The 57,671-nt window shown below is 48.9% G+C and carries 49 protein-coding genes (1 of these 49 running past the window's edge); 26 read left to right on the top strand and 23 right to left on the bottom strand.

Annotation, left to right across the window (positions count from 1 at the left end; genetic code table 11):
* Positions 1–597 precede the first annotated feature (597 nt).
* Positions 598–3,699: a DUF6383 domain-containing protein gene (locus G7Y39_RS01740; protein ID WP_165154483.1), complete on the top strand. Its 3,102-nt coding sequence runs from the start codon at positions 598–600 to the stop codon at positions 3,697–3,699.
* 285 nt (positions 3,700–3,984) lie between these two features.
* A complete protein-coding gene (locus G7Y39_RS01745; protein WP_165154485.1) occupies positions 3,985–7,224 on the top strand; it encodes a S41 family peptidase in 3,240 nt (1,079 codons plus the stop codon).
* Positions 7,225–7,475: 251 nt separating this feature from the next.
* Here G7Y39_RS01745 and G7Y39_RS01750 read toward each other — a convergent pair whose 3' ends face one another.
* The 3 genes from G7Y39_RS01750 to G7Y39_RS01760 are packed head-to-tail and all read right to left on the bottom strand — an operon-like array spanning position 7,476 to position 11,598.
* Positions 7,476–8,651, bottom strand: a complete 1,176-nt coding sequence (locus tag G7Y39_RS01750; RefSeq protein ID WP_165154487.1) for a dicarboxylate/amino acid:cation symporter — start codon at positions 8,649–8,651, stop codon at positions 7,476–7,478.
* Positions 8,620–10,071 (bottom strand): Na+/H+ antiporter NhaC family protein, encoded by a 1,452-nt coding sequence (locus G7Y39_RS01755; RefSeq protein ID WP_165154489.1) that lies wholly within the window; start codon positions 10,069–10,071, stop codon positions 8,620–8,622. Before G7Y39_RS01755 ends, G7Y39_RS01750 begins: the two co-directional genes overlap by 32 nt.
* Before the next feature lie 60 nt (positions 10,072–10,131).
* Positions 10,132–11,598 (bottom strand): Na+/H+ antiporter NhaC family protein, encoded by a 1,467-nt coding sequence (locus G7Y39_RS01760; protein ID WP_165154491.1) that lies wholly within the window; start codon positions 11,596–11,598, stop codon positions 10,132–10,134.
* Positions 11,599–11,730: 132 nt separating this feature from the next.
* On the opposite strand from G7Y39_RS01760, the gene G7Y39_RS01765 reads away from it, so the two are divergent.
* Positions 11,731–12,690 (top strand): PCMD domain-containing protein, encoded by a 960-nt coding sequence (locus tag G7Y39_RS01765; RefSeq protein ID WP_165154493.1) that lies wholly within the window; start codon positions 11,731–11,733, stop codon positions 12,688–12,690.
* Between the two features lie 28 nt (positions 12,691–12,718).
* Here G7Y39_RS01765 and G7Y39_RS01770 read toward each other — a convergent pair whose 3' ends face one another.
* The gene (locus G7Y39_RS01770; RefSeq protein WP_165154495.1) at positions 12,719–13,402 is read right to left on the bottom strand and encodes an NAD-dependent deacylase; all 684 of its coding nucleotides are present in this window, start codon (positions 13,400–13,402) and stop codon (positions 12,719–12,721) included.
* Between the two features lie 161 nt (positions 13,403–13,563).
* On the opposite strand from G7Y39_RS01770, the gene G7Y39_RS01775 reads away from it, so the two are divergent.
* The 15 genes from G7Y39_RS01775 (at position 13,564) to folE (ending at position 28,125) form a co-directional block, all read left to right on the top strand.
* Positions 13,564–14,151 carry an FKBP-type peptidyl-prolyl cis-trans isomerase gene (locus G7Y39_RS01775; protein WP_165154497.1) on the top strand — a complete coding sequence of 196 codons (588 nt, stop codon included), beginning with the start codon at positions 13,564–13,566 and terminating at the stop codon, positions 14,149–14,151.
* Between the two features lie 20 nt (positions 14,152–14,171).
* Complete coding sequence (locus G7Y39_RS01780; protein ID WP_165154499.1) at positions 14,172–14,882, top strand: FKBP-type peptidyl-prolyl cis-trans isomerase; 711 nt, start codon at positions 14,172–14,174, stop codon at positions 14,880–14,882.
* A gap of 185 nt (positions 14,883–15,067) precedes the next feature.
* Complete coding sequence (locus G7Y39_RS01785) at positions 15,068–15,535, top strand: Lrp/AsnC family transcriptional regulator (RefSeq protein ID WP_165154515.1); 468 nt, start codon at positions 15,068–15,070, stop codon at positions 15,533–15,535.
* A 63-nt stretch (positions 15,536–15,598) separates the two neighbouring features.
* The gene (locus tag G7Y39_RS01790; protein ID WP_165154517.1) at positions 15,599–16,981 is read left to right on the top strand and encodes a S8 family serine peptidase; all 1,383 of its coding nucleotides are present in this window, start codon (positions 15,599–15,601) and stop codon (positions 16,979–16,981) included.
* The gene (gene xseA / locus G7Y39_RS01795) at positions 16,962–18,305 is read left to right on the top strand and encodes an exodeoxyribonuclease VII large subunit (RefSeq protein ID WP_165154519.1); all 1,344 of its coding nucleotides are present in this window, start codon (positions 16,962–16,964) and stop codon (positions 18,303–18,305) included. The genes G7Y39_RS01790 and xseA overlap by 20 nt, the downstream gene beginning before the upstream one ends.
* A 1-nt stretch (position 18,306) precedes the next feature.
* Entirely contained in the window at positions 18,307–18,504 is a 198-nt protein-coding gene (gene xseB / locus G7Y39_RS01800; protein ID WP_005860969.1) for an exodeoxyribonuclease VII small subunit, read from the top strand.
* Positions 18,504–19,211 carry a 2-C-methyl-D-erythritol 4-phosphate cytidylyltransferase gene (locus tag G7Y39_RS01805; RefSeq protein WP_165154520.1) on the top strand — a complete coding sequence of 236 codons (708 nt, stop codon included), beginning with the start codon at positions 18,504–18,506 and terminating at the stop codon, positions 19,209–19,211. The genes xseB and G7Y39_RS01805 overlap by 1 nt, the downstream gene beginning before the upstream one ends.
* A gap of 624 nt (positions 19,212–19,835) precedes the next feature.
* Positions 19,836–20,567, top strand: a complete 732-nt coding sequence (locus G7Y39_RS01810; RefSeq protein ID WP_165154522.1) for an SDR family NAD(P)-dependent oxidoreductase — start codon at positions 19,836–19,838, stop codon at positions 20,565–20,567.
* 164 nt (positions 20,568–20,731) lie between these two features.
* On the top strand, positions 20,732–22,828 hold the full coding sequence (gene recG / locus G7Y39_RS01815) for an ATP-dependent DNA helicase RecG (RefSeq protein WP_165154523.1): 2,097 nt from the start codon (positions 20,732–20,734) through the stop codon (positions 22,826–22,828).
* Between the two features lie 210 nt (positions 22,829–23,038).
* Complete coding sequence (locus G7Y39_RS01820) at positions 23,039–24,280, top strand: M23 family metallopeptidase (RefSeq protein ID WP_165154525.1); 1,242 nt, start codon at positions 23,039–23,041, stop codon at positions 24,278–24,280.
* A gap of 46 nt (positions 24,281–24,326) precedes the next feature.
* Positions 24,327–24,872 carry a DUF1599 domain-containing protein gene (locus G7Y39_RS01825; RefSeq protein WP_165154527.1) on the top strand — a complete coding sequence of 182 codons (546 nt, stop codon included), beginning with the start codon at positions 24,327–24,329 and terminating at the stop codon, positions 24,870–24,872.
* Positions 24,873–24,877: 5 nt separating this feature from the next.
* Positions 24,878–26,161, top strand: coding sequence for a BT_3928 family protein (locus G7Y39_RS01830; protein WP_165154528.1), 1,284 nt, complete (start codon positions 24,878–24,880; stop codon positions 26,159–26,161).
* Between the two features lie 36 nt (positions 26,162–26,197).
* Positions 26,198–26,953, top strand: a complete 756-nt coding sequence (gene tpiA / locus G7Y39_RS01835; RefSeq protein WP_165154530.1) for a triose-phosphate isomerase — start codon at positions 26,198–26,200, stop codon at positions 26,951–26,953.
* 69 nt (positions 26,954–27,022) lie between these two features.
* Positions 27,023–27,529, top strand: a complete 507-nt coding sequence (locus G7Y39_RS01840) for an SPOR domain-containing protein (protein ID WP_165154532.1) — start codon at positions 27,023–27,025, stop codon at positions 27,527–27,529.
* Between the two features lie 5 nt (positions 27,530–27,534).
* Positions 27,535–28,125 (top strand): GTP cyclohydrolase I FolE, encoded by a 591-nt coding sequence (gene folE / locus G7Y39_RS01845; RefSeq protein WP_165154534.1) that lies wholly within the window; start codon positions 27,535–27,537, stop codon positions 28,123–28,125.
* A 149-nt stretch (positions 28,126–28,274) separates the two neighbouring features.
* On the opposite strand, the gene G7Y39_RS01850 is transcribed toward folE, so the two are convergent.
* The 5 genes from G7Y39_RS01850 to G7Y39_RS01870 all read right to left on the bottom strand — a co-directional run bounded on the left by G7Y39_RS01850 (position 28,275) and on the right by G7Y39_RS01870 (position 32,958).
* Positions 28,275–28,595 carry a hypothetical protein gene (locus tag G7Y39_RS01850; RefSeq protein WP_165154536.1) on the bottom strand — a complete coding sequence of 107 codons (321 nt, stop codon included), beginning with the start codon at positions 28,593–28,595 and terminating at the stop codon, positions 28,275–28,277.
* An 87-nt stretch (positions 28,596–28,682) separates the two neighbouring features.
* Entirely contained in the window at positions 28,683–29,597 is a 915-nt protein-coding gene (locus G7Y39_RS01855) for a ribonuclease Z (protein ID WP_165154538.1), read from the bottom strand.
* Between the two features lie 371 nt (positions 29,598–29,968).
* Positions 29,969–31,120 carry a cytochrome d ubiquinol oxidase subunit II gene (locus G7Y39_RS01860; RefSeq protein WP_165154540.1) on the bottom strand — a complete coding sequence of 384 codons (1,152 nt, stop codon included), beginning with the start codon at positions 31,118–31,120 and terminating at the stop codon, positions 29,969–29,971.
* Positions 31,121–31,160: 40 nt separating this feature from the next.
* The gene (locus G7Y39_RS01865) at positions 31,161–32,717 is read right to left on the bottom strand and encodes a cytochrome ubiquinol oxidase subunit I (protein ID WP_165154542.1); all 1,557 of its coding nucleotides are present in this window, start codon (positions 32,715–32,717) and stop codon (positions 31,161–31,163) included.
* A gap of 13 nt (positions 32,718–32,730) precedes the next feature.
* On the bottom strand, positions 32,731–32,958 hold the full coding sequence (locus tag G7Y39_RS01870) for a DUF4492 domain-containing protein (protein ID WP_165154544.1): 228 nt from the start codon (positions 32,956–32,958) through the stop codon (positions 32,731–32,733).
* 292 nt (positions 32,959–33,250) lie between these two features.
* On the opposite strand from G7Y39_RS01870, the gene G7Y39_RS01875 reads away from it, so the two are divergent.
* The 7 genes from G7Y39_RS01875 to G7Y39_RS01905 all read left to right on the top strand — a co-directional run bounded on the left by G7Y39_RS01875 (position 33,251) and on the right by G7Y39_RS01905 (position 39,454).
* Positions 33,251–34,741, top strand: coding sequence for a Gfo/Idh/MocA family protein (locus tag G7Y39_RS01875; RefSeq protein WP_165154546.1), 1,491 nt, complete (start codon positions 33,251–33,253; stop codon positions 34,739–34,741).
* 23 nt (positions 34,742–34,764) lie between these two features.
* Positions 34,765–35,619, top strand: coding sequence for a DUF1080 domain-containing protein (locus G7Y39_RS01880; RefSeq protein WP_165154548.1), 855 nt, complete (start codon positions 34,765–34,767; stop codon positions 35,617–35,619).
* A gap of 117 nt (positions 35,620–35,736) precedes the next feature.
* Positions 35,737–36,243 (top strand): DoxX family membrane protein, encoded by a 507-nt coding sequence (locus G7Y39_RS01885; protein ID WP_165154550.1) that lies wholly within the window; start codon positions 35,737–35,739, stop codon positions 36,241–36,243.
* A 5-nt stretch (positions 36,244–36,248) separates the two neighbouring features.
* The gene (locus G7Y39_RS01890) at positions 36,249–37,907 is read left to right on the top strand and encodes a Gfo/Idh/MocA family protein (RefSeq protein WP_165154552.1); all 1,659 of its coding nucleotides are present in this window, start codon (positions 36,249–36,251) and stop codon (positions 37,905–37,907) included.
* Between the two features lie 178 nt (positions 37,908–38,085).
* The gene (locus G7Y39_RS01895; RefSeq protein WP_165154554.1) at positions 38,086–38,496 is read left to right on the top strand and encodes a DUF6249 domain-containing protein; all 411 of its coding nucleotides are present in this window, start codon (positions 38,086–38,088) and stop codon (positions 38,494–38,496) included.
* An 11-nt stretch (positions 38,497–38,507) separates the two neighbouring features.
* Positions 38,508–39,074, top strand: coding sequence for an RNA polymerase sigma factor (locus G7Y39_RS01900; protein WP_165154556.1), 567 nt, complete (start codon positions 38,508–38,510; stop codon positions 39,072–39,074).
* Between the two features lie 2 nt (positions 39,075–39,076).
* On the top strand, positions 39,077–39,454 hold the full coding sequence (locus G7Y39_RS01905) for a hypothetical protein (RefSeq protein ID WP_241159942.1): 378 nt from the start codon (positions 39,077–39,079) through the stop codon (positions 39,452–39,454).
* Positions 39,455–39,500: 46 nt separating this feature from the next.
* Here the strand turns inward: G7Y39_RS01905 and G7Y39_RS01910 are convergent, their stop codons facing one another.
* The 6 genes from G7Y39_RS01910 to surE form a co-directional block, all read right to left on the bottom strand.
* Positions 39,501–40,586, bottom strand: a complete 1,086-nt coding sequence (locus G7Y39_RS01910; RefSeq protein WP_165154560.1) for a hypothetical protein — start codon at positions 40,584–40,586, stop codon at positions 39,501–39,503.
* A 31-nt stretch (positions 40,587–40,617) separates the two neighbouring features.
* Positions 40,618–41,145, bottom strand: a complete 528-nt coding sequence (locus G7Y39_RS01915) for a hypothetical protein (protein ID WP_165154562.1) — start codon at positions 41,143–41,145, stop codon at positions 40,618–40,620.
* 2 nt (positions 41,146–41,147) lie between these two features.
* Positions 41,148–41,678, bottom strand: coding sequence for an RNA polymerase sigma factor (locus tag G7Y39_RS01920; RefSeq protein ID WP_165154564.1), 531 nt, complete (start codon positions 41,676–41,678; stop codon positions 41,148–41,150).
* Between the two features lie 132 nt (positions 41,679–41,810).
* On the bottom strand, positions 41,811–42,572 hold the full coding sequence (locus G7Y39_RS01925; protein ID WP_165154566.1) for a NigD-like protein: 762 nt from the start codon (positions 42,570–42,572) through the stop codon (positions 41,811–41,813).
* A 93-nt stretch (positions 42,573–42,665) separates the two neighbouring features.
* Entirely contained in the window at positions 42,666–43,799 is a 1,134-nt protein-coding gene (lpxB, locus tag G7Y39_RS01930) for a lipid-A-disaccharide synthase (RefSeq protein WP_165154568.1), read from the bottom strand.
* Positions 43,796–44,578, bottom strand: coding sequence for a 5'/3'-nucleotidase SurE (gene surE, locus G7Y39_RS01935; protein WP_165154570.1), 783 nt, complete (start codon positions 44,576–44,578; stop codon positions 43,796–43,798). Before surE ends, lpxB begins: the two co-directional genes overlap by 4 nt.
* Before the next feature lie 997 nt (positions 44,579–45,575).
* On the opposite strand from surE, the gene G7Y39_RS01940 reads away from it, so the two are divergent.
* Positions 45,576–49,313 (top strand): DUF6383 domain-containing protein, encoded by a 3,738-nt coding sequence (locus G7Y39_RS01940; protein ID WP_165154572.1) that lies wholly within the window; start codon positions 45,576–45,578, stop codon positions 49,311–49,313.
* Positions 49,314–49,562: 249 nt separating this feature from the next.
* Here G7Y39_RS01940 and G7Y39_RS01945 read toward each other — a convergent pair whose 3' ends face one another.
* The 8 genes from G7Y39_RS01945 to G7Y39_RS01980 all read right to left on the bottom strand — a co-directional run.
* A complete protein-coding gene (locus G7Y39_RS01945) occupies positions 49,563–50,177 on the bottom strand; it encodes a response regulator transcription factor (RefSeq protein WP_165154574.1) in 615 nt (204 codons plus the stop codon).
* Between the two features lie 5 nt (positions 50,178–50,182).
* Positions 50,183–50,878 (bottom strand): hemerythrin domain-containing protein, encoded by a 696-nt coding sequence (locus tag G7Y39_RS01950; protein ID WP_206225137.1) that lies wholly within the window; start codon positions 50,876–50,878, stop codon positions 50,183–50,185.
* An 82-nt stretch (positions 50,879–50,960) separates the two neighbouring features.
* On the bottom strand, positions 50,961–52,115 hold the full coding sequence (locus G7Y39_RS01955; RefSeq protein ID WP_206225134.1) for a Rid family hydrolase: 1,155 nt from the start codon (positions 52,113–52,115) through the stop codon (positions 50,961–50,963).
* Between the two features lie 11 nt (positions 52,116–52,126).
* On the bottom strand, positions 52,127–52,834 hold the full coding sequence (locus G7Y39_RS01960; protein ID WP_165154578.1) for a hypothetical protein: 708 nt from the start codon (positions 52,832–52,834) through the stop codon (positions 52,127–52,129).
* Positions 52,835–52,843: 9 nt separating this feature from the next.
* On the bottom strand, positions 52,844–54,079 hold the full coding sequence (locus G7Y39_RS01965) for a porin (RefSeq protein ID WP_165154580.1): 1,236 nt from the start codon (positions 54,077–54,079) through the stop codon (positions 52,844–52,846).
* A gap of 22 nt (positions 54,080–54,101) precedes the next feature.
* Positions 54,102–55,508 (bottom strand): di-heme oxidoredictase family protein, encoded by a 1,407-nt coding sequence (locus G7Y39_RS01970; protein WP_165154582.1) that lies wholly within the window; start codon positions 55,506–55,508, stop codon positions 54,102–54,104.
* Between the two features lie 17 nt (positions 55,509–55,525).
* Positions 55,526–56,737: an imelysin family protein gene (locus tag G7Y39_RS01975; RefSeq protein ID WP_165154584.1), complete on the bottom strand. Its 1,212-nt coding sequence runs from the start codon at positions 56,735–56,737 to the stop codon at positions 55,526–55,528.
* 31 nt (positions 56,738–56,768) lie between these two features.
* Positions 56,769–57,671, bottom strand: the 3' portion of a protein-coding gene (locus G7Y39_RS01980) for a hypothetical protein (protein ID WP_165154586.1). The gene runs 411 nt beyond the window's last position; only the last 903 of its 1,314 coding nucleotides appear in the window; its start codon lies beyond the right edge, outside the window; its stop codon occupies positions 56,769–56,771.

Here is a 57,671-nt window from a genome sequence, read left to right on the forward strand (position 1 = left end):
CCAAAATCGTGCGCGGGTGCACCGATTACAGCAGCATGCTCCCCATGAACATGGGTTTGAGTACTAATAAATACTAAATGTTTAATGAAAACAAAATCAGGGGATAGAAGCTAACAGCCATTGAATCCGTGATTTGCAATTTCGTCCGGCTGTGCTTGGACGCTTACAATGGGCATCGTAATGACAGGCGGATAGAGAGACGCCTATGCCCCCTCTTGGGAAGGGCTTATTCGCTTTATCGTTTCTTATGAATGATTGTAATCCGGATACCCTATTAATGTACGCACGTACATTAATATCATTAGGCAAAAACGGCGAGCTTAAACGATCGTTTTTTCTAGTCATTTGCAAAGGTACGCGTTTCTTCGATACTTGCAACCCTTCCGAGTTATTTTTTTATTACTTATCCGCTTTCTTATCAATAGAATAGGTTATTCTTTACGAAACAACCACTTCCTTCAACGAACCTCCCGTTTCGGCACTAAAAAACGCAAGATTTAAACGATCGTTTAAGCTCGCCGTTTTCGAGCAAGACAAGGGTTTAAACAACGGGATGGACTTTAATTAACATTATTATTAATATTAAATTTTTGATTTATGAACAAAAGGATTTTTACCTTGTTAACAGCTGGTTTACTGCTAGGTGGGCCTGCTCTTAATGTTGCTTATGCCGCTGATCCCGATCTTACGAAGAAGGAAGCGGTTTCCTATGAAAATAATAAGACGGCTCTCGCTAATGGAATGAGTTTTTATCTAGGTGCGTCTGAGAGTGCGTTGTTGAAGGTTTCAGAGGTTCTTACTACGAAGGACAACAAGAAGGTTGTTTCTTTTGCTGCTGCTGACGGGGATGTGACTACAGGAACCGTGTTTACTATCCGTAATTATTCATCTAACTCTTTTGAGTTGTGGACTAATGTTAATGGTGTGGCTTATCAGGTAGTTACCGATAAAGAGGGTAAGGAGTTGACTTCCGCTACCGACAAGAATCTTTCTGATTTGAATGTTAAGTTCGCTGTATCCGAGGGCAAGTTGAAATTCAAGGGTTTGTATACAGTAACTGTACCTACGAAAGAAGTAGAGACTAATTTGCAAGCGTTCTCTTACAAGGAGGGGGTTGATGCCAAGTATTTGAATGACTATAATTCAAATGGTACAACATTGTCATTCGATTATACAACGGATGAACTGGTTGGAAATTTATTTGATAAGGTTATTCCCGTATCATTCACGAAGGAAGTTACGCCAGCTCAAGCGAGTGATGACAATAAGTTGGCTGTCGGTACTTATTTCGTGAAAGGTGATTCGAAGAAAGTTAAGGCATTTGTTGATGCGGCAAAGGCCTATTGTCCAGAAGATTCAGATAGTGGCGTTAGTGCGGCAAATGCAGCTGCTCCGGATGGTGACGCGGTCTTGACAGCGGCTCAAGAAATTACATTCTTGGCATTAGATCCTTCTGATCGTTATGATATCAACGGAAGGCAAGATGGTGAGGGATATGCTTTGTATTGGATGAAGGGATCGGTTGCTACGGCCAACGCTGACTCTTGCTCTAACGCAACCTTTACGATTACGGCGAAAGACGTATTGAACGAGGATGGTAAATTGATGTTAACGGTTCAGTATAAGAAAAAAGATCAAACAGAAGAAGCAACGGATGTTTATGTAGCTGCTGTTAAACCGTCTGTTTCTGATACGAAGACCTATGTGACTACGGTGTTAACTGATGGATCTAAATATTCCGCTATCCATCCGCAATTGGGTGAAAACTCTTACCTTGACGCTTCAGTATTGTTGAAGAAGAACGTTGAGAATGTGGTTAATATCTACTTCACTAGCTCAAACAAGAGCGAGAATGATGAGGCTGATTCACAAACTGAGTACCACAAGTATTTGACAATCGATCCTGCTGATGGTTCAAGCTTAAGTGCCGCCGCTTATAATAGCGTAGATTTCACTATGCCGGTATCTCAATGGATCGTTTCCGGCTTCAACGGCAAATATGAATTTACATTGACAAACCGTGAGACGGGTAAGAATTTGGTATTACGTTTACAACCTAATGGCGCTGAAGGTGGCTATAAGATAGTTAGCGCCGAGTATGACGGCTCTGATGCGAGAATCGACGCAGGTAAGGGTGTAACAAGCGAGTTAGTTTTAGGGAAGGACGAAGCTTCCGTTAAGTTCAACACGATCGCTACGACTCGTACGGATGGATATAAGGTATTCTCGGATACGCAGATCGCCGAAGGCTTTAAGATGACATTCAATGGTAAGGATGCGTTATTCGGAGAGAAAACGCTTTACGCTGTTGTTGACAAGGATAAAAAAACAATGAAGGCTTCAACCGAGGCGGAGAATTTAATCGTTCTTTATCCGGAAAGAGTAAAGGGTACGAAAGATCATTCTACTAAATCGCTGCGAGGTGTTGAGGATTACGTGATAAGCACGCGGGCGTTCGCTTATTTGAATGATAAGGGAGAGGTCGCCCTGAAGGCGAATGGCGATACGTTGGTTGTTCCGACTTATGTTTTACGCTATACGGAAGCCAAAGGGGATGATGCTAAATATCTTAACGGATCCGCATCTATAGAGAAGCCTGCTGCTGAAGCTACAGAGTTCGCTGTTGTTAAGAATTCCGCGGGCACTTATTCTTTGGTCGCAGTGTCTGAAACGGCAAGCGGTAATCTTGACTATGCTAGTTCAATTGGTACTGACGCGAAAATGGCTAAGGTGGAAACTACTACTATGGCTATTGCTTTTAGCGAAGATAGTCGTTACGTATCTGCTGATGATATTAATAAAACTTACGCTAACGTTGAGATCTTGGACGCGAATCCGTTCAACCCGTCATTGGCCGCTAAACCTCGTCACGCTTCTTTCGACAACAGGTTGGGCTCTATCAACTATCAGTTGAATAAGAATGGCTTCGATGAGGGCATCCTGTCCGCTGAGAGCATGATCTTCTGGTTGGATACCGCGGATAGCAAGGCTAAGACTCCGTCATTCTATATCTCTAAAGGTATTGAGGTAGCTGAAGGTGAGGAAAAACCGGCTGAGCGAATGTTCATGTTTAATCCGACAGATTCTTTGAATTATTTCGTGGAAGGTTCCGCTCAGCAATATACGGACAAGAAATATTATTTGGAAGGTTCTGGCGAGTCTGATGTGAAGGTTATCTTCCGCCCGGCTATCCTTGAGGGTGTCGATACGATCGCTACTACCGTGAATGGTGAGGCGGTTAAGGTGGTTAAGGAGCTTAACGACGACAAGAGCGTGAAATCAACTGCTCGATTGGATGCGTTCAAATTTAATATCACGCTTGCCGGTACGGCTGATGATGAATATGTTGTTTCTTCTCAGAGAAAGATTGATAACCAGACCGCTTATGTATACGCTTTGAATGGTAAGTTAGGTTTGACAACTGCTCGAGAGAAGGCCATGGTATTCACATTGGGTACTGAGGTTCCGACGGGCAACGAGTCTATCGATGCGGAAGAAGCCGCGATCGCTATCGTAGCCGGCAACGGTGTCGTGACGATCCAGGGCGCGGCCGGTAAGGCTGTGGTGATCACGAACATCTTGGGCAAGGTAGTCGCCGAGACGGTTCTGACTTCCGACAACGCCGCGATCGCCGTACCGGCCGGTATCGTAGCCGTGGCCGTTGAAGGTGAGAAAGCGGTGAAGGCTATCGTGAAATAAGATGAATAAGGAGATAAGATAATCATACAATTCCCGCGCGGATCAAGGTCCAAGTACTCCGCGACGGATGAACAGGCGGGAGTTGGATTAATATTAATACTAAAGCAAAATGAAGAGATCTGTAAGTACCTCCGGGAGGAGGAAGTACGGATAAAGGGACAAGAGGATGCGTCGATATCATGTACGCATCCTCTTTCTGTTCTTTGTGGGTCTCGGTGGAGGCGCCCGGCTTGGATTCCGGATCTTTTTGCGTACATTTGAGGCCATTAAAAGATAAGATTGCTTATGAGGAAAAGAATGGTTTTAGCAGCTTTGGCGGCTGTCGCTATCCCGGCGCTGCCACTGGCGGCGGATGATGAGGCGCGGTTGATGCGCTTCCCCGCTACGAATGGTTCGGAGATTGTCTTCTCGTACGCCGGAGATTTATACAAGGTCCCGGCCGCGGGGGGTGAGGCGCGGCGATTGACCGCGTACGTGGGGTATGAGATGTTTCCCCGCTTCTCCCCGGATGGCCGGACGATCGCCTTTACCGGACAGTACGACGGCAACACGGAGGTCTACACGATGCCCGCCTCCGGCGGTGAGCCGTCGCGGATCACCTACACGGCCACGAACGGACGGGATGATCTGGGGGATCGCATGGGCCCGAACAATATCGTGATGACCTGGACGCCGGATGGCCGGGGCATCGTCTACCGCAACCGCATCGGCGAGGGCTTCTCCGGCAAGTTGTATACGGTACCTGAGGCGGGCGGGCTGCCCGAGGTGATCCCCCTGCCCGAGGGGGGCTTTTGCAGCTACTCGCCGGACGGGAAGCGATTGGCCTACAACCGGGTCATGCGCGAGTTCCGTACCTGGAAATATTACAAGGGCGGTATGGCCGATGATATCTGGGTGTATGATCCGGAGAGGGGAAGCGTGGAGAATATCACGAACCATGAGGCGCAGGATATCTTCCCGATGTGGATCGGCCAGGAGATCTATTTCCTCTCGGACCGCGAGGGTACGATGAACCTCTTCGTCTACCATACGACGACGAGGCAGACGAGCAAGGTGACGCGCTTCACCGAGTACGACGTGAAATTCCCCAGCTGCTTCGGCTCTACGATCGTCTTCGAGAACGGGGGCTACCTGTACAGGCTGGATGCCGCGTCGAAACAGCCGGAGCGGGTGCGCGTGACCCTCGCCTCCGACAATGTCTACGCGCGCGGCGAGATCAAGGATGGCTCCGGATACGTCACGAGCGCCAGCCTCTCCCCGGGGGGCGAGCGCGTGGCGGTGACGGCCCGCGGCGAGGTGTTCAACGTCCCGGTGGAGAGAGGGGTCACGAAAAACATCACCCGTAGCCCGGGCGCGCACGAGCGCGACGCGCGCTGGTCGCCCGACGGGAGGCACATCGCCTATATCTCCGACGCGACCGGCGAGACCGAGCTTTATCTCCAGGATTCCGAAGGGGGCGAGCCGATCCGCCTGACCGCGGATAACGATACCTATATCCGGACGTTCCGCTGGAGCCCGGACTCCAAGAAGATCGTCTATACGGACCGCAAGAACCGGATCAATCTCCTGGACGTATCGAGCAAGCGGCTGACCACCGTCTCGCGAAGCCGGTTGGGCGAGGCCCGCGACGTGAGCTTCTCGCCGGATAACAACTGGCTGACCTATTCCCGCGTGTCCGACAATAATTTCTCGATCGTCTACCTCTACGATATCGCGGGCAAGCGGGAGTATCCCGTGACCGATAAGTGGTACGAGTCGTATGCCCCGGTGTTCAGCACGGATGGCAAGTATCTGGTATTCACCTCCGCCCGCGATTTCAATCCTACCTATGGCCAGACGGAGTGGAACCATGTGTATACGAATATGGGGGGCATCTACCTGGCGCTCTTGTCCGAGGATACCGCCTCCCCGTTTAGGCAGACCGACGCGGCGGTCGCGCGGGGAGGTGCTGCCCCGGCGAAGGCGGAGGCCGACCGGGCCGGCGAGACGGAGGGTGAGGCTTCCGCCCCGGTCATGCGGGTCGACCTCGCGGGCCTCGCGGATCGGATCGTCAAGCTCCCCCTGCCGGGAGCGAATTACCGCGATCTCTATTCCGACGGGACGGGCGTCTATTATTTCACGAAGGGGAGCATGAGGCGGTTCGACTTGGGGAAGCAGGAGGAGGAGAGCCTCGGCGATGCCGCCATGCGGGTGGACCCGGCCGGAAGGAGGGCGGTTTTCTTCCGCGACGGCCGGCTCTTCGTGGCCGATATCCCGAAGGGCAAGGCGGACCTGGGCAAGCCGGTCGACCTGTCGAATATGAAGATCGCGGTGGACTATACGAAGGAGTGGGCGCAAATCTTCGACGAGGCTTGGCGCGCCTTCCGGGATGGCTTCTACCTGGAGAACATGCACGGCAAGGACTGGAAGGCGATCCGGGCGAAATACGCCGTTCTCCTCCCTTACGCGAAGACGCGGCTGGACTTGAACTACATCATCGGCGAGATGATCGGCGAGCTGGGCGTGGGACATGCCTACGTGAATCCCGGCGAGGCGGAACGGCCGCGACGGGTATCGATGGGGTTGCTGGGCGCGGAGGTCTCGCGGGATAAGAGCGGTTTCTTCCGCCTGGAGAAGATCCTGCCGGGGGCTTCCTGGAGCGAGGCGTTACGCGCTCCGTTGACGGAGCCGGGCGTCGAGGCGAAGGTCGGGGAGTATATCGTCGCGATCGACGGGGTCCCCGCGAACAGCGTGAACGATATGTACAAGTTGCTGGTCGGGAAGGCGAACGTACCGACCGAGTTGTCGCTCAATAGCGAGCCGCAGCTGGCGGGCGCCCGCAAGGTCGTGATCCGCCCGTTGGCGGAGGAGTATTCCCTGTATCATTACAATTGGATCCAAGAGAACATCAGGAAGGTGGACCGGGCGACGAACGGCAGGGTCGGCTATATCTATATCCCGGACATGGGGCCGGAGGGCTTGAACGCGTTCTCCCGCTATTTCTATCCGCAATTGGACAAAGAGGGGCTGATTATCGATGATCGCGCGAACGGCGGCGGGAATGTCTCCCCGATGATCCTGGAGCGCCTCTCCCGCGAGCCGTATCGCCTGACGATGCGCCGGGGCTCCTCCTTGATCGGGACCGTGCCGGATGCCGTGCAGGTCGGCCCGAAGGTCTGCCTGATCAATAAGTATTCCGCCTCCGACGGCGATCTGTTCCCGTGGGGCTTCCGCGCGCTGGGCCTGGGCAAACTGATCGGGACCCGCACGTGGGGCGGTATCATCGGCATCAGCGGCTCGCTCCCCTATATGGACGGTACGGATATCCGCGTGCCTTTCTTCACGAGCTATGACCCGAAGACGGGCGACTGGATCATCGAGAACCGCGGCGTGGAGCCGGATATCGAGATCGATAACGACCCCGTCAAGGAGTGGAACGGCGAGGATCAACAACTGGACCGCGCCATCGAGGAGGTCATGAAACAACTGAAAACGCGTAAACCGCTGGCCCCGATCCCCGCGCCGAGGGATTGGTCGGCGCGTTAACCGGACCGGCGGGCGCCGCCGGGGCAAGAAAAGCGCTTGGACGATCCCGGCGGGCGCCGCCGGGGCAAGAAAAGTGCTTGGACGATCCCGGCGGACTCCGCTGAAGCAAGAAAAGTGCTTGGACGATCCCGGCGGGCTCCGCTGAAGCAAGAAAAGTGCTTGGATGATCCCGGCGGGCTCCGCTGAAGCAAGAAAAGTGCTTGGACGATCCCAGCGGACGCCGCCGGGACAAGAAAAGCGCTTGGACGATCTCAGCGGACGCCGCTTTTCCCGGCTATCTGATCTACCACGATGGCGATCGCGCCATCTCCCGTCACGTTGCACGCGGTGCCGAAGCTATCCATGGCGATATAAAGGGCGATCATCAACGCCTGCAGCGTCTCGTTGAACCCCAGCATACTTTGCAAGATACCCAAGGCCGCCATGATCGCCCCTCCCGGGACGCCCGGCGCCGCCACCATCGTAATCCCCAGCATCAGGATAAATCCGCTGAAGCCGGCCAGGGTAACCGGTTCCCCCGCCATGATCAGGATCGCCATGGCGCAGGCTACGATCTTCATGGTGCTGCCCGCCAGGTGGATCGTGGCGCAAAGCGGCACGGTGAAGATCGCGATGTTCTCCCGTACGCCGTTCTTGATCGCCTGCGCCAGTGTCACGGGAATCGTGGCGGCGGAGGATTGGGTCCCCAGGGCCGTGGCGTAGGCCGGCAGCATGTTCCTCAAGAGCCGGAGCGGATTCTTCCCGGCCGCGGCCCCCGCGATCGCGAACTGGATCAACAACAACAATACATGCAAGACGAAGATCACCAGGATGACCTTCAGGAACATCGCGATGATACTCGCGACCTGTCCGCTCACGGTCATATTCAGGAAGATGCCGAAAATATGGAGCGGCAGCAACGGGATGATGACCGCCTCGATCAGCTTGACGATAATCGCCTTGAAATCCGCGAAGGAGTCGCGCAGGGTGCTCCCCGCCAGGTTGGAAAGCCCCAGGCCGATCGTGAAGGAGAGCAGCAAGGCCGTCATGACATCCATCAGGGGCGGCATATTGACCGCGAAGTAGGGGGTCAGCATGAAATCCTCCGGATTCTCCATCGCCGTCAGCTCCGCGTGGGCCGGCAGCAGGCGCGGGAAGATGGCCGCTCCGCTCAGGAAGGTGAAGAAACCCGAGAAGACGGTCGAGCCGTAGGCGATCAGGGCGGTTATCAACAGCAGCTTCCCGGCCCCCTTGCCCAGGTCGCCGATCGCGGGAGTCACCAGCCCCAATATGATCAGCGGGATGGCGAACGACAGGAAGTTGCCGAACAGGGAGTTGAAGGTCACGAAGATACGCGCGATCCCTCCCGGTAAAAACTGGCCGAGCAATACGCCGCCGGCGATGGCGATAACGACTTTAGTCAACAAGGACACTTTGATCTTCTTCATGGTGTTGCTTTATTTTGAAGCCAATGGCGGCCATCGTAATACTCATCAACGGGCTGATCAGGTTAAAGAAGCAATAGGGCAGATAGGTCAGCGTCGACACGCCCAACAGCGTGGCTTGCGTCATGCCGCAGGTGTTCCACGGTACCAGCACGGAGGTCACGGTCACGGCATCCTCCGTCGTACGGCTCAACAGGCGGCTCTCATACCCCCTTTCGCGGTAGATCTCCTTGAACACGTTCCCGGTAAGGATGATCGATATGTATTGGTCGGCCGTGACGATATTCAAGAACAAGCCGGAGCATACGGTAGAGGCCACCATGCCGGTCCGCCGCCTCATAAAGCGCAGGAACACGGAGGTAAGGCTCTCCAGCATGCCGCTGGCCGTCATGGCCCCGCCGAAGCACATGGCGCAGATGATCAGCCAGATCGTATTCAGCATCCCCGCCATCCCCCGGGTGGCGACCAGGTTGTTCAAGGTCTCGTTGCCCGTATCGATCTGGGTGCTCCCGTAGAATGTCATGAACAAGCCCCTGAACAGGGAGTCGTCGTCCGCCACCGCCCGCAACAAATCGGGCTGGAAGACGAGCGCGAGCGCGCCGGCCATCGCGGTCGAGACAAACAGGGTGATCAAGGAGGGCGTCTTCCTGGCGATCAGGACCGCGGTAACGGCCGGTACGACCAGCAGCCAGGGCGAGATCCGGAAGCTCCCCTCCAGCGAGGCGGCGAACTCGGCGATCTGCCCGAGCGCGTCCGAGGTATGCGTAAAGCCCGCCACGGTAAAGATAACCAACGTGATCGCCATGGAGGGCAGGGTCGTAAGCATCATATACCGGATGTGGGAGAACAGCGGGGTCTGCGTCACCGAGGAGGCCAGTACCGTCGTGTCGGAGAGCGGTGAGATCTTATCCCCGAAATAGGCGCCCGAGATGATCGCCCCCGCGATCCATCCCGTGGCGAAGCCCTGTGCCTCGCCGATACCCATCAAGGCGATCCCGATCGTGGCGATGGTCGTCCACGAGCTGCCCGTCATGACCGACACGACCGCGCAGATCACGCAGCAGGAGGCCAGGAAGAAACTCGGATGGATGATCTGCATCCCGTAATAGATCAAGGTCGGCACGATCCCGCTGATCATCCAGCTGCCGGACAAGGCGCCGATCAGCAGCAGGATAATGAGGGCCGTGGATACTCCCAATATGTTCTTGCAGATCGCCTCCTCGATCGCCCGCCACCCGACTCCGCAGAAGAGCATCGCCAGCAGGGAGGCGACCGCCGTGGTGGCAAGCAATACGACTTGGCTTCCGCCGTTCAACGCGTCGCTGCCAAACGTGCGTATGGTTACAAACAGAAGCACCACCATCACGAGGATAGGCACCAGCGAGAGTAGCGGCGAGGGCATCTTCTTCGGACAATTTTCCATGGTTTATTGAGTCGCTTAAATAATAATGACGCGAAAATACGAAAAATACCTGGAGTAACGCTATGAATCAGCGATCGAATTCCCCGTCCCGCGGCCCTTCCGGACGATCTTGTAACCGGTCGCCGCCACAAGGACGCTCATCAACGGGCTGACGATATTGAAGACGCAATACGGGAGATAGGTCCAGGTCGATACGCCCAGGATCGTGGCTTGCGTCATGCCGCAAGTCGTCCACGGGATCAGCACGGAGGTGACGGTGACGGAGTCTTCCGTCGTCCGGCTGAGCAGGCGGCTCTCGAATCCCCGCCGCTTATAGACCTCCTTGAACATCTCGCTGTTCAGGATGATGGCGATGAACTGGTCCGCCGTGCAGATGTTCAAGGACAATCCCGACACGACGGTCGAGGCGACCATGCTGGTCCGCCCCCGCATGAAACGCAGGAAGATACGCGTGATGCTTCCCAGCATGCCGCTGGCCGTCATGGCCCCGCCGAAGCACATGGCGCAGATGATCAGCCAGATCGTATTCAGCATCCCGGCCATCCCCCGGGTAGAGACCAGGGCGTTCAGGGCCTCGTCGCCGGTCTGTATCTGCGTGCTGTCATAGAAAGTCATCAGCAGGCCCTTGACATAGGCGATAATCCCGCGGTCCGCGATCCCCGAGATCTCCAGCAAGACGCCCGGCTGGAAGAGCAGGGCGAACAGCCCGGCGAGCAGCGAGGAGGCGAACAGCACCACGATCGAAGGCGTCTTCCGGGCGATCAGGATCCCGGTGACGATCGGTACGATCATCAGCCAAGGCGTGATGTGGAACGAGTCTCTCAACGCTTCGGAGAAAGCGGTTATCCGGGACGCGTCCGCGGCCTCCCGCGCGAACCCGGCGACGCTGAACACGACCAGCGCGACGAGCAGGGAGGGAACGGTCGTATACAGCATGTACCGGATATGCGTGAAAAGAGGGGTGTCCGTCACGGAGGCCGCCAATACGGTCGTGTCGGATAGGGGCGACATCTTATCCCCAAAATAGGCGCCCGAGATGATCGCTCCCGCTACCCACCCCGTGCGGAAGCCTTGCGCCTCGCCAATCCCGATCAAGGCGATCCCGATGGTGGCGATGGTCGTCCACGAGCTGCCCGTCATGACCGATACGATGCTGCATAGCAGGCAGCAGGCCGCGAGGAAGAGATCCGTCTGCATGACCTGCAACCCGTAATAGATCAACGACGGCACGACCCCGCTCACCATCCAACTGCCCGATAGGGTCCCGATCAGCAACAGGATGATGACAGACGGCGCGATCCCATGGATGTTGCGGGCGATCTGCCCCTCGATCTCCTCCCACCGGACCTTGCAATGAAAGACGGCGATCAAGGAGCAGATCGAGGTGGCTGTCAACAATACGATTTGGCTGGCTCCCCCCAGGGAATCTCCCCGGAAGATGTAGATGGCTACGGCCAGCATGAGGACTAACGTCACTACGGGTAGTAAAGCGATCGCGATGGAGGGCGTACGGGGCTTCTCTGCCATGGGTTTGTTCACGTCGTTTGCATTTAATCACGGATCATCCGGATAAATTCTTTATACGGACCTTCCTTGTGTTATCGATTCTAATTAATTTCACCGCGAAAATAAAAAAGGATTTGGATAGGGGGGTAACGTATGGCAGTAAAAAATCGGTTAAGCGGTCTATTTATCTTTTTGGGGATCAGCATGGCGCTGTGTGCCCAGCGGAAGACGGAGGCGATCCGTTATGGCGATCTGGATCAGTGGGTGGTACGTAAGATCACGGAATCGGCGATTATCGGGAAGGAGACCAAGACGCTCTACGGCGTCGGTCCCGCGGATACGATTGTCGGGAATAAGCCTTTTGAGCCGGGCGCCTCGCCCTGGGGCAGCTCTAACGTGATGGCCAAGGTAAGCGGGATTACGAAAGCCAGCGTCAGCGTCTACCCCGAGAGGCGGGAGGAGGGGTATTGCGCCCGGTTGGAGACGGGCATAGAGTCGATCTCGGCGATGGGTATCATAAACGTGAAGGTGTTGGTCGGGGGATGCCTCTATCTCGGCCGTTTCCAGGAACCGGCGAAGAACTCCTCGGAGACGTGGGGGCAGATCGTTTGCGGGATCCCGTTCCGCCAAAAACCGACCTCCCTGTTGTTCGATTACAAGGTGAAACGCTCCGGCGCCCCCAATCGGATCCGATTGAGCGGTTTGGGCAAGCGGTCGGAGGTGGATGGCATTGATATGCCTTCGGTGAATCTCTTTCTCCAGAAACGTTGGGAAGACAAGGAGGGGAACCTATACGCCAAGCGTATCGGTACGCTGGTGATCCGGATGGACAAAAATACGGATTGGGTAAACGATGCCGATTTCACGATCTTATACGGCGATATCACGAAACGTGGCGACTACCAAGCCTATATGGGTCTCCAGCTCGGCGAGTCCGCGCGCTACAGCCTGAACAGCAAAGGCAAGAACGTCCCGATCCAAGAGGTCGGCTGGGGGACGGAGGACGATGAAGTAACCCACATGATCCTGGAGTTCTGCTCCAGTCACGGAGGCTCATACACAGGCGCCCCGGGAAATACCTTTTGGGTGGATAATATCCGGCTGGGGTATTGAGCCTCCTTTCCGGGGCGCGACGAAGCCGCTACGTAAGCAGCTCCGTCAGCCTCCTGACCCCTTCCGAGGCCCCGGCCTGTATATGCTCGATATCGTCGCGGTAAGTACGTACATCCTTGGGGTCGATCAAATAGATCGGCTGGCCCCGGCGCACGTAGTTTAGCAGGCCGGCGGCCGGGTAGACGTTCAAGGAGGTGCCGATGATCACGAAGATATCGCAAGCCTCCACCAACCGGATGGAAGGCTCTATCATGGGTACCGCCTCTCCAAACCATACGACGAAAGGACGTAGCTGATTCCCGTGAGGGTCTTTGTCGCCCAGATGGATATCCGGGTTCTCCGGTGACAGGTCGTAGGTCGTGTCCAGATCCCTTACGGAGCAGGCCTTCATCAACTCCCCATGCAGGTGGATCACGTGGCTGCTACCCGCGCGCTCATGTAAGTTGTCGATGTTCTGCGTAATGATCCGTACGTCGAAATCTTTCTCCAAGGCGGCTAACCCGAGATGACCGGCGTTAGGTCTCGTATTCAATAACTCTCTTCTGCGCCGGTTGTAGAAGTCGAGAACCAATTCCGGGTTGGCGGCGAAGCCCTCCGGCGTGGCGACATCTTCCACCCGGTATCTCTCCCATAACCCGTCCGAGTCGCGGAACGTGGAGATGCCGCTTTCCGCGCTCATTCCCGCTCCGGTAAGTATGACTAACTTTTTCATCTGTCACTTGTTTTAATGTATAGATGTAGGTATTACCCGTCACGAAATTACGACTTTATTTCGTAAAAAGCTTTGAATGAAATAAAAAGTTCTCGCAAAATGCTGTTATACGATTAAAAGCATTACTTTTGCAGCTTGTAATTAGTTGAACAATAAAAAGAATGGATAAAGTAAGTTATGCGCTTGGCTTAAGTATCGGGAATAATTTCCGGAACGCGGGCATCAAGGATCTTCAAGCGGAAGATTTTGTACAGGGATTGAAAGACGTTTTGGCGAAGGTGAAACCTGCTCTCAGTTATGATGAGGCAAAACAAGTGATCAACGATTTCTTCGATAAGCTTGAGCAAGAGAAACTGGAGATCAATAAGAAAGCCGGTGAGGAGTTCCTGGCTATCAACAAGCATAAGGCGGGTGTGGTAGTGTTGCCCAGCGGTTTGCAATATGAGGTGTTGAAGAAGGGTACGGGCGCTATACCTACGGCGAACGATCGAGTGAAATGTCACTATCACGGTACGTTGATCAATGGTCGGGTGTTTGATAGCTCCGTGCTGAGAGAGGAGCCCGCCGTATTTGGTGTTTCACAGGTAATCCCGGGATGGGTAGAGGCTCTGCAGTTGATGCCGGTCGGTTCCAAATGGAGATTGTTTATCCCGTCTGACCTCGCTTATGGCGAGCGCGGGACAGGTGAGATTATCGAGCCGAATAGCACGTTGATCTTCGAAGTTGAGTTATTGGATATCGAAAAGTAATATATAAGAGTTAAAGAGAAATGAAAAAGTTAAGTGTATTAGTCGCTACGGCGATTGTAGCGGTGGGCGCGTCTTTCACCTCTTGCGGTGATTCTCACAAAAGCGCGAGTTTGAAGACTCCTGTCGATAGCGCGAGCTACGCGATTGGTATCAGCACAGGTGCCGGTTATAAGGAAAACTTAAAGACCTTGCCGGGTGGCGAGGCTAACGTAGATGATTTGATCACCGGTTTCATCCAGGCTATCAAGGGCGATTCTTCCGCCATGAAGATGACCCCGCAAGAGGCTCAGCAATATTTGCAGACCTATTTCGTGGAGGCTCAGGCCCGCGAGGCTCGGCAGACAAAAGAAGAGGGCGAGAAGTTCTTGGCCGAGAATAAGACAAAAGAGGGTGTTATCACGACCGAGAGCGGCCTGCAATATAAGGTGGAGAAAGAGGGTACAGGCGCGAAGCCGACCGCGACCGATAAGGTGAAAGTTCATTATACCGGAACGCTGTTGGACGGAACGAAGTTCGATAGCTCCGTGGATCGCGGCGAGCCGGCTGAGTTCGGCGTTGGCCAAGTAATCAAGGGCTGGACCGAGGGCTTGCAGATCATGCCGGTCGGTTCTAAATATATCTTCTGGATCCCGTCTGACTTGGCTTACGGCGAGCGTGGCGCAGGACAAGATATCAAACCGAACAGCGTGCTGAAATTCGAGGTGGAGTTGCTTGACATCGTAAAAGAATAAGTGGCGAAGATATAGAAACGGGACGTTTGTAAGCTAATGGGCGGGCAAATTATGCTAAAAAGCATTTTTTTGTCCGCTCTTATTGTTTATTGATTACTTTTTTCTTTCACAATGATATATGGTTCGAATTTATTATATACTTTTGATACATTAAATTTGAATGCGTACAATAAAGCGAATTTAAAATGGAGAAGATAGACAAACTGGACCGGCAGATATTGAACATTATTTCAAAGAATGCTAGGATTCCTTTTAAAGATGTTGCCGAGGAGTGCGGTGTGTCTCGTGCAGCGATTCATCAACGGGTTCAACGCATGATTGATATGAATGTGATCGTTGGCTCAGGATATCACATCAATCCCAAAATATTAGGGTATAATACATGTACCTATATCGGCGTGAAACTGGAGCGGGGATCTATGTACAAGGATGTTGTCCCGGAATTCGAGAAAATACCCGAAGTGGTGGAATGCCATTTTACTACGGGCCCGTATACGATGCTGATCAAGCTGTATGCCCGCGATAACGAGCATTTGATGGAGCTTTTGAACACCAAGATTCAAGAGATACCGGGTGTTACGGCTACGGAGACCTTGATCTCTTTGCGCCAAAGTGTTAAACGTGAGATCCCTATCTGTGATATCAATGAATAAGACGAAGAATTATGCATGAGCCCGGCCTATTCCAGTGCCGGGCTTTTTGGCTTATGAGATTCGATGAGTAAATATATAGGAATATTCGTTTTCGTATTCAGTTGGTTTTCTCTGGGAGTAGATGCCGGCGAAAGTTTTCGTTTTCGGGTGTATTTGAAAGATAAGGGGAATTCCGGTTATACGCTGGATAACCCGGAGGAATATCTATCCAAGGAGTCTCTTGAGCGACGGAACCGGCAAGGCATATCGGTGTCGGAATCGGATTTACCGATCGCTCAGGCTTATCTGGATACCTTGTCCGCCCATGGCGGGAAGCCGGTGGTGGAGAGTAAGTGGTTCTCTACCGTCGTGGTGTCCTGTTCGGATAGCTTGGTCGCTGAGCGTCTCTCGCGCCTTCCGATCGTGGACTCCGTGAAATGGGTTTGGAAAGGTGACGAGGAGACCGATATTCCTGGGGAGGAGAAAGATACGACACGGTTTATGCCAATGGATAAACCGGAGAAATCGCCTTACGGCTATGCCGAGGAGCAGATCAAGATGCTGAATGGTATCAAATTGCATGAGGCGGGCTTTAAGGGTGAGGGCATGCGTGTGGCCGTGGTCGACGCCGGTTTCATGAACGTGAATCGGATCAGCGTATTTGATTCCTTGCGGTTATTGGGAACGCGTAATGTGGTTTTCCCCGGCCGGAGCGTTTTCATCGGGGATGATCATGGGACGAAGGTCTTGTCTTGCCTGGCCGCTGACGCGCCGGGGTGGATGATCGGTACGGCTCCCCAAGCCGGATATTGGCTGATAAAGAGCGAGGATAGCCGTTCGGAGTTTCCCATCGAGGAGGATTATTGGACGGCGGCTATGGAATTTGCCGATAGCGTGGGAGTGGATGTGGTCTCTTCTTCGTTGGGCTATTTTTCCTTTGATGTAGAGGCCCTGAATTATCATCAAGATCAATTGGACGGGAAGACCTCCTTGATCAGTCGTGCCGCTAAGATGGCTTCATCAAAGGGGATCTTGTTGTTCAGCAGTGCCGGCAACGAGGGAGACGGTAGCTGGGGAAAGATAACCTTTCCCGCGGATGCCTCGGATATATTGACAGTGGGGGCTATCACGGATCGTAAGAAGAAAAGTAGTTTCAGTTCGGTCGGCTTTACGGCGGATTACCGGGTGAAGCCGGATGTGGTCGCCTTGGGTACGGGCTGTTGCGTGATAGATCCTACGGGGAATATCCGTTACGCGAACGGTACCTCTTTCGCTACGCCGATCTTAGCGGGATTGGGCGTTTGTTTATGGCAGGCGTTTCCCGGTCTGACGAATAGGGAGATAATCTCTCTTTTGCTGCGTTTCGGCAGTAAGTTTGAGCAACCGGACGCTGAGTTGGGATATGGCATCCCGGATGTGTACAAAGCGTATAAAAAAGAGCGTAAATATGCGGCCGAATCTGAATAACTTGTCGGGCGAGAAAGAGGCTCTATCTTTGTTGGAGCTGAATACCCGCATACGGGGAGCATTGTCGAGGGCTTTCCCGGAGACTTGCTGGGTGCGTGCGGAGATGAGCGATGTGCGGGTGAATACCTCTTCCGGACATTGTTACCTGGAATTCGTGGAGAAGAGCGAGCAGACCGGGCAGTTGGTGGCCAAGGTACGAGGCTCTATCTGGGCGAAGACGTTTCGTATGTTGAAGCCTTATTTCGAGATGGAGACCGGCCAGCTGTTCGCTTCCGGCTTGAAGGTGTTGGTGAAGGTGTCGGTTGAGTTCCACGAGTTATATGGATTGAGCCTTACGGTGCTTGATATCGATCCGGCTTATACGTTAGGCGATATGGTGCGCAAGCGTATGGAGATTATCCGTCAATTGCAGGAGGAGGGGGTCTTTACGCTGAATAAGGAATTGCCCTTTCCCTTACTTCCCAGGAGGATCGCTGTCATTACTTCTCCGACGGCTGCCGGCTACGAGGATTTTATGAATCAGCTGACCCGGAATAAGGGAGGTTATCCGTTCTATACCAAATTATTCCCCGCCTTGATGCAGGGAGAACGGACGGAGGCTTCTGTGATAGCGGCTTTAGACCGGATTTACCAACACCAAGATCTTTTTGATGTGGTCGTGATTATCCGTGGAGGTGGGGCTACCTCTGACTTGAATAGTTTCGATTCGTATCTGTTGGCGGCGAATTGCGCTCAGTTCCCTTTACCGATCGTCACGGGTATCGGGCACGAACGGGATGACACGGTCGTGGATTTGGTGGCGCACACCCGGATGAAGACACCGACCGCTGTCGCCGAGTTCCTTATTTCCCGAATGGATAGCGTCGGCGAGGAGTTGGAGCGTTTGCGGCAAGACGTAAGTCGGTTGGCCATGGATATTCTATCCCGCCAGAAAAACGATTTGCAATGGGTCGCTACCCGTTTCCCCTCTATCGTGACAAACCGGATCGAGCGGAATCGCTCGGGGCTGCAAACGATAGCGAGCCGTTTACCCGCGATGGCATCGGGTTTGCTATCACGCCGCCAGTCGGCACTTGAGCATACGGAACTCCGCTTGCGGAACGGTATTGCCTCTAAACTCTCCGAAAGTACGCGTTTTATCCAGCTTACGGAACAGTTTATCAAGATGGCCTCTCCCGATTATATACTGAAGAGGGGATATAGCTTGGCCTTGAAAGAGGGCAAGATTATCAAACATGCCTCCGATTTGCGAGCCGGCGACGAGCTGACGACTCGCTTCATCGATGGTGAAATAAAAAGTATTATCAAACCAATACGTAATTAATATGGCGAAGAAAGAAGAAACCTATAACGAGGCGATCGAGAAACTTCGTAAGATCGTGGCTGAGATCGAGAATGGAGACTTGGATGTCGATATCCTGTCCGAGAAGGTAAAAGAGGCGACTCGTCTGATCAAGCTCTGCAAGGAGAAGCTGTATAAAGTGGATGAGGAGGTTAAAAAAGTTTTGGAGGAGTTGGATTGATGGATAGGTATGTCTTGATCGTTGCCGGGGGGAAGGGGCTTCGTATGGGTGGAGATCTGCCGAAGCAGTTTATTCCCATGCGGGGAAAACCTCTTTTGATGCATACGCTGGAGGCTTTTCATCGTTGGGATGCTTCCGTGCGTATCATCCTGGTGCTTCCGGAAGAGCATCAGCCGTATTGGAATATGCTTTGCGAGGAGATCGGCTGCGAGGTTCCGCATGCGATCGTGAAAGGGGGAGATACTCGCTTCTTCTCGGTTAAGAATGGATTGGATTGGCTTTTGGCGGAGAGGCGTCGGAAGGGAGAGAAGGATAGCGGTCTGAGTTTGGTCGCTGTGCACGATGGCGTTCGCCCTTTCGTCTCTCCGGAGGTTATCGGGGCCTGCTTTGATAAAGCGGCTGCCGCGGGAGCCGTTATCCCGGTTGTCCCGATGATCGATTCCCTGCGAGTGACGGATGAGAAAGGAAGCCATCCGGTGGATCGTTCTCGCTATAGGGCTGTACAGACCCCGCAAGTCTTCCATCTGGAATTATTGGCAAAAGCCTATGAGCAACCGTATTCGTCCCTATTTACGGACGATGCTTCCGTGGTGGAGGCAATGGGACATGCGATTGATACGGTCCCCGGTGATCGTGAGAATATCAAGATTACCACGCCCTTTGATTTGCTGGTAGCGGAAGCGATGTTTGCCCGGCACGGTGACTGATGGCAGTGGGGATCACGGCTCTTTCATTTAAAACTGCCTCGTTCTTTCGGAGAGGGTACTATTTTATAGCGGGCAACCCACGGGAATGATGTGGCTTCTTGTAGTGGTGCTACATGGCTTCGAGTTGGATCTAAGGGTATAGAAGTTTCCCGTCACAGGGAGCGTATATTCGTAACCCCCCCAATGCGACGAAGGCTGATCAAAAAGTAGGTTAGGAGACTTGCGCCACGCACCTAAGATACTTTGCCAACGCACCTAAGATACTTGGGGGATGGACCTAAGATACTTTTTATACTGTTTTGAGCGTAATATTCTTGACTTCCTTACGTCCCGTCTTTTAGGGAAAGTGACCGTAAAAGCGGTTACAATATTATAGTGTACCCTCGTTATTGCTTTATAGCAATCAATGGAATAAATGAGCCTTACAGCAACAACGCAATGAGCCTTACAGCAACATTCGCAATAGATCTTCGTCTTAACTTTGCACTTGATAATTAAATTAAGTTCAATATGAGACAGATTCCTGCCGCCTGTTCGGGCTACATTATCGGGGTATGGCAACCGGCGAAAGGGAGGCTGAAAAATTAGGGACAAATTTATAATCAATTATATACCATTCAAATTATGGATAAGAAGACAATCGTAGTGATAGGAGCCGGGCAGGGACTCGGCAGCCACGTGGCAAAAAGATTCGGACAGGAGGACTTCCGTGTCATATTGATGGCCCGTAACGGGCAATCACTGAAATCCTACCGGGAGCAGTTTGCCAATGAAGGGATTGAGACATACACCTGCGAAGCAGATGCTGCAAGGCCGGAAACATTGACGGCCGCTCTTGCACAGGTGATTCAACAGTTCGGCACACCGGATGTCCTTGCATATAATGTGGGCATCACGGCGGCAGACGATCCGGCAACTATGGGGAGCGCGGAGCTGATGCGCCACTATCAGACAGACGTAGCAAGTGCCTATACTTGTGCAAGGATGGTGGCAAATGAAGAGTTTACCAAGAAGAACGGCGCCGTCATCTTCACAGGTGGCGGGCTGGCTACACACCCCACGGCTCAATTCGTTCCGCTTTCGCTCGATAAGGCCGCGCTGCGCGCATTGGCGTATATCCTGCATGACGAACTGATTCCGCAGGGCATTTTCGTCGGTACGGTAACGATATGCGGATCTATCGGTCTTGACACCTATTTCGCCCCGGCACAGATAGCGGAAGCCTATTGGAAGATGTACAATGAGCGTGGTGCCTGCGAAATCCGTTATGAATATCCTGAATTGAAAGACAGCCAATTGTCTGCCGGAGCGGAAAGCCGTCCTTTCGTGGAAAAGAGTAATGGGATAGTAACGTAACTCTTGCTTCAAACGACTTTTTGTGGCATTCAGTGGCTTTGTTCTTAACTTCATCGAGATTGCTAAAACTCTTTATCCCAATGTTCTTTCACCGTTCTTCTCTCATTCTCAATTTTTTGAGTATCTTTGTATCAGAGAAGTAATCAAGATAACACCGTGAGCCTATGCTGGACTTAGATAAACGATCGATCACGTACTTGCCGGGAGTGGGGCCGAAGAAAGCGGAGATCCTGCAGAAAGAGGCAGGGATTTCTTCGTATGAGGATCTGCTTTTCTATTTCCCCTATAAATACATTGATCGCAGCCGTTTTTACAAGGTGGCGGAGATCAGTGGGAATATGCCTTATATCCAATTGAAAGGTAAGATCCTTTATTTTGACACGTTAGGGGAAGGACGCAGCAAGCGTTTGGTAGGCAAGTTCTCGGATGGGACAGGTACGATCGACCTGGTTTGGTTTAAAGGTTTGAGCTATGTGACGGATAAGTATCGTCTGAATACGGAATATATCGTTTTCGGAAGACCGGTGGAGTTTGGGCATACCCATAATATACCGCATCCGGATATTGACTCGATGGAGCAGGCCGATCAAGTGGCAAAAGGCTTGACCCCGTTCTACAATACCTCGGAGAAGATGAAAAAGTCGTTCCTGAATTCCCGGGCGATCCAGAACCTGCAGTATACGTTGTTAAGTTGGCTGAACTGGGAACTCCCGGAGACGCTTTCCTCTGACATACTGAGGCGCATCAACATGATATCTCTGACAGAGGCGATGCGGAATATCCATTTCCCGGAATCTGCCGCTAAGTTACGTGACGCCCGGTTACGTTTGAAGTTTGACGAGCTTTTCTTCATACAATTGAATCTATTACGTACCGTTAGTGTCCGGAAACTGAAGCTAAAAGGGATTGTTTTCCCTACGGTAGGGCATTACTTCAATACGTTCTACAAAGCGTATCTTCCTTTTGAGTTGACGAACGCCCAGAAGCGGGTGATCCGTGAGATCCGGATCGATATGGGTAGCGGACGGCAGATGAACCGCCTGTTGCAAGGTGATGTGGGAAGTGGCAAGACTATGGTAGGCCTATTGTCTATGCTATTGGCGATAGATAATCATTGCCAGGCTTGTCTGATGGCTCCTACCGAGATTTTGGCGACCCAGCATTACGCGACGATCATGGGACTCCTGAAAGATATGGACGTGAAGGTCGCTCTTTTGACCGGATCTACCAAGAAGAAGGAGCGTAATAAGGTATTACCTGCTATCGCCAGCGGTGAGATCCAGATCGTGATTGGGACGCATGCGTTGATCGAGGAGACGGTGGTTTTCTCTTCGTTGGGATTAGCGATTATCGATGAGCAACATCGTTTCGGTGTGGAGCAACGTTCACTCCTTTGGACGAAGAATGCGATCGTGCCGCATGTGTTGGTGATGACGGCCACCCCGATTCCTCGTACTTTGGCGATGACTTTGTATGGGGATCTGGATGTATCGGTGATTGATGAATTACCCCCCGGGCGTAAACCGATACAGACGCTTCATCGCTATGACAATAAAAAGGCGCAACTTTACGAGTTCCTTCGGAAAGAGATACGAAAGGGGCGTCAGGTTTATGTGGTATATCCCTTGATCGAAGGAAGTGAGAAACTGGATTATAAAGACCTAGAGGCCGGTTTCGAGACATTCAAGGAGGTCTTTCCGGAATATAAGGTGTGTATGGTACATGGCCGTATGAAAGCGGCGGATAAGGATGCCGAGATGCAGAAGTTTATTTCCGGAGAGGCGCAAATCTTGATGGCTACTACGGTTATAGAGGTTGGCGTGAACGTGCCGAACGCATCCGTCATGGTGATCGAGAGCGCCGAACGTTTCGGTCTCTCTCAGCTTCATCAGCTTCGTGGCCGGGTAGGACGTGGCGCGGAGCAATCCTATTGTATCTTGGTCTCATCCTATAAGCTAAGTAATGACACTCGTAAGCGATTGGAGATTATGGTGAACAGTACGAATGGCTTTGAGATCGCTGAGGCGGATCTCCGTCTTCGGGGGCATGGAGATCTGGAAGGTACCCGGCAAAGTGGCGAGGGGATCGATCTTAAAATAGCGGACTTGGCAGCCGATGGACAAATACTTCAGTATGCGCGGGATATCGCTCAAGGAGTTCTTGACGAAGATCCCGAATTATTGTCCGAACAGCACAGGATATTGAGCGAAAGGCTCAAGACACTGTTCACTAGGAAGATAAATTGGGGAATGATCAGCTAATATGTTGTGAAACATATTATCGTGTAAATTTTTGATATTTAGGTTGTTCATTCGCTCGTACCGCTTTTGTTCAAAGATATTGCAGAAATTTTTCGTTAACCAATTTTGTCGGTTTATTCAAATTTCCGAACTTTGACAGGTTGGCAATCAGGCAGAGATGTCGGGTATTGCCGGTTTATCCTGAATTATAAGAATGAAAGCTATCAAAAAATGAGTATAAAGACATTCCTATTCATTTGTTGTGCCGCTGTGATGGCATCGACTGCGAATGCGGAGAACCCGGTAAAACAGGGAACTCTCAATCATCCAACCCGTAAACTTATGGACAAGCGTGTGTCTGAGTTAATGGCTGACCGTGTTGGCTTTAAGAAAGATATGGCTTTGAAAGAGCTTGCGGAGATTAATGAGAGAGCGATGTTGGAGGCAAGAGAGAACTTGATGTTTCCTGCCGATGAATTGTATGGCGAGTGGACAAATGAATGGGTGAATCCTTTCCGGGGTAAGAAAGTTGATCTTCCGGATTCTTGCGTAATCGATTGTTCTACTTTTGTCTTGCCTATGGACTCTATGACAAGGGTCACCTCAAAGTATGGCCCTCGCCGTAGACGGATGCACAAGGGGATCGACCTGAAAGTGCAAATTGGTGATACGATCCGTGCGGCGTTTGACGGTAAGGTGCGTATCAAGAATTTCGAGCGTAGGGGATATGGCTATTATCTTGTGGTTCGTCATCCGAATGGGTTGGAGACTGTGTATGGTCATTTATCTAAATTTTTGGTAGGTGTGAACGATATCGTACGGGCGGGCGATCCGATCGCCTTAGGGGGAAATACAGGACGCTCTACAGGGGCTCATTTGCATTTTGAGACTCGTTTCCTTGGACAGGCTATTAACCCGGCTGATATTATTGACTTCGAGAACTCAATACCTCATCAGGATCAATATGTGTTTCGTAACATTAAGATCAATGGACGTAAGAGCAATATCTATACATCTTCCAATAGTCAGATGGTGTATCATCGTGTAAAATCCGGTGATACCTTAAGTAAAATCGCACGTATATACGGTACGACGGTGAATGAGCTTTGTCGTTTAAATGGATTGAAATCTACTTCTGTGTTGCGTATCGGCCAGTCTATTCGTTGTAGTGCCGGCGTGGAAACCGCTGCTAAAGCGACTCCAAAAGCACAGGCTCAAAAGAAATCTACCGCTTCCGGATCTTCTAAGAAAATCACGGTACAGGCAAGTTCTTCCGCTACTGCTTCCTTGGGAAAAAACACGAACATAGTGAATGATACGAAGGCTACTCCGGTTTATCATCGTATCAAATCCGGTGATACGCTTGGTGCCATCGCTAAGAGATACGGAACTTCCGTTAGTAAACTTTGCGAACTGAACGGTATCACAAAGACTACCGTGTTGCGTTTAGGACGCTCATTACGCTGTTCATAACGATATGTAAGATTTTCTTATATTCGCGGGTATAATCTAGGATAGTATGCCAAATACAAAGGAACAATTCGAGCAAGTGATCTCCCTGTGTCGGGAGTTGTTCGAGAAGAAGTTGAAAGATTACGGGCCGTCATGGAGGATCATGCGCCCCCAATCGGTTACTGACCAGATATTTATCAAGGCGAACCGTATCCGTAGCCTAGAGATCAAGGGAACGAGCATGGTAGACGAGGGAATCCGTCCGGAGTTTATCGCCATCGTTAATTATGGCGTGATCGGTTTGATCCAGTTGGCGTTGGGATTTGCGGATACGACCGATATCACGACAGAAAAAGCCTTGGATTTATACGATAAATACATCACGGAGACGAAGGAACTGATGTACGCCAAAAATCATGACTATGATGAGGCGTGGCGCAGCATGCGTATCAGCTCGTATACGGATCTTATCTTGATGAAGATTTATCGGACGAAGCAAATCGAGAGTCATGGTGGTAAGACACTCGTCTCCGAGGGAGTGGATGCTAACTACATGGATATGATCAATTATGCCCTCTTCGGCTTGATTAAGTTGGAGTTTGGCGAGGGGTGAGCGACATGAAATATAAGGAAACCGTAAAGAACGTGATTGCGGAAGTCTGCCGCCTGTTATTGGGAGTTGTCTTTATCTTCTCCGGGACGGTGAAGGCCGTTGATCCCATGGGAGGAGCCATTAAGATAGGTGACTATCTGACTTCCTTTGGGCTGGATAAGCTGCAACCGCTTACGGTATTGTTCTCCTTCAACCTGTCCGCTTTGGAATTCATGTTGGGTGTCTGTATGTTCGTAGGGGTGTACCGTCGGTACACGACCTTTTTGACCTTGCTGATGATGTCTTTCATGACACCGCTGACGCTGTATCTGGCGATCTTCGATCCCGTATCGGATTGCGGTTGCTTCGGGGATGCCTTGGTAATTAGTAATTGGCAGACCTTCTATAAGAATGTCGTACTTTTGGCCGCCGCTATTTACGTGTTCATCCATAATCAGCGGCTTTTACAAGGCTATACCTACCATGTCTATTGGTTCGTGGCTTTGTGGGCGTATGTCTTCGCTATCGGTTTCGCTTATCGGAATTATAACCATTTGCCGATATTGGATTTCCGCCCCTATAAGTTGGGCGCGAATATCCTTGCCTTGATGTCGATACCGGAAGGTGCGCCCGAGGATGAGTATGCGTATTCTTTCATTTACGAGAAGGAGGGTGTACAGAAAGAATTTTCTTTGGAGAACGCCCCGGCCGATGATAGCACGTGGACTTTCGTAGATTCAAAGACCGAGCTGATCCGGCAAGGATACGTTCCCCCCGTTAGCACGTTCCATATCTATAATGAGAATGACGCGGACGTGACCGACGAGCTGCTGAACGATCCGAAAGGTCTTTTCCTCCTGATCTCCCCCCGTCTGGAGAATGCGGATGATGAGCGTATCGACGAGATCAACAATGTATACGATTACGCTTTGGAGGATGGATTGAGCTTTTATTGCGTGACAGGTTCTTCCGCCGAGGCTATCGCCACGTGGAGTGATAATACCGGTGCCGAGTACCCATTCCTGATGGCCGATGATGTCCTTCTGAAAACGATCATTCGCTCCAATCCGGGATTGGTCTTGCTAAAGGAAGGTACGATTTTGATGAAGTGGCATTACAACGATATCCCGCGGGAAGAAGAGCTGAAAACGATCGTAAACGGCTATCTGGAAGGAAATACCGATTGGAAAGCGAAAGAAGATGCCCGGCTAATAACCAACCTATTAAGTTTTACCGTACCTTTGTCGCTGGTTTGGGGATATGATGCCTTGCGCAATCGCCGTCGCCGGAAAGGGAAGGAGCCTGAATAGAGATTTATTTGTATTACATATTTAAATTATTAAGTTATGAGAAAGAATATTGTTGCAGGAAACTGGAAAATGAACACTACTCTTGCTGAGGGTCTTGCTTTGGCTAAAGGTTTGGACGAGGCTTTGAAGGGTAAGACCCCGAATTGCGACGTGATCATCGGTACTCCGTTCACTCACTTGGCAAGTGTTGCCGCCGCTATCGATACAAACAAGATCGGTGTTGCCGCTGAGAACTGTGCTGACAAGGAAAAAGGTGCTTACACTGGTGAGGTTTCTGCCGCTATGGTAGCTTCCACTGGCGCTAAATATGTGATTTTGGGCCACTCTGAGCGACGTGCTTATTATCATGAGACTCCGGAGATCTTGAAGACGAAGGTTGGGTTGGCTTTGGCTAACGGTTTGACTCCGATCTTCTGCATCGGTGAGGTTTTGGAAGAGAGAGAAGCCGGCAAGCACTTCGAGGTAGTAGACGTTCAGATCGCTGGTTCTTTGTTCGACCTTTCCGCTGAGGATTTCGGTAAGATCATCTTGGCTTACGAGCCGGTATGGGCTATCGGTACAGGTAAGACTGCTTCCGCTGAGCAGGCTGAGGAGATCCACGCTCACATACGCGCTACTTTGGCCGCTAAATATGGCAATGAGGTAGCTGATAACTGCACGATCCTTTACGGTGGTAGCTGTAACGCCGGCAACGCGAAGGAATTGTTCGCTAAACCGAACGTAGACGGTGGTTTGATCGGTGGCGCTTCTTTGGCCGTTGACAAATTCATGCCGATTGTCGAGGCTTTTTAATTAATTCATAATAAGAAAAGGTATCTTTTCCTTAATGAATGGGAGAGATACCCTTTTAATAGTCTATTTATGAAAAGAATTCCTTGTATCTTATCGCTATTTGCCTTTGTGATGGCCGGTACTTCATCTTTATTCGCTCAGACGGAGTTGGAAGGTGAGCGTTCAACCATATTCGATGCGTTGCGGAGATCCGGTTTGGGAAAAGGCGAGGTCGTTATCAATCAATCCGTCGCTATCCGCGAGATGGTGGGAGAACGTATGCGCGGAGCGAACGTGGAGACGACGGATAGCCTTACCTTCTTGAAGGTACAAGGGTATCGTACGCAGGTATTTTCCGGTAATAACCAACGGGTCTCGAAAGATGAGGCTTTTCGCAAGGAGAAGGAGATCAAGGAGCTTTTTCCTGAGGTCCCGACCTATGTCACCTACAACGCCCCGTTTTGGAAGTTGCGGGTAGGAGATTTCCGTTCGCATGAGGAGGCCTATCATATGATGCGCCTGTTGATGGATGCTTTCCCGAAATACGGGAAGGAAATGTATATCGTACGAGAAGAGATAAAAATTCCCCTAAATTAAAAAGAATGTCAGAAGTAAACGAAGAGACGCTGCGTGCCCGGGAAGCTTTGGCCGGCCATTATAAGGAAGTGTTGGGTTTGCTGGGTGAGGACGTGGAGCGTGAGGGCCTGCTTAAAACGCCGGAACGTGTGGCGAAAGCCATGCAGTTTTTAACCAAGGGATACCATGAGGATCCGGAGGTGGTGCTCCGTTCTGCCATGTTTCAGGAGGAGGATTACAAACAGATGGTTATCGTGAAAGATATCGATTTCTTCTCCCTTTGTGAGCATCACATGTTGCCTTTCTTCGGCAAGGCCCACGTGGCTTATATTCCCAAGAAGTATATCACGGGCTTAAGCAAGATCCCTCGCGTAGTGGATATCTTCGCCCGCCGCCTTCAGATACAGGAGCGTATGACGATGCAGATCAAGGATTGTATCCAGAAGACCTTAGATCCGCTGGGCGTGATGGTCGTGATCGAGGCGCAGCATATGTGTATGCAGATGCGTGGTGTGGAGAAACAAAATTCCTTGACGACTACTTCTGATTTCACCGGTTTCTTTCAGCAAGCCAAGACACGCGAGGAGTTCATGAACTTGATTAAGCACAATCGCTGACAGCTTAATACAAGTTCGGCATGCGTACCGGTATCCGTTGGATCAACAGCAAGAAAAGGCTTTTTGCAGGTGTCCCGAATTTATCCGTATAATAGGGTTGTTCTATTATCGTTCTCATTTTATCAGATATAACTGATAAAAACGGGTGTCTACCGTATCGCCACCTTGCGTACCGTATCTCCAATGCGGATGATATAGTATCCCTTTGCGATATCTGCGACATATTCGGCGGTGGGCTGCTTGATTTCGATTTCCTTCACCTTAATGCCTACGACACTGTAGATTTCCAAGATACTCCCGACAGGGGCGTTTTCTACCTTGATGCGATTCTCGTAGGCCGTGATTTCGATAGGAGCGGGATCTTCTTGCCTAGAAGAAAATACCTTGGCTTCCGATTTATCAGCTTGTGCGTAAACCGGATAACTTGCGGAGAACGCAAGTGCCAAAGCGATGATATGTATAAGCTTCATTTACTAATCCCTAAATTCGCACAAATGTAGAAAGATTTCTGCATATTAGAAAGTAATTAGCTTTATTTCGTAAAAACGGATGTATGATTATACGCTAAGTCTCATACCTTCCTCTCCGAGGATCGTACCGGGAAATATCTTGTCTGCCTCTTTCTTTAGCGGAGCCAGATCCTCGTAACGAGCCGAGTAATGACCGATGACCAATCGCTTCACTTGGGCTTTATAGGCGATCTCGGCCGCTTGGTGGACGGTAGAGTGGAAGGTCTCCTTCGCACGTGCGGCGTCACATTCAGCGAAAGTCGCTTCGTGGTATAATAAATCCACTCCTTCAATAATGGGAATTATAGATGGGTGAAAAGCTGTATCCGAGCAATAAGCATACCGTTTGGGAGCAGCGGCAGGACGGGTTAAGCGGGCATTCGGGATTACTTTACCTTCCGAGGTGACAAAATCAGCGCCCCTTTTGATCTCTTGCATCATACGGACAGGAACCTGATAGAAATCCGTCATCTCCCGGATGATGTGCGCTTCTTTGGCTTTCTCGGCTAACAAATAGCCACAACAGGGTATCCGGTGCTTTAACGGAATGGAATAAACGCTCAAGGAGCGATCTTCCATAACTAACGAATGAGTTGCCGGGTCAATTAAGTTAAAACGGATCTCATAAGGCAACCCTTTGCAAAAGATATTAAGTATCGGACGCATATAGCTCTCGATTTCTTTCGGTCCATGAATAACCAATTCTCCGTTGCGTCCCAGCATGCCTAATGTAGAGATCAATCCCGGTAGACCGAAACAATGATCTCCGTGTAGGTGGGAGATGAAGATATGATTTAAACGGCTGAACTTCATGCGCATACGACGCATTTGAACTTGCGTGCCTTCTCCGCAGTCGATCATGTATAATTTATCTCGTAAATCTACGATTTGAGAGGTCGCCAGATGGCGAGTCGTGGGCAATGCGGAACCGCATCCCAATATGTTTATATCAAAATCAGCCATTTGTTGTCTACGGGAATAATTGAATGCAAAGATAATACAAAAGCATTTTTGTTCTGTGAAAAATAACAAAAAAGCAAGGTGTAATGTATGCAGGATGAGGTGGATTCCATATATTTGTTTGCTGTCCTTCTGGAAAGCGAATATACAGTTGGTAAATAGACTTAAGACATTTTTCTAAGCCTTAACTAACTTTTTCTTTTTGTTTAAAACGGTTAAATGTAGAAACGGCCAAGCGTGAGTTTCGCCGTTTCCTTTTTTTGTTGTTAACTTGAAGTCGGAATACAGATTTTCAGCGAGATTGAAGAAGGATAGTTTATGAATTGTGGAGTACATCTTATCGATTCTTTCTTGTACTCCACAATTCATGAATCTTAATATGCGTGTCCGTTACCCTGCATTTCCTTACTGTTGATCTTACGTAGATCAAGTGCTCTCCAGGCATAGAAAATATAGGCTAACACGAATGGAACGAGGATAGATACATAGCTCATTACTTTCAGCGTGAATGGGCTAGAACAGCTATTTTGGATCGTTAATGAACTTTGTAGATCTGCTAAAGATGGGTAATAAGCGGTATGATTCCATCCTGCGCAAAGTAATAAAGCTAATACGGTCAAGACAGTTCCTGCTCCCGTGAACCAGATGCCCTTTCTCCAAGTCTTCGATAATATCGTTTTCCCTATGCCGAATAGCACGCCAATCACGCCAATCAATAATATAGCTAACACGATCGGCATCTCGATCAGGTTCATAAAATACTTATACGGTTGCATAAATACTTCCCCGGTATCCGGATTTACGGCAAAACCGTCCACCAACAGCAGGCGGATCAAGAATGTCAAGAAAAAGACGAGGAACAAGATAGTTTCTGGTATCAATTGTTTCCGGCTTTTAGTGACAATCTCTGGGTCATCGATATTGTTTATGAAATAGAGTAGGGCCAAAGCTCGTGCCAAGAAGAAGACCGCCAGTCCCAGGCACAAATTCCAGAATACCAAAGCTGCCTCTAATCCATGCCAAGGATTGGCCCACGTGGAAATGACGGGCATGGCTACATCAGTCAACTGCTCTTTGTTAACAATGAATTCGGCGCCGTTAAAGAAGGTGGCTACAGCGGTTCCGAGTAAGATCGGACCTGCTATACCATTGATCAGAAGAAATATTTGGTACGTCTTCTTCCCGAGTAAGTTGCCTTTTTTCGCTTGATATTCGTAAGATACGGCTTGTATCACGAAGCAAAGCAAGATCAGCATCCATACCCAATAGGCTCCGCCGAAGCTTGTGGAATAAAATAGAGGGAAAGAGGCGAAGAAAGCACCTCCGAAAGTGACCAACGTAGTGAAAGTAAACTCCCACTTACGTCCGGTCGAGTTCAATAACATTTTTTGCTGTATCTCCGTCTTGCCGATAGTGAAGAGCAGGGATTGGCCTCCTTGTACAAAAAGAAGGAATACTAATAGCGCTCCCAGTAGAGATACCAGAAACCACCAGTAATGTTGTAACAATGTGTATGTACTATCCATAGGACTTCCTAATTAAGAATTGATAATTGAGTTTTGAAAATTAATGATCGGTTGTTTCCGGCCCTTTCTTGATGGCCTTAACCATAATGCCAATCTCCGCGATCAGCAGGATCGTGAATAAGATAAGGAACAGGTAGAAAGTGGCCTGTACCGAGGACGGGTTTAGCTTGGATACCGAAGCGCTGGTCGGCAAGATATCCTGTATAGCCCAAGGTTGACGTCCTACCTCCGCTACGATCCAACCGGCTTGCCCTGCTACATATCCTAAAGGTATAGACCATAGGCTCGCGTATTGCAACCAACGTGTATCAGCGATTTTCCCCTTTTTATCCCATATCAATGTGACAATGAATAGTAAGATGAAGAAACAGCCTAGGATCACCATCACACGGAAAGAATAGAATGTCAATCCTACATGCGGAATTAACTCTGCTGGATCCTTAATATAACCATATCCGAAATAGGGGAAGTTCTCTTCCAAGGTAGCCCTGTATTGCTGAGCGGCTGCGGTATCTTTATCTTTGACCGCTTTGCGATAATCGGCTAACGCTTTGATGGCGGCTTTACCCTTCTCTATTTTTTCTTTGGCGGATAGCGCTACCGTTCCCTTATTGGTCGTATAGCCTCCCTCGATCAGGTTTACGATACCCGGAACGTATGCGTCCATGTCACGTTCTGCCAAGAAGGAAAGGAGTTTGGGAAATTCGATGTCAAAAATAAATGCGTTCCGGTTATCCAGATAACTCGTCTTTTCCGGATTTAAGATACCGATGCCTACGAGTCCTACCCCGTTACCACCCTGATAAAGGCCTTCCATAGCGGCTAGCTTCATCGGTTGCTTTTGAGCGACTTGATAAGCGGAACCATCACCCGTCCAGAGGACAAGGATGGAGGCTGCCAGCCCGAATATAGCGCTGACTTTAATACTTGACAAAGCGAATGTGGTATTCCGATTCTTTAATAAATACCAGCAACTGATCCCTAATACGAATAGGGCGCCTACGATCCAACCGGACAATACCGTATGGAAAAACTTATTAATGGCGACAGGCGATAAAGCTACGGCCCAGAAATCGAACATCTCGTTACGGACCGTATCCGGATTAAAATGCATGCCGGCCGGATATTGCATCCATGCGTTAGCGATCAAGATCCAGAGAGCGGAAAGAGTCGCGCCGATAATCGTTAACCAAGTCGAGGCGAGGTGGAACCGTTTGCTAACCTTGTCCCAACCAAAAAACATGACAGCGATAAAAGTGGCTTCCATAAAGAAGGCGAGAATTCCCTCGATAGCCAAAGGCGCTCCGAAAATATCCCCGACAAACCAACTATAGTTAGACCAGTTGGTTCCGAATTCGAACTCAAGGATCAATCCCGTGGCGACACCGATAGCGAAATTGATACCGAATAATTTCATCCAAAATTGGGCGGTCTTTTTCCATGCCTCATTACCGGTCCGATAATAAATCGTCTCCATAATGGCTTGGATAACGCCAAGCCCTAGTGTCAGTGGCACGAAGAGCCAATGATACATGGCCGTAAGGGCAAACTGGGCCCTCGACCAATCGATCAATGAAGTGTCAATGTGTTCAATCATATTTATTAATGTTTTAAGGATTTATTGCCCGTTGTATGAGTTCGTTCGATACGTGGTTCCCCTTCTCGCTATCGCCATCAAATTGCCCGAGATAATTAGGAAGGAAGAATAATCTCAAGATGAAAAATAGGATAAACAATTTGACTAGAATTATTAGCCAAAGGGTCCTGCCCAGCTTCATCTCTCGGAATCCTTCCAAATAAAAGCGATATATTCGTACGAATGCAGATTCCTTTTTCATACAGTTGTTCTCATTTTAGGATGATAGTTGTTAACATGAATGTGTTTCCATGTCTCTACAAATATATCCAAATCGCGCTAATAAAATACCCTCAATTCTATAAATAATATTTATGAAAGTATAAATAGGATCTATCCTGTCTGTTAAAAAAAATTATTTTGAATAAGAAAGCGGTCTTTTGATCTTGTCAATAATACAGTATTGGCTATATTTGCGACAATTTGTTGTCTGTAAAGGTGTAAAGACGCGTGAAATATCGTTGTTAAGTGCTAATCTATAAAAAATTATTACTATGTCAAACATTACTAGAAGATCCTTTCTTCAAAGAGGTACAGCTGCCGCAGCAGCATTGACTATTGTCCCGAGCGCAGTCCTTGGTAAGAGCCACGGTCATACCGCTCCAACTGATAAATTGAATATTGCCGGTGTCGGTATCGGAGGTATGGGTAACGCTAACTTAAAGAACATGGAGACTACCGAGAATATTGTAGCTCTTTGTGATATCGATTGGAAGTACTCGAAAGCTGTGTTCGACCGTCATCCTCAAGCTAAAAAATATTGGGACTACCGTAAGATGTACGATGAGATGGGTAAATCTATCGACGCTGTATTGGTAGCTACCGCAGACCATACCCATGCGATGATCACGGCTGACGCTATGACTCTTGGCAAACACGTATACACGCAGAAACCGTTAACTCACTCTGTTTATGAGTCTCGTTTGCTTACTAACTTAGCTAAGAAATATGACGTCGCCACTCAAATGGGTAACCAAGGTTCTTCGGGCGAAGGCGTGAACTTGATCTGTGAGTGGATCGCTAACGGTGAGATTGGTGAGGTTACCAAAGTAGAGTGCGCCACGAACCGTCCTATCTGGCCGCAAGGTTTGAACGCTCCTGAGAAAGTGGATAAGATCCCTTCTACATTGAACTGGGATTTGTTTACAGGTCCTGCTAAACTGAGACCGTTCAACAAGACTTATCATCCTTGGAACTGGCGCGGATGGTGGGATTATGGTACAGGAGCGTTAGGTGATATGGCTTGCCACATCATGCATCCGGTATTTAAGGCTTTGCATTTGGGCTATCCGACAAAGGTTCAAGGTTCTTCCACATTGTTGTTACAAGACTGCGCTCCTAACGCGCAACATGTTAAATTGATCTTCCCGGCTCGTGATAATATGCCGAAGGTCGCTATGCCGGAGGTTGAGGTGCATTGGTATGACGGCGGTATAATGCCGGATCGTCCGGAAGGATTCCCTCAAGGTAAGGAGTTGATGGGTCCTGGTGGTGGATTGTGTATCTTCCACGGAACGAAAGATACATTGATTTGTGGTTGCTATGGCTTGAATCCATGGTTGTTGTCAGGGCGTGTGCCTAACGTAGCAAAGACAGAACGTCGTGTGAAAGACGTGAAGAAGGGCGATGCTCACGAGCAAGACTGGATCCGTGCTTGTAAGGAAAGCGCTGGTAGCCGTGTTCAGACGAAATCAAACTTCTTGGAGGCTGGTCCGTTCAATGAAATGGTTGTAATGGGTGTATTAGCTGTTCGCTTACAACGTTTGAACAAAGTGTTGGACTGGGATGGTCCTAACATGAGATTTACGAACATCGATCCTAGCGAAACGATCAAGATCATCAAGAAAGATACTTTCGAGGTTATTGATGGTGATCCGAAATTCAAGACGGAGTGGACGGATCCAATTAATGCGCAAGAATTTGCCGCAGGCTTGATCAAGCACAACTATCGTGACGGCTGGAAGCTGGTAGATATGCCGAGATAATATAGTTAACTCAATAAATGAAAATGAAAAAGTCAGTATTATTAGCAAGTGCTGCTATCATGATGTGCTATTTCACGTCTTGTGGCGGTGGAAAGAAAGCAGAGGAAGCTCCTGCAGCTGCTGAGGCTGCAACAGAAGCCGCGGCTCCTGAGTACAAACTCATGACTGATCTTCCTACTGTAGATATCACGACTTTCCCGAAAGACAAAGAGGGTAGATATGTGATTTTCGATGGTAAGACATTCAATGGCTGGAGAGGTTATGACCGTGCTGACGTTCCGGGAGCTTGGACAATCGAGGACGGAGCGATCAAAATCAATGGCTCCGGAGCCGGTGAGGCCGGTGCTTCCAATGGGGGCGATTTGATCTTCGCTCATAAATTGGGCAATTTCGAGCTTGAGTTCGAGTGGAAAGTAGGTAAAGGCTCCAACTCGGGTGTATTCATCATGATCCAAGAGGTAGAGGGACAACCTTCTTACATCTCTGCGCCTGAGTACCAAGTATTGGATAACGAGAACCACCCGGATGCCAGGTTAGGTAAGGACGGCAACCGTAAGTCTTCTTCTCTGTATGACATGATTCCCGCGAAACCGCAAAACGCGAAACCGTTCGGCGAGTGGAACAAGGGTAAGATCATGTGCTATAAGGGTACGGTTGTTCACTATTTGAATAGCGATGAACCTGTTGTTGAGTATCATTTGTGGACTTCGCAATGGAAAGAAATGTTGGATAACAGCAAGTTTAGCAAAGACAAATGGCCGTTGGCTTATGAGTTGTTGTTGAATTGCGGTGGCGCTAACAAGGAAGGTTTCATCGGATTCCAAGACCACGGGGATGATGTTTGGTTCCGTAACATTACTGTGAAAGTTCTGGATTAATCGTATCAAACACATTTTAGCATAAATAACGCCCGATGCCTAAATCTCTGATTTTAGCTTCGGGTGTTATGCTTTTAATAATCGACTTTTTCTAAACCAATTTTTTAGGACCAAGAAATGAAAATAGAACAAGGTTACACGAAAGCGCAGATGACTTGGCTGATGATGCTGCGCCTTTTTATAGGTTGGCACTTTATGTATGAAGGCCTGGTGAAAATCATGAACCCGAAATGGACATCTCTGCCCTATCTACTCGATTCGAAGGGTCCCGCGGCTTCATTTTTTATCGAATTAACTCAAGACAACAGTTTGGTGACGACCATCAACTTTTTGAATGAGTGGGCTCTGTTATTGATCGGCCTAGGCTTGACTTTAGGCTGTTTGTATCGTTTATCTTCTGTTGGAGGTATGATTCTTCTCGCTATGTACACGTTATCCCATCCATCTTTCGTGGGAGCGAACTATATGATGCCATTTGAGGGCTCTTATTTATGGATTGACAAGAACCTCGTGGAGTTCGCCGCTTTGGGTTTGATGTGCGTATTCCCTACATCCCAAATCATAGGATTCGATCGTGTGTTAGGACGTGTGTGTCCGATATTGCATAAACTTAAATTTATTTGATACCCATGGCAACAGAAGATGTAAAGAATACTCCTTCTCAGGAGCAAATGCCCGATAAAGGACGTCGGGACACATTGAAGACATTGGCTACAGTGCCTATCTTAGGTGCTTTGGCATATGGTGTTTACCAAAAAAGGAAAGACGCTTTGAGAGGTCGTAACATATCAGATGTATTTCAGGTAAGTAACAGGCAGGCCTCCTATTTAGAGCCTCAAGGCGATGGTAAAAAGATCCGTATCGGTTTGATCGGCTTCGGCATTCGTGGAAAGCAATTGATGCGTGCCGCCGGTTTTGCTGAGCCTTCTTGGATCGATAAGATGAAAGAGGCTAATAAGTTGAATAAGAAAGACACGCGTTATCAACAATATATGGAGCAAGATGATCTGAATGTTGAGATAACCGCGGTCTGTGATATATTTGATGTATATGGTGAAGCCGCGGTGTTGACCGGCTCCAATATTCATCGTGAGGGTAGCGACGGTAAGTTCGGGCCTGCTCCAAAACGTTACCGGACTTATCAAGAGCTGATAGCGGCTCCGGATGTAGATGCCGTTATTATCGCTGGCCCGGATCATTGGCATAGCACGATCGCTATGGCTGCGGCACGTGCCGGGAAGCATGTATATTGCGAGAAGCCGTTATCATGGACGGTTCCTGAAACATATATGGTTCGCCAAGTAATCAAAGAGACCGGTGTCGTATTCCAGTTAGGTCACCAAGGACGTCAGACCGACTGTTATCAGAAGGCCGAGGAGATTATCGGTAACGGATTGCTAGGCCCTGTTAACTTGATCGAGGTTTGTACGAACCGTAACTCTCCAAACGGAGCTTGGGTATATGATATTATCGATGGCTCTAATCCGAATACGATCGATTGGAAACAGTTTGAGGGTGATCCCGAGCGTATTAAGGAGTATATGGACTATATGACATCCAACAAGCTTGAAAGATATATCGGTCCGGACGAGCGTAGTAAGTTCAGCCTTGAACGTTTCTTCCGCTGGCGTTGCTGGTGGGATTATAGTACAGGTCTTTCCGGTGACTTGTTGACACATGAGTATGACGCTGTCAATCAGATCATGCATGTGGGTATACCTCATTCCGCTACTTCATCCGGTGGTGTTTATTTCTTCAAGGACGGGCGTACGGTACCCGATGTATTGCAGACTACTTTCGAGTGGCCGGATCGTGACTTGACGATGTTGTATAGCGCCACATTGGCAAGTAGCCGCAACCGTGGCAAAGTGTTCATGGGACATGATGCTTCTATGGAGGTCTCCAATATCTTGGCGATTACGGTCGACCAAAATTCCACTCGTTACGCGGATAAGATCAAGGAGGGCATTATTCCTACAGACACCCCGTTCTATACCTATGTACCGGGACAGAATAGCTCGGATACCGTTACATCTCCTACGGAGCTGTATTTCGCTAAGCGCGGTTTGCTGTATACCTACGTAAATGGCAAGCGTTATGATACGACTCACTTGCATATCCGTGAATGGCTGGAATGTATCCGTCAAGGCAAGACTCCTAGCTGTAATATCGACGCCGCTTTCCAAGAGGCTATGACTGCCCACATGGGTACACGCGCCTATCTGGAAGGACGTACGATGTATTGGGATAAGGATAAGGAAGAGATCGTAAGAGGTGAACTGGCGTAAGTATTTGGAAAGTCGATAAATAACTTTCCCGAGAAGCGAACTTCATAAATGGATGGAGTTCGCTTTTTTTAGTTGTGCATGTATAAAATTTCTTCTCTTTCTTTGTAACCGATTCGTGATTGGCCATGTCTTATTGATAAAGGCGAATAATTTACTAAATCTTTAAAGAATAGAAGCTATGAAGGAGTTGTGGATCCCTGCTTTAGCTATCGTTTGTACGATAGGTATGCCGGTGTTGTTAGGCATTATCGCTAGTTACATGACCATTAAAAGTAAGCATGAAGAAAAAATGGCAATGATCGAGAAAGGAATTGTGCTGGAAGAGGCTATGCGGCCCGAGAGAAGGCCTAATCGTTATAATACCCTGCGTAACGGCATTTTTATGATCGGTTTGTCATTGGGTATGATTGTCGGTATGATGGTCGACTCTGCTTTCACTTGCGATAGCGATTGGTTCTCTTTGTTAGTTCCGGCTATTACGATTATGTTCGGTGGAGTCGCTTTTATAATCTATTTCTTTCTTTCCCGTTCCTTAATGGAGAAGGAGAGATTGGAGGACAAGGAGAAGAAAATGCGTCCGGAAGAATAAACGATACCGGGGTGGACGAGCAAAAGTGGATAGAACGTATCTTGGCAGGGGACACGCAAAGTTTCTCCTGCCTTGTCGCGAAGTATGAGAAGATGGCTTATACCATCGCTTTTCGTATCTTGGGAAATCGCGAGGAGGCAGAGGAGGCCGTACAGGATGCGTTCGTGAAGATGTATCGTGCTCTTTCCAATTTCCATTTCGATAGTAAGTTCTCGACATGGTTTTATAGGATCGTGTATCGTACGGCGTTGACGGCTTCGAGACAACAGCGTATGTTTGTGAATTATGAGGAGGCAGGATCTATAGACGACCTTTCGAATGACGAAGTTGAATCGGCTACGGATTTATTGGAGCGTGAGGATCGAAAAGAGATGATCGCACGTACGTTGAGAAAGCTTCCGGCTGATGAGGCCTTGTTGCTTACTCTTCATTATTTGGAGGAATGCTCGGTGGAAGAGATCTGCCAGATCACGGAATTGAGCACTTCCAATGTGAAAGTAAAACTATTCCGCGGGCGGAAACGGTTTTATGAAGTGTTGCAAGATAAAATGAAATTAGATACCGCAGATTTGTTATGAATATGAATGAGAAAGATATTGACCATCTGACACGTAAGTTGATGCGAGGGACGGCGGAACAACCTTCGGCTTCATTAAACTCCCGTATTATGGCATTGATTATGCAAGAGAAGAAGCGGGTATATAAGTACTATATCAAGAAGCGGTTTACGCCTGTAGGCATTTTTAGCATGTTTGTCGCTTATATGCTTGTGTTAGTAGGCATCTTGTATTTGGTTAAGCTTTTCCCGGGCGGGGCGGAAACGGTTTTAGATTCGTTGCGAGCCTATTTTCCGATTGGATTAACGATTGCTTCCGGGGTCTCTTGTTTCTTCCTGTTCACACAACTCGATAACTGGTTGAGGAGAGAAGAGATACGCCGGCAAAACACCTCAAAATAAAAATATCCGGTTGTAGAGACGGGGTATGTCCCGCCTCTACAACTGATTAATTGGCCTTGACCTTTAGATTTCCGTAACGATTCCCTCCGAAGTGAATCGTCGGTTGCTTTCCACCGTTAATCTCATAGATGTAGCTCTTGTCACGATCCTCATCGTCAAAATGCTTGCGGGTGATATTGAAACCATTCACGTCGCAGCTTGAATACTTCATGTTCTCCGCTACTACCCGGAAAGAAGTTTTTGCGGGAAGCGCTACTTCCAGATTCCCATAATGGGATTCTACGTTCACTCTCGAGAAAGAGGGAGACAGGTTTCGTATCTTTAAATTGCTATAGCTAAGGCTACTTACATTCAAGGCATCCTTAAGGGTCCCGATCTTAGCGTCGCTGTACCTAATCTCCATGTCGAGCCTGCTTGCGCTCTCGATGGTAAAATTACCGTATTTAATCTCCATGTGTAAGGATTCTATATTCCGTATATCCAGATTGGAATACTTACTGTCTATCGTTAATTCTTTAGCGTCGCGGATCTTGGCAGTCCCTACGTAGCCCAGATCTAGTTGGGCATCTCGCAGATTCCCTACCTCAACGTTACTATATTTAGCCTCTATCATCGCGTTGGCGATGAAATTACCCGCGTTCAGGTTACCATATTTCACATGGATATCCATGTTGCCGTTATTATCGCTTGGCAAGTTGATGTTTCCGTATTTCTGGTTCAAGTCTGTGGCGAGCTTAGGTGGCATCTGGATATAATAATTGATCGTCATGGACTCATTATTCGAATTACGATTCATCTCCTTCTTTATCGTAGTGATCGCTGAGACAATACCTCCTATCTTGTTGGTCTCGATTTGGATACGGTCCAAGTTCTCTTGAGCGCGTTCCTCGCTGCGAGCCTTACATTCTACCTCAACCCGTATAGCCACCGTATTCTGATTCCAGTGGGTAACGGTGATGTTTCCATAACGATTTTCCACTTGGAGACGATCACCGGCGCCCACGCTGTAGGATTGGGATATCTCTTTTTTCTTGATCTTCTCTTGTGGCCTGGCTATTGCCGATAGACCGCATAGCAGCAATACGAAAGTCAGCAACATGGCGGGACTTAATTTTACATGTGTTGTGCTCATGATTGATAGGTATTAATTGTTATTACTATTTCTAGTTATCCGTGACCTGCCTCATTTGCTTTAGTATCAGCCTGAGGCCTCCCAAGCTATTGCTGTAATGCTGGGTCATGGCGAAGAGACCGTCGTCGGAACAAGGCAAGGTAGGGAGTATCGTTTCCTCGAACATATAATTATCCGTGAGGATCCGTTTGCTCTCTTGCAATAACTCTTCCGCTCCCGGTGTCCGGTCCTGTTTATACAACTTCTTCATCTGCGCCAATACCTCGTTCATTTGCATATCGTAATATAGGCGTAGTCCCTCAATCTCCTCTTGGGTCTCACAGGCTTGGGCCGTAGTCTTTTGCACGGGCTCCGGCATGTCGGTTCCACCCGGCAGGCGGAATAGGAGCAACAAGGCGATAGAGGCAGCTATGGCAAAGGCACAGCTGTATAAGGCCGCACGGTTCTTCCGTGGTTTCGGCAGCTTCTGCTCGAAACGTTCGAGGTGACCTTCGGGAAGCATCTCATCTTCCTCGAACGCGTCACGGTTCGCGTCTATGAAATTCTTTAGCTTATCCATGTTTAATGGGTCGCGATAATGTCTAACAATTTCCGCTTGGCACGTAGGTACTGGCTACGGACACTTGGCGGTTGGATTTTCAGGATAGAGGCGATCTCTTCCATGTCATATCCCTCAAAGAGGTAAAGCGAGAGGATTATGCGATAGCCTGCCGGCAACTTCGTGGCGGCTTCCTTTATCTGTGCCACGGAGTATTGGATCTCTTCCTCGTCCGGCCCTTCCTCGTCCGGTTCGGCTAGGTCGTCGGAAAGCTCCTCTTGGTCCGGCGCTTGGCGGCGTACATAATCGATGGCCGTATGGATGGCGATACGGTGCATCCATGCCTCAAAGCATTGCCCGTCATGATATTGATCCAAGCGTGTGAAGATCTTGAGGAATGAGTCCTGCATGGCTTCTTCCGCCTCGGATGAGTTGCCGACGATACGCAAGCAGGCTATATACAATCGCCGCGCGTATTGTTTGTACAACTTCAGTTGTGAGCTCCGGTCCTTCCGGCGACAACCCTCGATCAGATGTTCGGTCACTTTGTCCATTTGCTTATATAAACGAGCGTGATGCCTTGACCGCTGCATCCCGTAGCGTAAAAATACAAAAAAAAGAAAGGCATCATCCCGACGCCTCTCCTCCTGAACTAAATGATAAAAATAAAAGTTATGTGGGAAGGTTTACTTCAAGTCTGTTATATTGGAGATACCATCGTTCTTATAGTTTTGCGAAGTACTTTCCATTTTTGTCTTATCCGAATTGTATTTCAATTTATAAACTTGTTTCCCGTCGGGAGCCCAATAGCTTACGACAAGATCGACAGTCTCTCCCTTGGTATCCGGCAAGGAAGACAAGTTGAACGCCACACGCCCGGCTCCGACCGTATGCTTGGGATCATCGTAAGCATTATGTCTAAACTCCAGCGTATAAGGATCGTTCTCGGCATCCGGCTGGATCAGATTGATAAAATGGGTGGTCTTGCCTCCCCAAAGTGTCTCGAAATAGATATTCAGATATCCGTCACCGACCCACATATTATTCTCATAAATACTCACCGGATCCGTACCATAGATAGAATCATTAGCCGCGCCCTCGTTCTTGGCGATGGGTTTCGTCAGGATGTTATGGATCGCGTTCACCTTGACATAGTGGGAGAAACCTCCCAGATTACTTTGGGTGGAATCCGCCAATATCGTGAAGTTGACCAAGGCACGTTGGTCAGGCTTCGGCTGATAGTTCGGATAGTTGGTGGCAGCGGGCCATAGCTTATCACCATCGTCGAGCCGTAAGTAATACACATGATCACCTTCCGGTACTACGGTAGCGACCGCGATCCAGATATCGCCTAGAGAATACGAGTCATCGTCATCTAAGCAAGAGGGTAGGGCGAGGGATACGAAAGCGATCCCGATCACCAATAAAAAAGCTCTAAACGTCTTCATTCCTTTTGTTACTTTAAAATTTACGTTTCATCGTTCTGTGAGGAAAGATGTAAGTTAAGGCTGAAATGCTGCAAAAGACGTTGATAAAAGATGTTAACAGCCAAGGGATTCAACGATTAAACGTGCCGTACGCTTTGAGGCTCCGGGCATCCCTAGCGTATGGATAATCTCGTCGTATCCGTCTAGCATCCGTTTTCGATAGGCCGGATCTTGCAGGATGCGTCCTAGCTCGTCTTGTATTCGCGATTCGGAGAAGCGGGCTCCGAATAGCTCTTGTACGATCTCCCGACCGCCGATCAAGTTGACGAGGGATATGTATCTCGTATGGAAGAAATGTTTGAAGATAAAGCTGGCCAATGGTCCGGCTACGACGTAGTAGCAAACGACTTGCGGAACCCGGAACAGGGCGGCCTCCAAGGTCGCCGTGCCGGAGGTTACCAAGGCCGCGGCACTGTGTTGTAGCAGGGGATAGGTTTTACCGAACACGATCTTGGCGGGATAAGAGCCTATGTATTCTTGATAGTAGGCGGGATCGATGCCCGGCGCTCCGGCTATTACCGGCTGGTAGTCGGGATACGCGGAGGCTACTTTCAGCATGGTCGGTAGGTTGTCCTTGATCTCTTGTTGGCGGCTGCCGGATAGCACGGCGAGGATCGGCTTGTCGGCCAATCCCCCCTCTTTGATAAAGGTATCTCTTGAGACTGCTTGGCGCTCCTTGTAATAGGCGACGGAGTCTACGGAGGGGTTTCCTACGTAATCTACCGGATAGTTAAGCCTCCGGAAGAACTCGGTCTCAAACGGCAGGATGCAGAACATACGGTCTACATAACGCCGGAGGTCCTTGACTCGATATCGCTTCCAGGCCCATATCTTGGGGGAGATATAGTAATACACCGGGAGCCCCAACCGGGTCTTCACATATTTGGCGATCTTCAAGTTGAATCCCGGGTAGTCAATCAAGATGACGACATCCGGTTGGTAGCGGCGGATATCCTCTTGGCACGTCCTCATGTTATTTAAGATGGCGCGCAAGTTCATTACTACCGGGATAAAGCCCATGAACGCCATTTCCCGGTAATGTTTGACAAGGGTCCCCCCGACGGCTCTCATCAGATCGCCGCCCAGAAAGCGGAACTCGGCCTTCGGATCATTCTCTTTCAGGGCTGCCATCAAATTCGAGGCGTGCAGGTCTCCGGAGGCTTCTCCGGCTATCAGGTAATACTTCATGAATTGAAAATTTGGAGGCTCCAACCGTTTAGGGTGTTCATAAAGTCGTAGTCCGTGACGTCGATCTTGCAAGGGACCAAGGAGGCGTAACCGCTATCCAGCGCGAGCATATCATTGTCCGGATGGATCGGCTTGGCGCTCTCGAACGCTCCTGTCAACCAGAATACGGGTTCTCCGCAGGCATTCTCGGAACGCATGAATTCGCGTACCCAACGGCCGTCCGCCTGGCGACAAACTTTCAACCCTTTCACTTGCGGCAGCTTCGGCACGTTGAGGTTTAAGTAGGTGCCGTGCGGTAAGCCCTCTTTTAATACCCGGCGTGCCAGCATACGCCCCAGACGGCAGCATTCGGAGAAGTCGGCATCGGCCGCATGATCCAGTAAGGACACCCCTATGGAGGGAATGTTGAAAATACAACCCTCGGCAGCGGCACCCATCGTCCCGGAATAATTTACGCAGATAGCCATATTCCCTCCGTGGTTGATGCCGGAGACTAGCAGATCGGGCTTGCGCTCCAAAACCTCATTAATCGCTAATTTAACACAATCTACCGGTGTCCCGGTGCAACTGTAGATAGTAAGTCCTTCCTCCTTTTTCAGCAAGGCGTACTTGATAGGAACCAAGGATGTAATGGCGCTACCCATCCCGGAACGAGGCCCGTCGGGAGCGAATACCACTAAATCACCTAAATCTTTCAAGCACTCAATCAATTCGTTAATACCTTTGGCCCATACGCCATCATCGTTCGTGATCAGAATCAACGGTCTCTCGTTTGTCATATTGTTTTATCCTTATCGTTGTCGCACAAATTTAGATATAAATCTCGATTTATAGGCCGGTGGGGTAAGAAAACGTCAAGACCATCCCTCTCTTTAGGGTGTGAGGGCTCTCGGTGAGCGAACCTTACATGAAATGTCTGACGAGTTCTACGTCTCAAAACCGATCAGTCTGTTCGGATAATTTGCGGTTTTCCTTTCTTTATGATTCTTTTTATGGGTAAATCGTGACAACGACATGCCCAAGATCGGCCAAACCGGAAGCCAAGAGGAGCCACGAAACGCGCTTTTAGGTGGAAATATCCCCACTTTCAGGCGCGAAAGGTGGCAAAAGCCTGCACATTTAGTCGCGTTGAGCAACTTCCAACGCTGCCGTTGGGCATTGTAAACCATCATGGATAGGGTTGTCAACAGCCGTGAATGGGCATTGTAACCTCGTTAGAGCCCAGTCGTAACCCAATGGAATCGCCCAAAGGAGTCAATGGACACGCTTTCGGATGAATGATTTTCGCTAGAATGAAAGAGTGTTTTTTCGTATATAGCTAAAGATGAATTGATTAAATATATTTTAACGTGAAATTGAAGAGTCCCTGTCCCTTGGCCCGGAATAATCGATTCTCCGGGACTTCCGTTTACAAAATGTCAAAATGTCAAATCCACGCACATTATTTAATGTACGTGCGTACATTATAATATCGGGTAAAACGGCGAGCTTAAACGATCGTTTTAATCTTGCGTTTTCGAAAGGGGAAAGGGTGGGTTTGTCAGAGGAAGCGGCGGGTTTGTCAGCGATAGGCTATTCTATTGATAAGAAAGCGGATAAGGGATAAAAAAAATAGCCCGGAAGGGTTGCAGGTATCGAAGAAACGCGTACCTTTGCAAATGACGGATTAAAACGATCGTTTAGATTGGCCGTTTTGTATACGGCCTCTGACGGATCGATGATTGTAAGTGATTGATTATCTTAATAAACACTAGTATTAATATTAATTTATTGATTATGAACAAAAAGTTTTCTACTCTTTTGGCTACACTCCTTGTAGCCGGTGGATTGGGCTCTTCTGCGTTCGCTGCTGACAACACCACGGTTGATTTAAGTAAGCGCATTCAGTTAGAGTTTAATGGACAGAAACTGGTCGTTGGCGAGAGTTCTGTGCGTGATAGCTTGGCTTTGGCTGGCAATCCTGCATCCATCTATGATTCACACAAGCAAAATTGGCAATTGAGCCTTACTCCTATTAAGGATGCCAATGGTTTTGTGACTCATTATGATGTGTATTTGGAGAATCAAGTAAATGGGGCTATCGCTTTGACAAAAGAGGATGCCGCTAAGAAGTCTTTGTATTATTCTCCGGGTGCGGTTGTGGCTTCCGGTAAAATGAAAATCGCTCGTGTAGCAAAAGCTGCTTATGATGCGGGAAAGAATCAGTTGACTTTGCCTAAGGATGTTAAATTCGGTTCTTGGAAGTATAACTCGGCAACGAAGACAAAGACTGCTTGGATTCTTCAGCTGACGAACGATGGTATTATCAAGTTGGTGACAGGTGAGTATAAGTTCACAGGAAATAATCCTACAAGTACTCAGCAAATCGAAAGTCAAACTGTTGACTTTTCGGTGGATGGCGTGACTTACGAGAGTGATTTGGCATTTAGTATCGCTCAAAAGTCAGATGGGGGAACTCTGGCTAATTGTATGTTGAATGAAGTTGGCAATGATGGTTTCAAACTAAGCTTTAGTAAAGAGGTCTCAGCTGGTTCTGAGTTTGGAAATGTTCTTTCAGCGAACGAGTTGTCAGTTGTATATGATCCAGTTTATTCTTCCGCACGTTATCCGGGACTTAAAGCCTATAATGATAAAGTAAAGGCTGCCAAAGCAGTTGTCGCAGAGGTTGCTGATGTCAAGACCAATTTGGAATCTTTCACAAAAGAGATGAAGGTTGCTTTGACGGCGGCAGTGAGGGTTGACTATGAGCATAACGAGAAAGGAGAGTTGGAAATTACAGGAAAGAACAAACTTTCTGAAGTAGCTCCGAACTTGTCTGATGTTGAAGAGACTGGGGCTATGCTTGCCAGTGATAAATTGGCTGCATTATTTGCTGCCAGTCAAAAGCAATCTGCTGCTATTACGAAGCTCTTGAGCGACTTGGATGGGAAGAATTATGCATATACTATCCTTAACGAGGATGGTCTATTCGAGGTAAAAGATGCCGCTACAGAGGTTAAGGGGCTGGAAGATGCTGTAAAGGAGATTACTGATGGGTTGGACGAAATCACAACAAACGCTTCTGCCGCTATCGCAAAAGTGGATGCTGCCGCTCAAGACTTCGTTAAGGATAATTATAAGAAGAGTGGTATCACAGAACTCTCTTATGAGGATTACAAAGTAAAGGTGGGTGACAATGAGGTTGATCCGGGTGAATATATCAATGGAACTTTAGCTGCAAACTTTGTAGATGCTAAGGCTAATGTATTGAAAGCTGCCGTAGCTGTTCCTGAGTATACGGCTTCTTCTAAGGTTGTTGTTGCGGATTTCAATCCGTTCGCTGTAGTAGGTGAGAAAGATACGTATGTTGCTGTTGATACGATCTATGTGGCTGAAAGAGAGAAATATCTTTCTTTAGGTACGATGACTATGTCTAAGTATGTGATTGTTAAAGATGGAAAGACGGTTAAGTATGAGGGTAAAGATTATGCAGCTGGCGACATCGTTCCCTTGTTGCATGAGACGGACTTTGATTGGAGAACGATGCAATATATCTTGGTTCCGGCTAAAGGCAAGTTCGCTGCTACAGCTTTCTTTAAGGCTGTAAACTATGATGATGTTATCTCTTCCGCTTCCGATTCTTTGGTGATCACTGCCAAGGCTCCTAAAAATCCGGCTGAAGGTAAATACTATAAAGATTATTCGGATGCAAGTATAGCAACCGATTTCTATGATGCACAAGTAGTAATCCGCACACTGGGTGGTCGCCGCGAATTGTCTGTGTTAACTGAAGATGAAACTACAACAAGTGAAGTTTGTACGAATACAAGAATCTCCTTCGAGGAACCTGCCTTGGCTACTAAGATCAAGAATGGTGCTATCTATTTCATGATCAGTAAGAATGTTCGTGATGAGGAGAGTATGGACAAGTATCATGTGGCTACTCCTGATTCTTATTATGATGGATATGCCAAAGAGGCATTCAAGAATGTGCCGGGCACACAATGGTTGGCGGAGAAGAACAACGATAAGTACACGTTCAACAACCGTGACTTTAAGGCATCTCGGGTAGGCAACCAGAAGTTGTTCGTGGTTGGCGATGAGAACGACATGATCTATACGACAGCAGCTCGCGATACTTTCCAATTAGTAGAAGTGGATGCGGTTAAGGAAGGTCACTTAGGCTATAAGTTCATCCCTGAGGAAATCCAGAAGATCTCAGACTTCGTATTGTCCGCGGTGAACTACGCGAATATGGAGACTCCGTATTACTTGACATTCGATGGTAACAAGGATTCTATCTTGACCGCTACCGCAGACAAGGAGAAAGCGTTGGCTTTGATCCCGATGATCAAGGATGATAAGCAAGTTACAGAGGAATATGCGATGAACGATAAGAACTTGTCTAAGCAATATTATCAATTGATCGCTAAATCTGGTAAGGATACGTTGTATTTGGATTATGATTACAGTGGTGAGGTGTTTGTAACTAAGACACCGGAGAAAGAATACTTGCTGCAATTTAGAAGTATTAATGATAACGCAAACGCTTATGAGGTTTGGTTAGGTGCATATGACGAGGAATCCGAGGAGTATTATTCTTATCGTAAATTATCTTATAACCAGATAGGTCAAGCTATCGCAGTGAATACTAGTTCAGCTTCCGCGTTCGTTTACGACTTGGTAGACAACTCAACCGACATCTACAAGAACTTCGGTTTCACGGGTACTACTAACGTGATCATCTCCTTGAACGGTGACGAGGCTTCTAAGGTAACGAAGGTAGGTCCGTTCGCTTCTGTTAAGCGTACAGGTCTTGAGTTGCGCGCCGCTGCTAAGGATGAAGACTTCGTATTGGTAATGGATACAGCGTTCGTAGACCAGAAGGATAACATCCGCTACGCATACTATATCACGAAACCGATCGAGGACACGACGAAGACCGCTTGGAACGACGAGAAGTTCTACATGGTAACTTATAAGGATTCTGTAGCCGCTGGCAGATCTAACGACACGATCAAGTATTCACAAGATAATTTGACTCGTATCGGATTCGTTCCGGCTAAGCGTATCAACGCGGATTCTTTGGCTATCTCTAGGATCGATCCGGCTGCCGCCGATACATTGAACGTGACGGAGAAGGCTGGCGTAACGAACGCAACATTCGCGTTCGCTATCGATGAGGACGACGAGAACGCTTATCGTATCGAGTCCAACAAGGGTGAGTATGTAAGCTACTTGAATGGTATCTTGGTATTGGGCAACAAGCAACAAGCTCAGTTGTTCAACGTGAACACAACCGATATGAACCCGACTCACAACGACGAGGTAACAGTAGAAGGTGTATCTGTGATCGCTGGTAACGGTACGGTAACCGTACAGGGTGCCGCGGGCCAGACTGTAACGGTCGCTACGGTTCTTGGTAAGGTAGTGGCTAACCAGGTAGTCGCTTCCGATAACGCTACGATCGCCGCTCCTCAAGGCGTGGTATTCGTAACCGTAAACGGTGAGACTACGAAAGTGGTTGTTAAATAATCACGGATCATAGGTTTTAAAGAATAAGGCTGAGGAGGGAGTGATCCCGCCTCTCCTTTTCATAAGATATTTATAATTCTGAAATTCCCGTGCGGAGATAGATTCTTCAAGTACATCGCGATGGTAGAACATGCGGGAGTATTAATACTAAAGTAATAAATTAAAAGCTTAGGTCACGAGAGCTTCTGTGAAGAAGTGTCGTGACCTTTTTTGTGACCAAGAGGAACCTCCAATATCCCAAGCGCGGGATCACTCTCGCTTGATGTCGCCCAGCTCCACCAGCTTATTGACGATCGCATAGATCGTAAGGCCGCTGGCACTATGAATTTGAAGTTTCCGGGCGATATTACGGCGGTGGGTGATGACCGTATGCGTAGAAAGGAACAAACGATCCGCTATCTCCCGATTCGTCATTCCCTTCACGACACAGACTACGATCTCTTTCTCCCTCGCGCTTAACGACTGTTGCTCGTCTTCCCCTTCCGGCTCGTCATCCGGAAGTACCTCGGCATTCAACCGTTCCAATTTATGCCTGATCTCATCGGGGCTGTCGTATATGTTAATTCGCTCATCGTAAGAACGCACTAACATACGGTCTGAGACAGAATAGGACAAAGCGATACATTTCATCTCGGCACAGCCGCTTTCCTCCTTCAAATGTTGTGACGTGAAATAGCCGGGCAAAGCCGGGTTCACGATCAACACATCCGGTTTGTGCATACGAAGCGAGTCGAAAAGATATTCCGCCGAATGAATCTCCACCATCTGGATATGGAAACCCGGCAGCCGTTTCAACAGGCTCTCCAGTCCGCTTCTTATGATAGCGGAAGGTTCGGCTATCGCGATCTTTAGATTTGTACTCATCGGACTCATGCTTGTAATTGTTTTTCCAAAGCCAATATGGCCGGTACGAACAAATAATCCTCCACACGGGTATGTGAAGCCAAGTCTTCCTCCGTGGCAAAAATATCGAACAAGACGCTATTCAGCATATTCGTACCCGCTCCCGGATAGTATTTGATCAGGATGTTTTTCAACTCCGTGATCTTCATCTCTATCTGATCATGACGCTTGCGGAAGATCGTAATGTTGTATCCCGGATCCTTCTTTCCTTCCAACAAATTACGGACATAAGGGAAAACAGCACATTCCTCATAAGACATATGTTTATTTACCTCCTCCGCATACTCATCGAAAAACTTCGCGATCACAAAGGCGACATCCTCCGGACAGCCGGATATGGCATCTACCAGCTTACGGCGGATATGCGGCAAGCGGAAGCTCAAGAAGTAATCATGGGCATTATGCAAATAGCGGATCAAGTTCTCGATCGACAGGCATTCGCTGATATTCCCGACAGGCGCATTCACCTCCTCGGCCAAGAAATTCACGACCGTCAGGAACGTACAAGCATCCACCCCATTCTGCCGGCAAACCTCCCCGATATTCTTCTCGCCGAACCCGAGCGCTATGCCGAAACGGCTCATGACTAAAACCATCGGATAGTTCTCACAGATCAGATCACTCATTTTGTCGGTTTCCCGGTACATTCCATTTTTATACATAGGCTTCTTGCTAACTTGTCTGGGTGTTTGAATAGCCAAATATACTCCTTTTTCGTCCATATCTCGTGCATTTATTATTATTTCACAAAGGCTTAAAGGACGACTCCGCCGGTACGACCGCGATACACTCGGTCTCTATCAACCATCCGGGGCGGCAAACGGGCGCCAAGACGATCAAATGTGGCCAATCCGGGTAATGCGTCTCAAAATACTTCTTGACCGCGGAGTAATCAGCCATATCTCTCAAATAGGTGATCGCTTGCGTAATATCACGAGTAGTGGCACCCGCCTCTTTCAGCAATACGCTGATATTTTCCATCATTCGCTCGGCTTGTTTTATGACATCGCCCGGATAGACAATCTCTCCCCGGTTATCGATACTCGCCGTCCCCGAGATGAATACCTGTTTACGATCCCCATAGGTAACAACCGTACCCCGCTCGAAGGTTACGCCATACTCATAAGTAGGATTCAGGTGCGTGGGAGCGTAGAGGAACCGAATCTGCTCCGGTTCCAACCCATCTACGGCGTAACTGTCCATCTGTACCAACACCGAAGGATCGGCATGACGCCCCTCGATACCCGTGCTAGCGATATAATGCGTCTTCTCCGTAAGATTCTGCGTGATAAAGACCTCTTTCCGGGCTTTCACCACACCGGCGTAATTCACGTCTACGTTTTGCACAAAGAACCAAGTGCGGACACAATGAGAGGCCAACGTACAACGCTGCCCCATCAATTGCATCACATAGTCATTCAATAAAAGCCGGGTCTGATATTCCGAATTGACCGCCTTATTGAAAGCGCCTCCCATCCAGAGGTGCCTGTAACCGTTACGCGATGCTTCCAATAAACCGGAATCGTATGTTTGTACCGAAATCCCCGTTTGCAAATAGGCCCATATAGCGATCTTTGTGCCATTCAAAGGCGGTTGCTGCACGATAGAGAGCGGGCAAAAGGTGTTCTCACGCTCCCACTCCATCACGCTATCCGTCTGATTAGCCGCATCACTTAAGAAATAACGGCGGAAAACGGCAGTAGCGTCATTCGATAGCTCTTCCTTCACGACAGTCACGTAAGCCTGCGAAAGGTTTTGCAATTGCTCCACGAAAGACAAGCAAGGGTCCGTGATCGATACCATCACCTGATATTCCGTTGTTCCACCTTTGCCCGTGAATGAAGAGATTTGCGCTTCTACCGCGTTATCCGTATCTGTTTTTCTCGTATAATTCATCATTTTCTTTCTTGTCAATTATCCAATGCCCCTCCTGAAACCCAAGCTTGGATCAAGGCAAGGACCTCCTGTTTCCCGGAACTATTGAACATATCCTTATGTATCGGGTTATCCTCCAATATATCCAGCAAGAAGCTATTGTTTAGATCACCCGGGGTCACGTAGTTCTTACCCTCTCCCGAAAGGGGCGCCTTGATATTCACCAAGGATGTATAAGCTACATCATCCCTAAGATCCAATTGGCCGGCCAATCCCGATCCCCCGCCATGGCAAGAGAGGCAATTCAAGTCGAATACCTGCGCTTGTACACGTTTGAAACTCGCTAAATCCAATTCGCCCACAGATACGTCAAGCGGTTCGTCCGAATCGTTCACCGGAGACGTATAATAGGAGTGAATCAACCGTAATCCCCTGCTGATCACAGCGACCTCTATGCTCCTCGTATCCGGAGTGAGATGATTCAACCGGAGCTTTAGCTTTTTGCCGGCTTCCGCCGGCTTACTGATACGCTGGGTTTGCAAAGGTCTCAACGGATCCTCGCCAAAAGCGCATAACGAGAGCATATTCTCCTTCGGCCAAGCTTTCAGGCCGATAAAAGAAAGTGACACGGTAGCTGTTCGCCCGGAATCAACCGTCTCATCCGGATAAATCTTGCCCTCATCACAACCCAACCCGAATAACAGGAATAAGGCATACATTATATATTGACGATATCGTTTCATACCTAAAGATTAGAACGTAAACTGCAACATGGCCGTAGCGGAGTGACGAGCCAATCCAATAGCGTCCTCATCCCGGTCATTCTGCGTAGCATGACCACTACGGCCTAAATATTGATACATTACCTGTAGCTTCAAATTATTATGAAAGAAATAATAATTCAAACCGGCGGCGGGCATATTCAAGAGTCCCCCCTTATCCGTGGCGTTGCGGTCATAGAAATCATACCGTAAAGCCCCTTGTAATTTCGGAGTAAGGAAATAGCCCACCTGCGCGTATGCTCCCCAGAAATGCTTATCCGGCTTTCGCATGATCCGGGTAAAGTGCATATTCATGTAGTAACCCTCGGCAGCTACATACCAGCGGTTCTTGATCCACGCGAACTCAACGCCTACACGGGTATCGCTACTGGTCAAGAACTCAGCCTCCGCATTATAAGAGGCAGACAAGGCGATAGAGATCTTGTCGTCATTCAAATTCTCCGGAGAGCCTTGCGACATCGGCATCTCTCCCTTCGGCATAAAGGCCAGACGGCCCGCGTACAACAGAGACGGCAACCATTTATGATCATCACAGTTGGTCTTGGTCGCCCTATTCACGTCGATACCCGTACCATTAAAGATGCCGACTTGGTACCTCCATGTATCATGGATGAAACCATGTACCTGTACACCCAAATCAAATCCTGTGGACATGTTCGGTAGGACATAATTCACATCGTAAGGAAGCAATACGGATTGGAAAGCGGAATAGGGAAGTACCGGGAACAACGTCTCCCCCAAAGTGCTTAAATAGCCGTGCATGAAGGGTGTCTTGAACTTACCGACACGGATACGGAACGATTCCCGGATCGCTACGTCGAACCAAGCTTGCTGCAACAAGGCGCCTCCACTCTTGGCGGCATTCAGCGATAAATTGAAAGTAACTTGGCCAAAAGCCTTGCCCGTAAAACCGAGAATAGCGTTAGGGATCGCGAAGCCGGAGTTCGCCACGCTCTTGGCATAATGGCTTTCCAGCCCTTGGTCGTCATATCGGTTGTAGCTGGCGCTTGCCTGTACCAACGTGTAGGGCTTGAACAAAAAATCACCGGCCTTGGTAGAGAAAGAGAAGCCCTTCTTTCCTGCTAGTGAAACCACATCGTTCTCTACATATTTATCATCCACCTCTTTCTTTGTACCTTGGGCTTTCACGGAGAAAACGCTCGTTGATAGAAGCCCTACAAGCAATATCCTATATGTTTTTCTCATTTCGATTCTATGCGTTATTGATTCATAAACTTTGCAGGAATTTAATCAAAGCGGCCCGCTCGTCTTTTGTCATGCGAGAGAATAGGGTACGCGACACGGCTCCCTCCCCGCCATGCCACATAACCGCCTCCGTCAGATTCCGGGCACGGCCATCATGCAGATAATAGGTATGGCCGTTTACGACCTCTTGCAGCCCCAATCCCCATAACGGGGTCGTCCTCCATTCATTACCGTTGGCCAAGCCACTGGGATAATCATCCCCTAACTCAACGCCCATGTCGTGCAATAAAAAGTCGGAATAGGGATGGATCACCTGATTCCCCAATTGAGGCAATTCCGTATGATTCAAAAGGACAGATCCGCGAGGGCGTGTCTTCAAGGAGGTCACATGGCATAAATGACATTTCGCCTGATAAAAAAGCCGCTCTCCCCGAAGAACCGTAGGATCCTCCACATTCCGACGGGCGGGTACACCCAAGGTCTGGAGATATACATCCACATCTTCCATATCTTCCGTAGAGACCTGTGCCCCGGTCATGGCAAAGCCCATCATGTTACGCTGTCCTTCTCCTACCTCATGCGGGAAACGATCGTTCGTGACACCGAGGTCGGAAGAGAATCCCAATTCCACCGTTAAGTCGGCATGATTCGCCTTATTGCCGGAGAGGCCGATCTGTTTCCTCCCTTTTTCGGTTACATAGTTGATGCGTCCGCTGATACCGTATTCGGGGTAATTGCTTTTAGCGGCGATTTGCTTCAGCAGATCCAAGTCGAGCGCCATCATCTGTCCCATCCCGACATGCCGTAAAGGTTGACGTACGGAAATCCGCAGATCCGACATCGGAATACTATCGGCATACCATTCCTTTATCTCATAATGAGGAGTGACCAACTCATATTCCTCTCCATCGGGAAACGTAAACTTTCGGGATGTAGTGGTGATCTTGACCCTTCCCTCCGGTTTTGTTCCGTATATCGCTTGATCATGTAATACCCGGCCATACTCTTGGAAATAGCCGCCGCTTTTGCGCGAGATATAAATGAGCATGGAAGAGAAGCCGGGACCGGAACCACCATCGGCTATAGCCGGACGGGTTCGTCCGGTACTTTTATGGCAGGAGCCGCAGGAATATCCGGCATAAAGCGGCCCTAATCCTCCACCATCCACATTCTCGACACCGCGAGCATCGTCGTACAATCCGTCACCACGATTAAATCGTGTCTCTAATTCGCCCGTCACCCAGTTTGCCTGCGTATCGTACGCATCCGGGGCATTGGAGAAAATGGTTGAGATACCCGCAGACAATTCCTTATCGGAGGCTATCTGTCCATTGGGTTTCTTCACCTGCCAATTTCCCAAGTCCTCGGATTCGCAGCTACACAGCAGACTACCGGATAAAGCGAATAACAGGAGTAATCTTCGTTTCATCGTATCGGCTTGTCCGGTTAATTCGTGAACTTAGACTTAACCACCCCCAAGCCTGTCGTTAAATCCGCACAGGCGTCTGTCGCCGTGTTAATATGCTCCGTATCTCCCAAATTGTTACGGAAAGGATAGCCGATCGCATTGATGGCGTCGATTGTCTTATCGATTTGAACGACCATCAAACTATCCAACGTAGGATTAATCATCTTGGTCAAGGCATGCAAGCTATTCTCGGAAGCGGATTCCTCATCCCGATCACGGCCGCCGAAATAAGCATTCTTGATACTTACGATATTGTTCTTATAGTCGTCCAAGGAATTCCAGCTATACCAAGACTCTACCGCCAGGACTCCGGGGTTATTCGGGTCGGTAGCATCCTTATTACTTCCATTCCATGCCGTCACCGGGTCGGTTATCTTAGCGGAACCCACCTCATTGGAAATTCCGGCCATACCGTTATTCCCATTCAACATAAGCTCAATCGCCTGATACACATTGCCAATGGAATATGCGGAACCGTCATGTTTCTTCATGGCCTCCGCATAAGAAGAGGGGACATCCGAGGTTCCTAAGCCTTTCAGCCAACCGTTGTATAAATCTTGAGTATCAGACAACATGCGTTCGGACACTAATTTTAAATATTCCAATTCATTCTTTGCGAACGGGATTGCCTCCAGATCACGAGGCTCACCGTCTAAGAATAACATCTTTTCCGCCGTATGGAATCCACGTAAATTTTGAGGACCATCTTCCGCTTCTTCGTCTACAGAACCTGAGATCTTACCAAATTCGCCTGTCGCTATGATCTCTTCTATCCCGTTCTTATCCAGTGGCCAGCTATCCAAGCTCGGGTCTAGTTGCGCCAAATCCGCCACGCCGAACAGAAACGCTTCGCTCTCTTCCCAAGGAACACGAGCCGCACGCCAAGCGTCGCACGCATCCGCTAAATCATTCTTAGAACCCGACGCGATGAACTTATCTACCGCATTCTTGTAGGCGGTCATCTTGGCCAACATATCCTTATAAGTAGGTAGAACCACATCATCGACGAAAGTAGTGACAACCGCACTCATCTGATCTTCTGTGGGTTTTATGCCGGAATCCGCAGGAAGATTCTTAAAATCATACGTTATGACATCGGGATCCTTGCCCGGATCATCGTTGTCTCCACAAGAAGTGAAGCTCAAAGCCACACCCATTAACATCATGGGCAATAAAAGTACTTTTTTCATTTTTTCTTACATCTTATTTATTAATAGTCTATTATCTTGATAAGAACCAGCCAATATAAGCGATACCGACAGAAACCCTGTTCTGACTATTATAATCACCCTTACCGACAATACGGTGCGTATAATCCGCCTTTACGACTAAATTAGGCAATGCGTAATAGTTAAGGCCAGCCATAATCACGCTCTTTTGAAGACGTCTATCCGCCAGTTTATTACTCCCTTTTTCTACGGATTGCATCGGATTGTAATATTCGTAGCGAACGAAAGGATAAATTTTAGGGGCTTTCCGGCTAAATAAGGAACCTACATGATAGCCCACCTCGGCCGCATAGCTGACAGCGGTCTCCGCCACGGTTGAAGTAGGGTATCCGGAAGCGGAAGAGGAGTTGTTGTTCACCTTCGTCAACGCGTTGCTGTTACCCAAATGGCCGTAAACGATATTACCTCTGGCGATCAAATGATTGTTCGGACTTTTGTATTGAGCGTCCGCCGTCACGATGGCAAGTGGATATTTCTCACCCTGGTTACGTTGCGGCTTGCTACTATTCTTAGAGGGTTGGTTATAATAGAACGAAGCCCCTATACGTAAGCCTTTCCATTTCTTCACCCCATTATAGTTGACACGAGCCACAAACGCAGGATGCGTAAATTGAGTCTCCTCGAAAGCGCCTTGCGTACCTTTGCCGACCCAGTTCTCCATACGGAAACCTTGTGGATCCAGACCGGAAACGACTTGTAATTCATAATCGAAATTTCCCACATCACCAAATAGAGCCACACCCGTCTCATGCCAAGTGGAAGGCAACAGGGTAGTCTCTCCCTCCGGACGATATACACCGAAAAAATTCAAGGGCTCATGATGCGCGTTGGTCAAGCCTACCGGTACGATCATGTGTCCAAAACGGAAGTTTACATGCTTGTTCATCAGATAAGA

The organism is Parabacteroides sp. ZJ-118 (genome assembly GCF_011038785.1).
Taxonomy (GTDB): domain Bacteria; phylum Bacteroidota; class Bacteroidia; order Bacteroidales; family Tannerellaceae; genus Parabacteroides.

What these genes read in the sequence shown, in the direction of transcription:
- G7Y39_RS01740 (WP_165154483.1), top strand. Translation starts at nt 598, where the DNA reads ATGAACAAAAGGATTTTTACCTTGTTAACAGCTGGTTTACTGCTAGGT.
- G7Y39_RS01745 (WP_165154485.1), top strand. Translation starts at nt 3,985, where the DNA reads ATGAGGAAAAGAATGGTTTTAGCAGCTTTGGCGGCTGTCGCTATCCCG.
- G7Y39_RS01750 (WP_165154487.1), bottom strand. Translation starts at nt 8,651, where the DNA reads ATGAAGAAGATCAAAGTGTCCTTGTTGACTAAAGTCGTTATCGCCATC.
- G7Y39_RS01755 (WP_165154489.1), bottom strand. Translation starts at nt 10,071, where the DNA reads ATGGAAAATTGTCCGAAGAAGATGCCCTCGCCGCTACTCTCGCTGGTG.
- G7Y39_RS01760 (WP_165154491.1), bottom strand. Translation starts at nt 11,598, where the DNA reads ATGGCAGAGAAGCCCCGTACGCCCTCCATCGCGATCGCTTTACTACCC.
- G7Y39_RS01765 (WP_165154493.1), top strand. Translation starts at nt 11,731, where the DNA reads ATGGCAGTAAAAAATCGGTTAAGCGGTCTATTTATCTTTTTGGGGATC.
- G7Y39_RS01770 (WP_165154495.1), bottom strand. Translation starts at nt 13,402, where the DNA reads ATGAAAAAGTTAGTCATACTTACCGGAGCGGGAATGAGCGCGGAAAGC.
- G7Y39_RS01775 (WP_165154497.1), top strand. Translation starts at nt 13,564, where the DNA reads ATGGATAAAGTAAGTTATGCGCTTGGCTTAAGTATCGGGAATAATTTC.
- G7Y39_RS01780 (WP_165154499.1), top strand. Translation starts at nt 14,172, where the DNA reads ATGAAAAAGTTAAGTGTATTAGTCGCTACGGCGATTGTAGCGGTGGGC.
- G7Y39_RS01785 (WP_165154515.1), top strand. Translation starts at nt 15,068, where the DNA reads ATGGAGAAGATAGACAAACTGGACCGGCAGATATTGAACATTATTTCA.
- G7Y39_RS01790 (WP_165154517.1), top strand. Translation starts at nt 15,599, where the DNA reads ATGAGTAAATATATAGGAATATTCGTTTTCGTATTCAGTTGGTTTTCT.
- xseA (WP_165154519.1), top strand. Translation starts at nt 16,962, where the DNA reads ATGCGGCCGAATCTGAATAACTTGTCGGGCGAGAAAGAGGCTCTATCT.
- xseB (WP_005860969.1), top strand. Translation starts at nt 18,307, where the DNA reads ATGGCGAAGAAAGAAGAAACCTATAACGAGGCGATCGAGAAACTTCGT.
- G7Y39_RS01805 (WP_165154520.1), top strand. Translation starts at nt 18,504, where the DNA reads ATGGATAGGTATGTCTTGATCGTTGCCGGGGGGAAGGGGCTTCGTATG.
- G7Y39_RS01810 (WP_165154522.1), top strand. Translation starts at nt 19,836, where the DNA reads ATGGATAAGAAGACAATCGTAGTGATAGGAGCCGGGCAGGGACTCGGC.
- recG (WP_165154523.1), top strand. Translation starts at nt 20,732, where the DNA reads ATGCTGGACTTAGATAAACGATCGATCACGTACTTGCCGGGAGTGGGG.
- G7Y39_RS01820 (WP_165154525.1), top strand. Translation starts at nt 23,039, where the DNA reads ATGAGTATAAAGACATTCCTATTCATTTGTTGTGCCGCTGTGATGGCA.
- G7Y39_RS01825 (WP_165154527.1), top strand. Translation starts at nt 24,327, where the DNA reads ATGCCAAATACAAAGGAACAATTCGAGCAAGTGATCTCCCTGTGTCGG.
- G7Y39_RS01830 (WP_165154528.1), top strand. Translation starts at nt 24,878, where the DNA reads ATGAAATATAAGGAAACCGTAAAGAACGTGATTGCGGAAGTCTGCCGC.
- tpiA (WP_165154530.1), top strand. Translation starts at nt 26,198, where the DNA reads ATGAGAAAGAATATTGTTGCAGGAAACTGGAAAATGAACACTACTCTT.
- G7Y39_RS01840 (WP_165154532.1), top strand. Translation starts at nt 27,023, where the DNA reads ATGAAAAGAATTCCTTGTATCTTATCGCTATTTGCCTTTGTGATGGCC.
- folE (WP_165154534.1), top strand. Translation starts at nt 27,535, where the DNA reads ATGTCAGAAGTAAACGAAGAGACGCTGCGTGCCCGGGAAGCTTTGGCC.
- G7Y39_RS01850 (WP_165154536.1), bottom strand. Translation starts at nt 28,595, where the DNA reads ATGAAGCTTATACATATCATCGCTTTGGCACTTGCGTTCTCCGCAAGT.
- G7Y39_RS01855 (WP_165154538.1), bottom strand. Translation starts at nt 29,597, where the DNA reads ATGGCTGATTTTGATATAAACATATTGGGATGCGGTTCCGCATTGCCC.
- G7Y39_RS01860 (WP_165154540.1), bottom strand. Translation starts at nt 31,120, where the DNA reads ATGGATAGTACATACACATTGTTACAACATTACTGGTGGTTTCTGGTA.
- G7Y39_RS01865 (WP_165154542.1), bottom strand. Translation starts at nt 32,717, where the DNA reads ATGATTGAACACATTGACACTTCATTGATCGATTGGTCGAGGGCCCAG.
- G7Y39_RS01870 (WP_165154544.1), bottom strand. Translation starts at nt 32,958, where the DNA reads ATGAAAAAGGAATCTGCATTCGTACGAATATATCGCTTTTATTTGGAA.
- G7Y39_RS01875 (WP_165154546.1), top strand. Translation starts at nt 33,251, where the DNA reads ATGTCAAACATTACTAGAAGATCCTTTCTTCAAAGAGGTACAGCTGCC.
- G7Y39_RS01880 (WP_165154548.1), top strand. Translation starts at nt 34,765, where the DNA reads ATGAAAAAGTCAGTATTATTAGCAAGTGCTGCTATCATGATGTGCTAT.
- G7Y39_RS01885 (WP_165154550.1), top strand. Translation starts at nt 35,737, where the DNA reads ATGAAAATAGAACAAGGTTACACGAAAGCGCAGATGACTTGGCTGATG.
- G7Y39_RS01890 (WP_165154552.1), top strand. Translation starts at nt 36,249, where the DNA reads ATGGCAACAGAAGATGTAAAGAATACTCCTTCTCAGGAGCAAATGCCC.
- G7Y39_RS01895 (WP_165154554.1), top strand. Translation starts at nt 38,086, where the DNA reads ATGAAGGAGTTGTGGATCCCTGCTTTAGCTATCGTTTGTACGATAGGT.
- G7Y39_RS01905 (WP_241159942.1), top strand. Translation starts at nt 39,077, where the DNA reads ATGAATGAGAAAGATATTGACCATCTGACACGTAAGTTGATGCGAGGG.
- G7Y39_RS01910 (WP_165154560.1), bottom strand. Translation starts at nt 40,586, where the DNA reads ATGAGCACAACACATGTAAAATTAAGTCCCGCCATGTTGCTGACTTTC.
- G7Y39_RS01915 (WP_165154562.1), bottom strand. Translation starts at nt 41,145, where the DNA reads ATGGATAAGCTAAAGAATTTCATAGACGCGAACCGTGACGCGTTCGAG.
- G7Y39_RS01920 (WP_165154564.1), bottom strand. Translation starts at nt 41,678, where the DNA reads ATGGACAAAGTGACCGAACATCTGATCGAGGGTTGTCGCCGGAAGGAC.
- G7Y39_RS01925 (WP_165154566.1), bottom strand. Translation starts at nt 42,572, where the DNA reads ATGAAGACGTTTAGAGCTTTTTTATTGGTGATCGGGATCGCTTTCGTA.
- lpxB (WP_165154568.1), bottom strand. Translation starts at nt 43,799, where the DNA reads ATGAAGTATTACCTGATAGCCGGAGAAGCCTCCGGAGACCTGCACGCC.
- surE (WP_165154570.1), bottom strand. Translation starts at nt 44,578, where the DNA reads ATGACAAACGAGAGACCGTTGATTCTGATCACGAACGATGATGGCGTA.
- G7Y39_RS01940 (WP_165154572.1), top strand. Translation starts at nt 45,576, where the DNA reads ATGAACAAAAAGTTTTCTACTCTTTTGGCTACACTCCTTGTAGCCGGT.
- G7Y39_RS01945 (WP_165154574.1), bottom strand. Translation starts at nt 50,177, where the DNA reads ATGAGTACAAATCTAAAGATCGCGATAGCCGAACCTTCCGCTATCATA.
- G7Y39_RS01950 (WP_206225137.1), bottom strand. Translation starts at nt 50,878, where the DNA reads ATGTATAAAAATGGAATGTACCGGGAAACCGACAAAATGAGTGATCTG.
- G7Y39_RS01955 (WP_206225134.1), bottom strand. Translation starts at nt 52,115, where the DNA reads ATGATGAATTATACGAGAAAAACAGATACGGATAACGCGGTAGAAGCG.
- G7Y39_RS01960 (WP_165154578.1), bottom strand. Translation starts at nt 52,834, where the DNA reads ATGAAACGATATCGTCAATATATAATGTATGCCTTATTCCTGTTATTC.
- G7Y39_RS01965 (WP_165154580.1), bottom strand. Translation starts at nt 54,079, where the DNA reads ATGAGAAAAACATATAGGATATTGCTTGTAGGGCTTCTATCAACGAGC.
- G7Y39_RS01970 (WP_165154582.1), bottom strand. Translation starts at nt 55,508, where the DNA reads ATGAAACGAAGATTACTCCTGTTATTCGCTTTATCCGGTAGTCTGCTG.
- G7Y39_RS01975 (WP_165154584.1), bottom strand. Translation starts at nt 56,737, where the DNA reads ATGAAAAAAGTACTTTTATTGCCCATGATGTTAATGGGTGTGGCTTTG.